The sequence below is a fragment of the Streptomyces sp. 549 genome, from assembly GCF_030124175.1.
Taxonomy (GTDB): Bacteria; Actinomycetota; Actinomycetes; order Streptomycetales; family Streptomycetaceae; genus Streptomyces.
This window is the reverse complement of record NZ_JASKMT010000008.1, coordinates 171,366-219,479: the sequence shown is the minus strand read 5'-3', so window position 1 is coordinate 219,479 and position 48,114 is coordinate 171,366. Positions and strand designations below refer to the sequence as shown.

Annotated in this window: 53 protein-coding genes and 1 riboswitch (1 of these 54 cut by a window edge); of the genes, 21 read left to right on the top strand and 32 right to left on the bottom strand. The window is 72.8% G+C overall.

The genetic code is table 11. From position 1 onward, the window contains the following. Positions 1 to 241 precede the first annotated feature (241 nt). Positions 242 to 913, bottom strand: coding sequence for a DNA-3-methyladenine glycosylase (locus tag QNO07_RS12825; protein ID WP_283991970.1), 672 nt, complete (start codon positions 911 to 913; stop codon positions 242 to 244). Positions 914 to 950: 37 nt separating this feature from the next. Between QNO07_RS12825 and QNO07_RS12820 the strand changes: the two genes are divergently transcribed. Continuing rightward, complete coding sequence (locus tag QNO07_RS12820) at positions 951 to 1,733, top strand: sporulation protein (protein WP_283991987.1); 783 nt, start codon at positions 951 to 953, stop codon at positions 1,731 to 1,733. A gap of 16 nt (positions 1,734 to 1,749) precedes the next feature. Here QNO07_RS12820 and QNO07_RS12815 read toward each other — a convergent pair whose 3' ends face one another. Continuing rightward, positions 1,750 to 2,199, bottom strand: coding sequence for a barstar family protein (locus QNO07_RS12815; protein WP_283991968.1), 450 nt, complete (start codon positions 2,197 to 2,199; stop codon positions 1,750 to 1,752). Continuing rightward, entirely contained in the window at positions 2,196 to 2,624 is a 429-nt protein-coding gene (locus tag QNO07_RS12810; protein WP_283991966.1) for a guanyl-specific ribonuclease, read from the bottom strand. Before QNO07_RS12810 ends, QNO07_RS12815 begins: the two co-directional genes overlap by 4 nt. Before the next feature lie 79 nt (positions 2,625 to 2,703). Between QNO07_RS12810 and QNO07_RS12805 the strand changes: the two genes are divergently transcribed. After that, a complete protein-coding gene (locus QNO07_RS12805) occupies positions 2,704 to 3,243 on the top strand; it encodes a YbhB/YbcL family Raf kinase inhibitor-like protein (RefSeq protein ID WP_283991964.1) in 540 nt (179 codons plus the stop codon). 213 nt (positions 3,244 to 3,456) lie between these two features. Next, positions 3,457 to 3,966 carry an HNH endonuclease gene (locus QNO07_RS12800; protein WP_283991963.1) on the top strand — a complete coding sequence of 170 codons (510 nt, stop codon included), beginning with the start codon at positions 3,457 to 3,459 and terminating at the stop codon, positions 3,964 to 3,966. Between the two features lie 71 nt (positions 3,967 to 4,037). Here the strand turns inward: QNO07_RS12800 and QNO07_RS12795 are convergent, their stop codons facing one another. The 3 genes from QNO07_RS12795 to QNO07_RS12785 all read right to left on the bottom strand — a co-directional run bounded on the left by QNO07_RS12795 (position 4,038) and on the right by QNO07_RS12785 (position 6,305). After that, positions 4,038 to 4,976 carry an SPFH domain-containing protein gene (locus QNO07_RS12795; protein WP_283991961.1) on the bottom strand — a complete coding sequence of 313 codons (939 nt, stop codon included), beginning with the start codon at positions 4,974 to 4,976 and terminating at the stop codon, positions 4,038 to 4,040. A 61-nt stretch (positions 4,977 to 5,037) separates the two neighbouring features. After that, positions 5,038 to 5,403, bottom strand: a complete 366-nt coding sequence (locus QNO07_RS12790) for an NfeD family protein (protein ID WP_502961828.1) — start codon at positions 5,401 to 5,403, stop codon at positions 5,038 to 5,040. Between the two features lie 110 nt (positions 5,404 to 5,513). Next, positions 5,514 to 6,305 carry an ABC transporter ATP-binding protein gene (locus QNO07_RS12785; protein ID WP_283991959.1) on the bottom strand — a complete coding sequence of 264 codons (792 nt, stop codon included), beginning with the start codon at positions 6,303 to 6,305 and terminating at the stop codon, positions 5,514 to 5,516. 117 nt (positions 6,306 to 6,422) lie between these two features. On the opposite strand from QNO07_RS12785, the gene QNO07_RS12780 reads away from it, so the two are divergent. Then, the gene (locus tag QNO07_RS12780) at positions 6,423 to 7,211 is read left to right on the top strand and encodes an Rv1486c family protein (RefSeq protein WP_283991956.1); all 789 of its coding nucleotides are present in this window, start codon (positions 6,423 to 6,425) and stop codon (positions 7,209 to 7,211) included. Positions 7,212 to 7,330: 119 nt separating this feature from the next. On the opposite strand, the gene QNO07_RS12775 is transcribed toward QNO07_RS12780, so the two are convergent. From QNO07_RS12775 to QNO07_RS12755, 5 genes are all read right to left on the bottom strand, one after another. Then, positions 7,331 to 8,548 carry an IS110 family RNA-guided transposase gene (locus tag QNO07_RS12775; RefSeq protein WP_283991955.1) on the bottom strand — a complete coding sequence of 406 codons (1,218 nt, stop codon included), beginning with the start codon at positions 8,546 to 8,548 and terminating at the stop codon, positions 7,331 to 7,333. A 310-nt stretch (positions 8,549 to 8,858) separates the two neighbouring features. Further along, positions 8,859 to 9,098 (bottom strand): chaplin, encoded by a 240-nt coding sequence (locus tag QNO07_RS12770; RefSeq protein WP_283991954.1) that lies wholly within the window; start codon positions 9,096 to 9,098, stop codon positions 8,859 to 8,861. A gap of 228 nt (positions 9,099 to 9,326) precedes the next feature. Then, positions 9,327 to 9,572 (bottom strand): chaplin, encoded by a 246-nt coding sequence (locus QNO07_RS12765; RefSeq protein ID WP_283991985.1) that lies wholly within the window; start codon positions 9,570 to 9,572, stop codon positions 9,327 to 9,329. A 171-nt stretch (positions 9,573 to 9,743) separates the two neighbouring features. Next, positions 9,744 to 10,388, bottom strand: coding sequence for a response regulator (locus tag QNO07_RS12760; protein WP_283991953.1), 645 nt, complete (start codon positions 10,386 to 10,388; stop codon positions 9,744 to 9,746). Then, a complete protein-coding gene (locus tag QNO07_RS12755; protein ID WP_283991952.1) occupies positions 10,381 to 11,553 on the bottom strand; it encodes a GAF domain-containing sensor histidine kinase in 1,173 nt (390 codons plus the stop codon). The genes QNO07_RS12760 and QNO07_RS12755 overlap by 8 nt, the downstream gene beginning before the upstream one ends. Before the next feature lie 346 nt (positions 11,554 to 11,899). On the opposite strand from QNO07_RS12755, the gene QNO07_RS12750 reads away from it, so the two are divergent. Beyond that, positions 11,900 to 12,475, top strand: a complete 576-nt coding sequence (locus QNO07_RS12750; protein ID WP_283991951.1) for an aggregation-promoting factor C-terminal-like domain-containing protein — start codon at positions 11,900 to 11,902, stop codon at positions 12,473 to 12,475. A 137-nt stretch (positions 12,476 to 12,612) separates the two neighbouring features. Here the strand turns inward: QNO07_RS12750 and QNO07_RS12745 are convergent, their stop codons facing one another. Continuing rightward, entirely contained in the window at positions 12,613 to 15,243 is a 2,631-nt protein-coding gene (locus QNO07_RS12745; protein ID WP_283991950.1) for an FHA domain-containing protein, read from the bottom strand. Positions 15,244 to 15,517: 274 nt separating this feature from the next. Between QNO07_RS12745 and serB the strand changes: the two genes are divergently transcribed. Continuing rightward, the gene (gene serB / locus QNO07_RS12740) at positions 15,518 to 16,759 is read left to right on the top strand and encodes a phosphoserine phosphatase SerB (protein WP_283991949.1); all 1,242 of its coding nucleotides are present in this window, start codon (positions 15,518 to 15,520) and stop codon (positions 16,757 to 16,759) included. 83 nt (positions 16,760 to 16,842) lie between these two features. Here serB and QNO07_RS12735 read toward each other — a convergent pair whose 3' ends face one another. The 4 genes from QNO07_RS12735 to QNO07_RS12720 form a co-directional block, all read right to left on the bottom strand. Next, positions 16,843 to 17,361: a SixA phosphatase family protein gene (locus QNO07_RS12735; protein ID WP_283991948.1), complete on the bottom strand. Its 519-nt coding sequence runs from the start codon at positions 17,359 to 17,361 to the stop codon at positions 16,843 to 16,845. A gap of 103 nt (positions 17,362 to 17,464) precedes the next feature. Next, complete coding sequence (locus tag QNO07_RS12730) at positions 17,465 to 17,677, bottom strand: hypothetical protein (protein WP_283991947.1); 213 nt, start codon at positions 17,675 to 17,677, stop codon at positions 17,465 to 17,467. A gap of 169 nt (positions 17,678 to 17,846) precedes the next feature. Beyond that, the gene (locus QNO07_RS12725; protein WP_283991946.1) at positions 17,847 to 17,963 is read right to left on the bottom strand and encodes an SGM_5486 family transporter-associated protein; all 117 of its coding nucleotides are present in this window, start codon (positions 17,961 to 17,963) and stop codon (positions 17,847 to 17,849) included. A gap of 16 nt (positions 17,964 to 17,979) precedes the next feature. Continuing rightward, positions 17,980 to 19,293 (bottom strand): CynX/NimT family MFS transporter, encoded by a 1,314-nt coding sequence (locus QNO07_RS12720; protein WP_283991945.1) that lies wholly within the window; start codon positions 19,291 to 19,293, stop codon positions 17,980 to 17,982. Between the two features lie 112 nt (positions 19,294 to 19,405). Between QNO07_RS12720 and QNO07_RS12715 the strand changes: the two genes are divergently transcribed. Further along, entirely contained in the window at positions 19,406 to 20,101 is a 696-nt protein-coding gene (locus tag QNO07_RS12715; RefSeq protein WP_283991943.1) for a FadR/GntR family transcriptional regulator, read from the top strand. Between the two features lie 129 nt (positions 20,102 to 20,230). Here QNO07_RS12715 and fabI read toward each other — a convergent pair whose 3' ends face one another. Together fabI and fabG are read right to left on the bottom strand one after the other, a co-directional pair. After that, entirely contained in the window at positions 20,231 to 21,010 is a 780-nt protein-coding gene (gene fabI / locus QNO07_RS12710) for an enoyl-ACP reductase FabI (protein ID WP_283991942.1), read from the bottom strand. 5 nt (positions 21,011 to 21,015) lie between these two features. Continuing rightward, complete coding sequence (fabG, locus tag QNO07_RS12705) at positions 21,016 to 21,720, bottom strand: 3-oxoacyl-[acyl-carrier-protein] reductase (protein ID WP_283991941.1); 705 nt, start codon at positions 21,718 to 21,720, stop codon at positions 21,016 to 21,018. A 254-nt stretch (positions 21,721 to 21,974) separates the two neighbouring features. On the opposite strand from fabG, the gene QNO07_RS12700 reads away from it, so the two are divergent. Genes QNO07_RS12700 through tyrS form a run of 3 tightly spaced genes read left to right on the top strand, consistent with a single transcriptional unit; the run spans position 21,975 to position 26,356 of the window. Then, the gene (locus tag QNO07_RS12700) at positions 21,975 to 23,495 is read left to right on the top strand and encodes a TldD/PmbA family protein (RefSeq protein ID WP_283991940.1); all 1,521 of its coding nucleotides are present in this window, start codon (positions 21,975 to 21,977) and stop codon (positions 23,493 to 23,495) included. Further along, positions 23,492 to 24,892 (top strand): metallopeptidase TldD-related protein, encoded by a 1,401-nt coding sequence (locus tag QNO07_RS12695; RefSeq protein ID WP_283991939.1) that lies wholly within the window; start codon positions 23,492 to 23,494, stop codon positions 24,890 to 24,892. The genes QNO07_RS12700 and QNO07_RS12695 overlap by 4 nt, the downstream gene beginning before the upstream one ends. Before the next feature lie 48 nt (positions 24,893 to 24,940). Continuing rightward, positions 24,941 to 26,356, top strand: a complete 1,416-nt coding sequence (gene tyrS, locus QNO07_RS12690) for a tyrosine--tRNA ligase (RefSeq protein ID WP_283991938.1) — start codon at positions 24,941 to 24,943, stop codon at positions 26,354 to 26,356. Positions 26,357 to 26,480: 124 nt separating this feature from the next. On the opposite strand, the gene QNO07_RS12685 is transcribed toward tyrS, so the two are convergent. After that, entirely contained in the window at positions 26,481 to 26,762 is a 282-nt protein-coding gene (locus QNO07_RS12685) for a GlsB/YeaQ/YmgE family stress response membrane protein (RefSeq protein WP_283991937.1), read from the bottom strand. Between the two features lie 225 nt (positions 26,763 to 26,987). Between QNO07_RS12685 and QNO07_RS12680 the strand changes: the two genes are divergently transcribed. Then, positions 26,988 to 27,347, top strand: a complete 360-nt coding sequence (locus tag QNO07_RS12680) for a DUF3099 domain-containing protein (protein WP_283991935.1) — start codon at positions 26,988 to 26,990, stop codon at positions 27,345 to 27,347. A 210-nt stretch (positions 27,348 to 27,557) separates the two neighbouring features. Further along, on the top strand, positions 27,558 to 27,779 hold the full coding sequence (locus QNO07_RS12675; RefSeq protein WP_502961825.1) for a hypothetical protein: 222 nt from the start codon (positions 27,558 to 27,560) through the stop codon (positions 27,777 to 27,779). Here QNO07_RS12675 and moaA read toward each other — a convergent pair. After that, positions 27,762 to 28,751, bottom strand: coding sequence for a GTP 3',8-cyclase MoaA (gene moaA / locus QNO07_RS12670; RefSeq protein WP_283991933.1), 990 nt, complete (start codon positions 28,749 to 28,751; stop codon positions 27,762 to 27,764). The two genes, QNO07_RS12675 and moaA, sit on opposite strands and share 18 nt — an antisense overlap. 243 nt (positions 28,752 to 28,994) lie before the next feature. Here moaA and QNO07_RS12665 point away from each other — a divergent pair, with 243 nt between their 5' ends. Beyond that, positions 28,995 to 30,527: a S8 family serine peptidase gene (locus QNO07_RS12665; protein ID WP_283991931.1), complete on the top strand. Its 1,533-nt coding sequence runs from the start codon at positions 28,995 to 28,997 to the stop codon at positions 30,525 to 30,527. A gap of 76 nt (positions 30,528 to 30,603) precedes the next feature. Here the strand turns inward: QNO07_RS12665 and QNO07_RS12660 are convergent, their stop codons facing one another. Beyond that, complete coding sequence (locus QNO07_RS12660) at positions 30,604 to 31,587, bottom strand: sterol desaturase family protein (RefSeq protein ID WP_283991930.1); 984 nt, start codon at positions 31,585 to 31,587, stop codon at positions 30,604 to 30,606. Positions 31,588 to 31,982: 395 nt separating this feature from the next. Here QNO07_RS12660 and QNO07_RS12655 point away from each other — a divergent pair, with 395 nt between their 5' ends. The 3 genes from QNO07_RS12655 to QNO07_RS12645 all read left to right on the top strand — a co-directional run bounded on the left by QNO07_RS12655 (position 31,983) and on the right by QNO07_RS12645 (position 34,639). Next, positions 31,983 to 32,987 carry a DEDDh family exonuclease gene (locus QNO07_RS12655; protein WP_283991929.1) on the top strand — a complete coding sequence of 335 codons (1,005 nt, stop codon included), beginning with the start codon at positions 31,983 to 31,985 and terminating at the stop codon, positions 32,985 to 32,987. A 76-nt stretch (positions 32,988 to 33,063) separates the two neighbouring features. Further along, positions 33,064 to 33,879 (top strand): SURF1 family cytochrome oxidase biogenesis protein, encoded by an 816-nt coding sequence (locus tag QNO07_RS12650; RefSeq protein WP_283991928.1) that lies wholly within the window; start codon positions 33,064 to 33,066, stop codon positions 33,877 to 33,879. A gap of 4 nt (positions 33,880 to 33,883) precedes the next feature. Beyond that, complete coding sequence (locus QNO07_RS12645) at positions 33,884 to 34,639, top strand: SDR family oxidoreductase (protein WP_283991927.1); 756 nt, start codon at positions 33,884 to 33,886, stop codon at positions 34,637 to 34,639. A gap of 60 nt (positions 34,640 to 34,699) precedes the next feature. Here QNO07_RS12645 and amaP read toward each other — a convergent pair whose 3' ends face one another. The 8 genes from amaP to QNO07_RS12605 all read right to left on the bottom strand — a co-directional run bounded on the left by amaP (position 34,700) and on the right by QNO07_RS12605 (position 40,432). Beyond that, on the bottom strand, positions 34,700 to 35,293 hold the full coding sequence (amaP, locus tag QNO07_RS12640; protein ID WP_283991926.1) for an alkaline shock response membrane anchor protein AmaP: 594 nt from the start codon (positions 35,291 to 35,293) through the stop codon (positions 34,700 to 34,702). A 10-nt stretch (positions 35,294 to 35,303) separates the two neighbouring features. Then, positions 35,304 to 35,927 (bottom strand): DUF6286 domain-containing protein, encoded by a 624-nt coding sequence (locus QNO07_RS12635; RefSeq protein WP_283991925.1) that lies wholly within the window; start codon positions 35,925 to 35,927, stop codon positions 35,304 to 35,306. Continuing rightward, positions 35,924 to 36,304 (bottom strand): Asp23/Gls24 family envelope stress response protein, encoded by a 381-nt coding sequence (locus QNO07_RS12630; protein WP_283991924.1) that lies wholly within the window; start codon positions 36,302 to 36,304, stop codon positions 35,924 to 35,926. Before QNO07_RS12630 ends, QNO07_RS12635 begins: the two co-directional genes overlap by 4 nt. 3 nt (positions 36,305 to 36,307) lie before the next feature. Then, the gene (locus tag QNO07_RS12625; RefSeq protein ID WP_283991923.1) at positions 36,308 to 36,499 is read right to left on the bottom strand and encodes a hypothetical protein; all 192 of its coding nucleotides are present in this window, start codon (positions 36,497 to 36,499) and stop codon (positions 36,308 to 36,310) included. 40 nt (positions 36,500 to 36,539) lie between these two features. Then, complete coding sequence (locus QNO07_RS12620; protein ID WP_283991922.1) at positions 36,540 to 37,031, bottom strand: Asp23/Gls24 family envelope stress response protein; 492 nt, start codon at positions 37,029 to 37,031, stop codon at positions 36,540 to 36,542. Positions 37,032 to 37,311: 280 nt separating this feature from the next. Next, on the bottom strand, positions 37,312 to 38,091 hold the full coding sequence (locus QNO07_RS12615; protein ID WP_283991921.1) for an enoyl-CoA hydratase/isomerase family protein: 780 nt from the start codon (positions 38,089 to 38,091) through the stop codon (positions 37,312 to 37,314). Positions 38,092 to 38,195: 104 nt separating this feature from the next. Continuing rightward, entirely contained in the window at positions 38,196 to 38,417 is a 222-nt protein-coding gene (locus QNO07_RS12610) for a helix-turn-helix domain-containing protein (protein WP_283991920.1), read from the bottom strand. Between the two features lie 416 nt (positions 38,418 to 38,833). Continuing rightward, positions 38,834 to 40,432: an ABC-F family ATP-binding cassette domain-containing protein gene (locus QNO07_RS12605; protein WP_283991919.1), complete on the bottom strand. Its 1,599-nt coding sequence runs from the start codon at positions 40,430 to 40,432 to the stop codon at positions 38,834 to 38,836. 378 nt (positions 40,433 to 40,810) lie between these two features. Here QNO07_RS12605 and QNO07_RS12600 point away from each other — a divergent pair, with 378 nt between their 5' ends. Beyond that, entirely contained in the window at positions 40,811 to 41,248 is a 438-nt protein-coding gene (locus QNO07_RS12600) for a VOC family protein (protein WP_283991918.1), read from the top strand. Between the two features lie 95 nt (positions 41,249 to 41,343). On the opposite strand, the gene QNO07_RS12595 is transcribed toward QNO07_RS12600, so the two are convergent. The 3 genes from QNO07_RS12595 to QNO07_RS12585 form a co-directional block, all read right to left on the bottom strand. After that, positions 41,344 to 42,714 (bottom strand): hypothetical protein, encoded by a 1,371-nt coding sequence (locus QNO07_RS12595; protein ID WP_283991917.1) that lies wholly within the window; start codon positions 42,712 to 42,714, stop codon positions 41,344 to 41,346. Between the two features lie 111 nt (positions 42,715 to 42,825). Then, positions 42,826 to 43,956 carry an alpha/beta hydrolase family protein gene (locus QNO07_RS12590; protein WP_283991916.1) on the bottom strand — a complete coding sequence of 377 codons (1,131 nt, stop codon included), beginning with the start codon at positions 43,954 to 43,956 and terminating at the stop codon, positions 42,826 to 42,828. Between the two features lie 71 nt (positions 43,957 to 44,027). Continuing rightward, the gene (locus tag QNO07_RS12585; RefSeq protein ID WP_283991915.1) at positions 44,028 to 44,693 is read right to left on the bottom strand and encodes a class II aldolase/adducin family protein; all 666 of its coding nucleotides are present in this window, start codon (positions 44,691 to 44,693) and stop codon (positions 44,028 to 44,030) included. Between the two features lie 227 nt (positions 44,694 to 44,920). Here QNO07_RS12585 and QNO07_RS12580 point away from each other — a divergent pair, with 227 nt between their 5' ends. The 4 genes from QNO07_RS12580 to QNO07_RS12565 form a co-directional block, all read left to right on the top strand. Further along, positions 44,921 to 46,240 carry an inorganic phosphate transporter gene (locus QNO07_RS12580; protein ID WP_283991914.1) on the top strand — a complete coding sequence of 440 codons (1,320 nt, stop codon included), beginning with the start codon at positions 44,921 to 44,923 and terminating at the stop codon, positions 46,238 to 46,240. An 18-nt stretch (positions 46,241 to 46,258) separates the two neighbouring features. After that, entirely contained in the window at positions 46,259 to 46,471 is a 213-nt protein-coding gene (locus tag QNO07_RS12575) for a hypothetical protein (protein ID WP_283991913.1), read from the top strand. 142 nt (positions 46,472 to 46,613) lie between these two features. Further along, positions 46,614 to 46,738, top strand: a riboswitch (cobalamin riboswitch). Positions 46,739 to 46,959: 221 nt separating this feature from the next. Continuing rightward, the gene (locus QNO07_RS12570; protein WP_283991912.1) at positions 46,960 to 47,910 is read left to right on the top strand and encodes a cobalamin biosynthesis protein; all 951 of its coding nucleotides are present in this window, start codon (positions 46,960 to 46,962) and stop codon (positions 47,908 to 47,910) included. Then, a protein-coding gene (locus tag QNO07_RS12565) for a cobyric acid synthase (protein ID WP_283991911.1) crosses the window boundary here: on the top strand, positions 47,897 to 48,114 show its start. 1,357 nt of this gene lie beyond the right edge of the window; the window shows 218 of its 1,575 coding nt (coding positions 1–218); it begins with the start codon at positions 47,897 to 47,899; its stop codon lies beyond the right edge, outside the window. The genes QNO07_RS12570 and QNO07_RS12565 overlap by 14 nt, the downstream gene beginning before the upstream one ends.

The following is a 48,114-nucleotide window of genomic DNA, read 5'->3' as shown; positions in this document are numbered from 1 at the left end:
AAGGAACGGACGCTTCCTTCGGATTCCCTTCCGGGCCTCCTCCGGGCGCTTCCCTTCGGTGTTCACCACTTTAGAGGATTTCCCGCCGGACTCCTAATCGAGTCCTTCCGTTCATTTTCGGCGAACCAAAAACAAACCCTCATCGGGTCACTCTGCGTAGTGTGTGCCGCCTCAGGTCCACGTCTGCTCGGTCCGATGGACCGAGGCCTTCGTGCTTCCTGCTTCAGCGGCTCGGACTACGTTAGGCGTCCCGCCTGTCCGAGTCAAGTCGCTTCTCCCGCCGACGGGGTTGGTGGGCCCGGTAGGGGCTGACGGTGGGGTCGCTGTCGATCCAGAACCTCCACGGGTGAGTCGCTCCGGCGCCGCCCACGCCGGTGCGCGGGCCGCTGCGCACCCGCTCCCGCGGGACCGCCTCCCCCGCGAGCACCTGGAGCGGCGAGTCGTCCGCGCCCGAGCAGACGTCGGTTCCGTTCAGTTCCCGGTCGACGCCCAGAGCGGTGGCCAACCGGGCCGGGCCTCGTGCCAGTTCCGCGTCCCTGCGGGCCGTGGCGCGCCGGGCTCGGGCCCATTCGTGGGACGACAGCACCTCGCCGGCCCGCAGGAGAACCCCGGCGGCCGTTCCCTGCGTCTCACAGACGAGGTTGAGGCAGTGCCACATTCCGTAGGTGAAGTACACGTAGGCGTGACCGGGAGGGCCGAACATGACGGCGTTGCGCGCGGTACGGCCGCGGAAGGCGTGCGAGCCGGGGTCGCGCTCACCGGCGTACGCCTCGACCTCGGTCAGTCGGAGGGCGAGGGGCCCTTCGTCGGTGGACCGCACCAGGACGTGGCCGAGCAGATCGGGTGCCACCTCCAGTACGGGCCGGTCGAAGAAGGTGCGTGGCAGGGCAGTACGGTCACGGCCAACGATCATGTCGCTCGAGCGTAGTCGAGTGTCGGGGAAGGACGAGATGGCCATCAAGAAGCTGTTCGCGAGTGTGGGGATCGGCGGGGCCTCGGTGGAGACGGTGCTCACCGAGCCCAACGTGCTGCCGGGCGGTGTGGTGCACGGCGAGGTCCGGATCGAGGGCGGCAAGGTGCCGCAGAACGTCCAGGGGCTGTCCGTCGGTCTGCAGGCGAAGGTGGAGGTGCAGACCCAGGACGGCGAGGCGCTGCGGAACATGGAGTTCCACCGGGAGCAGCTCGGCGGCGCGTTCGAACTGCAGCCGGGGGCCGTGCACGTGGTGCCGTTCGGGTTGAGCGTGCCGTGGGAGACGCCGGTGACGATGTTCCTGGGCCAGCCGCTCAGGGGCACGCAGATCGGGGTCACCACGCAGCTGGACATCGCCCGTGCGGTGGACTCCACGGACCTGGACCCCGTCAACGTGCACCCGCTCCCCGCACAGCACGCGCTGCTGGAGGCGTTCGGCTCTCTCGGGTTCCGCTTCAAGAGCGCCGACATGGAGAAGGGCAGGGTGCACGGCACCCGTCAGCAGCTGCCCTTCTACCAGGAGATCGAGTTCCACGCCCCGTCGCAGTACCGGGGGCTGAAAGAGGTGGAGCTGACCTTCGTGGCGGACGGGCGTGCCATGGACGTCGTGCTGGAGATGGACAAGAAGCCCGGCCTGTTCAGCAGCGGCAGCGACTCCTACCGCTGCTTCCAGATGGACCTGGAGGGCTTCGAGCAGACCGACTGGGTGGCGTACCTCAACCACTGGCTGGCGGAGGTCGGCGGCAAACGCAACTGGTTCTGATCCACCGTGATCCCGGTCAGGCCAGCAGCACCGTCATCGGGGTGTCGCGGGCGGACCAGTAGGCGACGGCCGCGGACAGCACGTCCGCGGCCGTCGCCGCGTCCGCGGGCGCGGCGCGCTGGAAGTCGCCCCACGAGCGCAGGACCAGCAGGTATCCGTCCGCCTCGCCCCACCAGGAGAGGTCGGTCAGGCAGTCGGCGAACGCGTCCCAGTTGCGGCCGAACCAGTCGGGCAGGTCCAGTGCGCGGGAGCAGCGGTCGAAGAAGGCGTCCCGGTCGCGGGTGCCGGCCAGCTCGGCCTGCGCGACGCGGCGGCCGGGGGACGCGGCGGTGACTGCCGGGTCCGTGAGGTCCGGCAGGCCCGCGGCGGACTGGGACAGGTGCCAGCGGTAGAGACCGGGCGGCAGCGAGCCGTCGAGCAGCCCCTCCAGGTCCGCGTCCGGCAGAGGGAGTGGGGGCTCGGTCATGGTTGCACCACCGCCTTGAAGCTCTCGTAGTGGTCACTGGTCCAGTAGCGCTCGCCGTCCCGGCCGGCGACGATGCGGCGGGCGCCGCGGTCGCGGGCACCCGGGGTGCGGACGGTGTACTCGCGGTAGTGGCCGCGCTGCTTCGCAGGCAGCCGGCGTTCGAAGTTGCCGAAGACGGAGTCGTCCTTGCCGTACGGATAGGGGCCGCCCTCGTCGATGAGCCGCAACGTCTCCCTGGCCTCCGGCGGCAGCCGGTCCGGGGTGACGGTTTCCATGCCCTCGGCCCAGGCGGGCGTGGCGGCGGCGCCCGGGGACGTGGGCGCGGAGGCCGCCGGGGCCCGGTCACCGGGGTCCGCACCCGGGGCGCAGCCGGTGAGCAGCAGGACGGACGCCGTGAGGCAGGCGAGCAGCAGCTTTCTCAGCACCCCGCCATGCTGCCAGGAGCATTGCCGGCGGCTGGTTAGGCTGGCCGGGTCAGCGATTCGCGATCAGGAGGGTTCACCCGTGACCGGTCAGCAGCGCGCACCGCTCCCCCACGACTTCCATCCGCCGGTGTCGTCGTTCACCGTGGTGAGCGACGACCTTGTGGAAGGCGGCACGTTGGGTGAGGCGCAGGCGCAGTCGGGCGGCGACTCCTCACCCCACCTGCGGTGGGAGGGTTTCCCCGCCGGCACGAAGAGCTTCGCCGTGACCTGCTTCGACCCGGACGCTCCGACCGGCAGCGGCTTCTGGCACTGGTCGGTCTTCAACATCCCGTGGACGGTCACCGAGTTGCCCGCCGGTGCCGGCGACGCCCAGGGCAAGGGCCTGCCCGAGAGCGCCGTGCAGGTGCGGAACGACTACGGCAGCCGGGAGTTCGGGGGTGCCGCACCGCCGCCCGGTGACGGTCCGCACCGCTACGTCTTCACCGTCTACGCGGTGGGCGAGGAGGAGTTGGGGCCGGACGCGGACGCGTCCCCCGCGGTGGTCGGCTTCAACCTGCGGTTCAAGGCGATCGGCCGTGCCCAGTTGGTCGGGGAGTACGAGGTCCCGGCCGGGTCCTGACCGGTCCGACTCCTTGCGACCGCTTCCGCCGAATCGGGGCGGCCCCCTTCGGGCGGGCCGCCCCGGTTCGCGTTCCCTGGCCGGTCGGAGCCGCGTTCCCACCGGCCTGTCATCTGCCGTACACCCGGGGGAAATTGCGTTGTCCACCACGGAGGGCACCGGCACAGTGGTGCTCACCCGCCGCGGGGGCGGGCGAACGGGGAGGTGGACGGGATGCGCGAGACGCTGGTTCTCAACGCGAGCTTCGAACCGCTGTCGACGGTGTCGCTGCGGCGGGCCGTGGTGCTGGTGCTGCACGACAAGGCCGTGGTCGAGCAGGCGCATCCCGGGCTGCGGGTGCGGGCGGCGGGACTGGAACTTCCGGTGCCGCAGGTGGTCCGGCTGCGGCGCTATGTGCGGGTGCCGTTCCGACAACGGGCCTCCTGGTCGCGGCGCGGTGTCCTGGTACGCGACCGGCACCGGTGCGCGTACTGCGGGCGGCGGGGCACCACCGTCGACCACGTGGTGCCGAGGTCGCACGGCGGCCAGGACACCTGGCTGAACACGGTGGCGGCCTGTGCGGAGGACAACCACCGCAAGGCGGACCGGACTCCCGCCCAGGCCGGGATGCGACTGCTGACCCAGCCGTTCGAGCCGACCCCGGCGGACGCGCTGCTGCTGGCGCTGAACCTGCGGCACGGGGACGCGCTGCCGGAGTGGCTGGCGCTGCCCGCGACCGCGTAGGCGTCCGGCATCACATGGCTCTGCCCCGGCGCTTCGGGCACCGGGGCAGAGCCATGTGTGCGGGGTCGCGGTCAGTCGATGGACGGTCGCTCGGTGGGCGGCTTCACGCTTTTGGAACCGCCGCCCCCGCCTCCGCCGCCACGGAAGCCGTCCAGCGCGCCGCCGAGTCCCTTGAGCGCGTCGCCGATCTCGCTGGGCACGATCCACAGCTTGTTGGCGTCGCCCTCGGCGATCTTCGGCAGCATCTGGAGGTACTGGTACGACAGCAGCTTCTGGTCCGGGTCGCCCGCGTGGATCGACTCGAAGACGGTGCGGATGGCCTGGGCCTCACCCTCGGCGCGCAGCGCTGCGGCCTTGGCGTCACCTTCGGCGCGGAGGATCTCCGACTGCTTGTGGCCCTCGGCCTGGAGGATCTCCGACTGGCGCACACCTTCGGCCTGGAGGATCGCGGCGCGCTTGTCGCGGTCGGCGCGCATCTGCTTCTCCATCGAGTCCTGGATGGAGGTCGGCGGCTCGATGGCCTTCAGCTCGACGCGGTTGACGCGGATGCCCCACTTGCCGGTGGCCTCGTCGAGCACGCCTCGCAGCGCCGCGTTGATCTCCTCGCGGGAGGTCAGGGTCCGCTCCAGGTCCATGCCTCCGATGATGTTGCGGAGCGTGGTGACGGTGAGCTGCTCGATCGCCTGGATGTAGCTGGCGACCTCGTAGGTGGCGGCGCGGGCGTCGGTCACCTGGTAGTAGATGACGGTGTCGATGTTCACGACCAGGTTGTCCTGGGTGATCACCGGCTGCGGGGGGAACGGGACGACCTGCTCGCGGAGGTCGATCCGGTTGCGGATCGTGTCGATGAACGGCACGACGATGTTGAGGCCCGCGTTCAGCGTGCGGGTGTACCGGCCGAACCGCTCGACGATGGCGGCGCTGGCCTGCGGAATGACCTGAATCGTCTTGATGAGTGCGATGAAGACCAGCACCACCAGGATGATCAGCACGATGATGACGGCGTCCATCGCGTCCCCCTGGGTTCTCGTTTGGCTGTACTGAGTGTGACTGTTCCGTTGGAGACCGCCATCACATCACGACGGCGGTCGCTCCGTCGATCTCCACCACGTCGACCCGGCTGCCCGGTTCGAAGGAGCCGGACGTGTCCAGGGCCCGCGCGGACCACACCTCACCGCCGATCTTGACCCGGCCCCCGTGCAGGTCGACCCGCTCCAGGACCACGGCGTGCCGGCCCTTCAGCGCGTCGACGCCGCTGGCCAGTTCGGGCCGCTCGGCCCGCATCCGCTTGGCCACCGGGCGCACCACGACGATCAGCGCGGTCGAGACGAGGGCGAACACCACCACCTGGGCGACGGCCCCGCCGCCCAGGGCGGCGGTGATCGCGCCCGCCACGGCTCCGACCGCCAGCATGCCGAACTCCGGCATCGCGGTCATCACCAGCGGGATGCCCAGCCCTACTGCTGCTACCAGCCACCACACCCATACGTCCACAAGGTCAATGGTAGAGGCGGTGACGCCGCGGCGACAGAGCGCACGCTCCGGTGTCAGCCGAGCGGAAGGCCCTGGGCGGCCCAGCGCGATCCGCGGCGCTCCACCACGAGCGGAAGGCCGAAGCAGCGTGACAGGTTCTGCGAGGTCATCTCGGTCTCCAGCGGCCCGGCGGTGAGCACCTGGCCCTGCCGGATCATCAGCACGTGGGTGAAGCCCGGCGGGATCTCCTCGACGTGGTGGGTGACCATCACCATGGAGGGGGCGTACGGGTCCTGGGCCAGCCGGCCCAGGCGCCGCACCAGGTCCTCGCGCCCGCCCAGGTCGAGCCCGGCGGCGGGCTCGTCGAGCAGCAGCAGCTCGGGGTCGGTCATCATCGCGCGGGCGATCTGGGTGCGCTTGCGCTCGCCCTCGGAGAGCGTGCCGTACTCGCGGTCGAGGAAGTCGCTCATGCCGAGCCGGTCCAGGAACGCGCGGGCGCGGTCCTCGTCGACGGCCTCGTACGTCTCCTGCCAGCCGGCGGTCATGCCGTAGGCGGCGGTCAGCACGGTCTGGAGCACGGTCTGACTGCGCGGCAGCTTCTCGGCGAGCGCGCTGCCGGCCATGCCGATGCGCGGACGCAGGTCGAAGACGTCGACCCCGCCGAGCCGCTCCCCGAGGATGGTCGCGCTGCCGGTGGTGGGGAAGAGGTAGCTCGAGGCCAGGTTGAGCAGCGTGGTCTTGCCTGCGCCGTTGGGCCCGAGGATGACCCAGCGTTCCCCCTCCTTGACCGCCCAGGAGACGTCGTCCACCAGAGCCCGGCCCTCGCGGACCACGGATACGTCCACCAGCTCCAGTACATCGCTCATGAGCGCGTTGTCTCCCATGCAGTCGCGTTTGTCCGTACCGGTGGGCACGGTCCCCAGGGAAAACCTACGCCACCCGTCCGGCTGCTCCGCCGCCAGGCTTGTACCTAAGGTGGGGGGATGCTCGAGGAACCACGTTCGGGGCGGTTGGCCGCCTGGGGTAACGCACTGCTCGCCGGGGAGGTGTCGCCGGACGAGGCGGCTGCCCGGATCGCCGGCGAGGACGCCGCGCACCGCGTCGCGGGACTGCCCGCGGAGGACGCGTCGGTGGGGTGGACGCTGGCGCTGGGCCGGCTGCGCGCCCTGGGCGCACAGGGGCTGCGGGTGGCGCTGCCCGCGCCGGGGCATCCGCTGGGGCTGAGCGGGCCACCGGAGTTCAACGCACGGGCGCTGGACGCCGGCGAGGCGGTCGTGGTGGCCGGGACGGCGCTGGGCCTGGTGCCGGAGGTGCGCACGGCCGGTCCGGCCGGTGACGAGCACGTGGAGGTGGTCTGGGCCTGCCTGCCCGTGCGGGAGGCGCCGCCGGCCGACGTGCCGTCGCTCGGCGAGGCGGAACGCGAGCTGACCGAGGCGCTGCAGGAGGCCACACAGGCGCTGGCGCGGTTGGAGGTCGGTGGTTCCGGCGCGGTGGCGCGCGCGGCGCTGGAGGCGTACCAGGCGCGGGCGGCGGCGGACCGGCAGTTGCTCGCGCCGGGGTATCCGCCGCGGGCGGTGCGGGTGCTGGAGCTCGCCCAGCGGGTGTCGGCCCTGATGGCGATCGCCCGCGGACCGGAGCACGGGGCTGCGGTGAGCGCGTCCGAGATGGCGGCCCGCTCGCAGGCGCTGCGGCCGGTCGAGCGGTCGGCCCGGCGGGCGCAGGTCGCCGCGTACAACGCCTTTGCGGAGGACGCGCAGCGGCGGCGCGGCTGACGCCGGTCGGCACACGGGCGGATGCGGCGGACACGGGGGCCCCGCGGACCGTGGGGGGTGCCTCTATGTCTTTCGTCAAGGCACCCTTGCCGGGTTTTGGGTGGTTCGGGTTGCTGGGGTTATGCGGCGAGCTCGACGGCTCTGGGTGTGCGGGATTCGTAGAAGGTGCCGTCGCGGAGCATGGCGAACAGGACGCTGATGCGTTGGCGGGCGAGGCGGAGGAGGGCTTGAGTGTGGGTCTTGCCGCGGGCTCGTTGGCGGTCGTAGTAGGTGCGGGAGGCGGGATCGGCGTTCATGCAGGCGAAGGCGGAGAGGAACATGGCGCGTTTGAGCTGCCGGTTTCCACCTCGGGGTGCGTGTTCGCCGTGGATGGAGGTCCCGGACGACTTGGTGGTGGGGGCGAGGCCGGCGTAGGAGGCGAGGTGGGCGGCGGTGGGGAAGCTGGTGCCGTCGCCCACGGTGACCAGCAGGACGGCAGCGGTCCTGACGCCGACGCCGGGCATCGAGGTCAGGACCGGGGAAAGAGGGTGGGCCTCCAGCAGGGTGCTGATCTGCGCCTCCAGGGCCCGGCGCTGGTCGTGGACGGCTCCCAGCGAGCGGGCCAGCGAGGGGATGACGGTGTCCAGGGTGCCGGTCCCGGGGACGATGACGCTCTGCTCGTCCAGGGCGTCGAAGACGTCGTCGATCAGCCGGGCGGCCATGCGCGGGGCCTTGGGCCGGATCACTTCGACGAGCCGGCGGCGGCCGGCTTTGCGCAGGGCGGCCGGGGACCCGTAGCGCTCCAGCAGCCAGGTGACGGCCTGGTGATCGAGGCGGGGGCCCAGGACTCGTTCCAGGCTGGGGTGGAACTGGGTGAGTAGGCCGCGTATCCGGTTGGAGGTGCGGGTGGCCTCGGCGGCGAGGTCCTGGTCGAAGCCGACCAGGACGGTCAGCTCGGCAGTGATCTCGTCGGTCAGCTCCAGGGACCGCAGGGTGTGGGGCATGGTGCGGGCGGCGTCCGCGATCACGGCCGCGTCCTTGGCGTCGGTCTTCGCCTCGCCCGGGTAGACGTCGGCGATCCGCCGCATGGCCAGTCCGGGCAGGTAGGCGACCTGGCAACCCGCGTCCCGAGCGACGGTCAGCGGCAGAGCGCCGATCGAGGCGGGCTGGTCCACGATGACGAGGACGGTGCCGAACTTCGCGGTCAGCTTGTCGAAGACGGCCCGCAGCTTCGGTTCACTGTTGGGCAGCGGCTTGTCGAAGACCTTCTTCCCAGCAGGGGTCAGCCCGTGGCCGTGATGTGTGCTCTTGCCGACGTCCAGGCCCAGGAACACGCCCACGTCTTCGGTGTCGAACATCGCACCCTTCCAGCGCAGTCGAACGTGCCGGCCTCGGCGGTGGTGTCGTACGCGCGCATCCACGTTATGCAGACCTACTCGCCCGCGAACCGTCCGGCATCGCGCCGGACCGGGCGGTGGCCGGACCTCTCATCAGCGTCTCCGACGGCACCTCCCGGGCCCGGTGACACCACCCCCCAGGTCATCTGATCGACAGGGGGCAACAGTCATGCCGGGCCCGGAGGCCAGCGGCCCCATTGCAGGACCGCGAAAAACATAACGGGGCGGGTTCTAACGGTCTGCGGGGCCCTCGCGCTGCGGCGGGTGGCGGTCAGTCGTTGAACGCCTGGTTGCCGAAGGTCGGGTTGAGGCCGCCGATGGCGGTGACGGAGTTGCCGACCACGTTCACCGGGATGTGCACGGGCACCTGGACCAGGTTGCCGGAGCCGACGCCCGGCGAGTGGGCGGCCTGACCGGCGGCGGACGCGTCGGCGAGTGCGGCACCGGCGGAGGCGCCGACGGCGACACCGGCAGCGGCGACGGCGAAGGCGGCCTTCTTGGCAGCGTTCATGGGAAGTGATCCTCCTGGTTGCGGTTCACGACTCCCCGGGGGAGTCACACGGGGAGAAACGCCGCCGGACCGTGCACGACACGGCCGAGGGGCGCGAAGCGCCCGTTTGGAGCATCGTTCGGCACTCCGGCGCACGCCCGCGAGCGCACTCCGGTCCCCTGCCTGCGCGGGGCCGGCCCCCGGGCTGTGCCCGGGGGCCGGGGGCGCGGACGGGCCGCGCCCGTGCGCTCACTTGTTGACGCAGAAGTTGCCGAAGGCGGGGTTCAGCAGGCCGATCACCGAGACGGTGTTGCCGCAGGCGTTCACGGGGACGTGCACCGGAACCTGGACCAGGTTGCCGGAGCCGACGCCGGGCGAGTGGGTGGCGCTGCCACCGGCGTGCGCCCCACTGGTCGCCGCGGCCGCACCGGCGGCAGCGGCGACGAGACCGCCGGCAGCCATCGTGACGGCCGTGACCCTCTTCAGGTTCTTCACTATCTTGACCCTCCTTGCCATCGCCGCGGCCAGTCGCCGCAGCACGCCCTGAAGAACGGGACGGGCCCCCGGAAGGATGCGCAGATAGGACGACAACCACACGACGGTATGAATTTCAGGCCGCAGCCTGACAGCGCATCCAGCGGGTGTTGGGTCTCCAGCTGTTGAAAGTCAGCTGGTCAGACCGTGCCGAACGGCCCACAGCGCCGCCTGGGTGCGGTCGGACAGGTCGAGTTTCATCAGGATGTTCGACACGTGTGTCTTGACGGTCTTCTCCGACAGCACCAGGGCCCGCGCGATCTCCCGGTTGGAGCGGCCGTCGGAGATCAGACACAGCACCTCCCGCTCCCGGTCGGTCAGCGCTCCGACCCGGCCGGGGCCGCCGGGCGGGTTCTGGTCGGTGAGCAGCGCGCGGGCCACCTCGGGCTGCAGCAGCACGTGCCCGGCGTGCACGGAGCGGATCGCGGCGGCCAGCGCGTCCGGGTCGACGTCCTTGTAGACGTAGCCCGCCGCCCCGGCGCGCAGGGCCGGCACCGCGGTGCGCTGCTCGGTGAAGCTGGTGACGACGAGCACCCGCGCCGCGCTGCCCAGCTCCCGCAGCCCGCGCAGCGCGTCCAGGCCGTCCGAACCGGGCATCTTCAGGTCCATCAGCACCACGTCCGGGTGCAGCTCCCCGGCGCGGGCCACGCCCTCGTCGCCGTCGGCTGCCTCGCCCACGACCTCGATGTCGTCCTGGACCTCCAGGAACGTGCGCAGCCCTCGCCTGACCACCTGGTGGTCGTCGACGAGCAGCACGCGGATCTTCCGGTCAGCCACCGGGCACCTCCATCTCGATCAGGGTGCCCTTGCCGGGGGCGGAGCGCACCGCGAGTGTGCCGCCGACGCCCGCGGCGCGGTCCCGCATGGACACCAGCCCGAGGTGGCGGCCGGCCCGGCGCACCGCGGAGGGGTCGAACCCCGTCCCGTCGTCGCTGACCCGCAGCACCGCTCCTGCCCCGTGCCGGTGCAGGGTGACGGCGACGCGGTGCGCGTCGGCGTGCCGCAGGGCGTTGTGCAGGGCTTCCTGGGCGACGCGGAGCAGCGCCTCCTCCTGGCCGGCGGGCAGTGCCCGCACGCCCTGGCTGTCGAAGGTGACGGCGGCGGTGTGCGCGCGGTCGAGCACCTGGACCTGGGTGCGCAGGGTGGCCACCAGTCCGTCGTCGTCGAGGGCGGCCGGCCGCAGCTCCACCACCGCGGCACGCAGTTCGTCGGCCGCCTCGGCGGCGAGCCGGGTGACCTCGTGCAGCTCGGCCCTGGCCCGGCCGGGGTCGCGGTCGACGTAGGCGGCCGCGGCCTGCACGGTGAGCCGCAGCGAAAAGAGCTTCTGCGCCACCGCGTCGTGCAGTTCGTGAGCGATCCTGGCCCGCTCACCGGCGATGGTGAGTTCCCGGCCCCGCTCGTAGAGGCGGGCGTTGGTCAGGGCGATCGCGGCGTGCTCGGCGAGCAGGCGCAGCAGTTCCTCGTCCTCGGCGGTGAAGGCGCACCCGGTGCCCGCCGCGCGGTCGGCGGGGGGCGGGTGGGGCGGGGACGGGTCGCAGCGCTTGTTGGCAAGGAAGAGAGCGCCGAGCACCTCGTCGCCGTCGGCGATCGGCATGCCGAGGAAGTCGGTGAGTTCGGGGTGCGCCTCCGGCCAGCCCTCGAAGCGCGGGTCGTCGCGCACGTCGGCGAGTCGCTGGGGGGCTGCCTCCTTGAGCATGGCGGCCAGGACGCCGTGCTGGCGCGGCAGCGGGCCGATCGCCTTCCACTGCGCGTCGGTGACGCCGTCCACGACGAACTGCGCGAAGCCGCCGCGGTCGTCCGGCACGCCGAGCGCGGCGTACTCGGCGTCCAGCAGGTCCCGGGCCGAGCGGACGATCGTCTGCAGCACGTCCCTCACCTCCAGGTGCCGGTTCATGGCCAGGAGGGCTGAGCTGACGGCGGACAGCCCGGTTCGGAGCACCATGCGCTCACCGTACTCGCGGCGGTGTGCGAGTGGATCAGCCGCTCGCCCCGGGCCGCTGGTCCTAGGCCGCCCGGCGCCGGTCACCCCGGGTGATTCTTCGGTGGTGGTGAGTGAGCGGAGGGCGGCGCTGCTGTGAGGCCGCGCACAGGACGCAGATCACTTACGAAGCGGCTTAGTGGGGTGCGGGTGCCTGGTGATCGCGGGGTAGCGCCTGCGGCGACCCCCAGAACGCGAGGTGATTCCACTAGTTGACTTAGTAAATGTCGGCTTTGCCCCGCATGTGGCGCGATGCCCACACTGGCCGACGGCGCAGGGAAGCTGCGTCGACCCGAACCGGAAGGCACCCATGCCCGTCGCCACCCCCTCCCCCGTCCGCCGCACCCGTTCCCGGCGCGCCGCGGCCGGCCTCGTCATGGCGGGAACCGTGACCGCCTCGCTGTCCGCGCTGGTCGTCCCGGCACAGGCCGCCCAGCCGGTGCAGCTGCTGCCGACGAGGGCCGAGACGATGCCGGTCACCGCGGACGCGCTCCGCAAGGGAGTCGGGGCGCTGCCCGCGCAGGAGCGGGCCGCCGCCTCGCAGCCCGCCGACGGTCAGCGCGCGAGCCGCGCCGCCGGCCGCGCGGAGCTGCCCGCAGGCACGCCGCAGCAGCTGGCCAGGCAGGTGGCCGGTGGGGACGCCGAGTTCCGTTGCTTCGCCAACATCGTGGAGCGGGAGAGCGGCTGGGACCACACCGCGCAGAACCCGAGCAGCGGAGCCTACGGCCTGGTGCAGGCGCTGCCGGGCGACAAGATGGCCTCGGCCGGATCGGACTGGCGCACCAACCCCGCCACCCAGATCGAGTGGGGCATGGAGTACATGAAGGACCGCTACGGCAGCGCCTGCGGCGCCTGGTCCTTCTGGCAGCAGAACCACTGGTACTGAGCCGGACGCGGCACCGACCGGCGACCGGCGGCGGCTCGGCGGGCCCCGGACCCCGGGTCGTCGCGCCGCACCGCTCGCACAGGACGGCGGCGGCACCCCTTCGCGGGTGCCACCGCCGTCCTGTGCGCGGTCGCGGGTTACTTGCGCATGACCTCGGGCTCGTGCCGCCGCAGGAAGCGGGCCACGACGATGCCGCACAGCACGGTCATCGCCAGCAGCACGCCCATGTTGAGGAACCACTGGCTCAGCTCGTGGTCCCACAGCGGGTCGGGGTTCTCCCGGTCCCACGGCAGCAGCACGTTGAGCTGCACGGTGTTGCCCATGCCGGCGACCGCCCACCGCGAGGGCATCAGCCAGGAGAGCTGCTCGACGCCGAAGGTGTCGTGGATCTGGAACAGCACGCCGGTGAAGACCACCTGGACGATGGCGAACATGACCAGCAGCGGCATGGTCTTCTCCGCGGTCCGCACCAGCGAGGAGATGATCAGGCCGACCATCATCGAGGCGAGGCCCAGCGCGATGACGACCAGCGTCATCTCGATCGCCGGGGTGTTCTCGAAGAGCAGGCCCTCGGCCGGCATGTCGCGCGGCAGGAAGCCGATGGCGCAGAGAATGACGCCCTGGAACGCGGTGATCAGGCCGAGGATGATGACCTTCGACATCAGGTACGCCGAGCGGGACAGGCCCGTGGCGCGTTCCCGTTCGTAGATCACCCGTTCCTTGATCAGCTCGCGCACGGAGTTCGCCGCGGCGGAGAAGCACATGCCGACCGAGAGGATCAGCAGGATGGTGCTGGCGTCGCGGTTGGTGAAGGTCGGCGGCTTGCCGAAGCCCAGCCCGTTGTCGGACGGGATCACCACGCTGACGACGCCGAGGACCGCGGGCAGGATGACCATCAGCGCCAGGAAGCCGCGGTCGGAGGCGATGACGGAGGCGTAGCGCCGCATGAGCGTCCACAGCTGCGAGCCCCAGCTCTGGGGTTTCTGCAGCCGGCCCTGGCGCTGCTGCTGCGGGTCGACGGGCTGGGCGGCGACCGCGTCGATGTCCGCGGCGTAGAGGCGGTAGTGCTCGGAGCCGCGCCAGCGGCCCATCCAGTCGTAGTCGCGGTAGTTCTCGAAGGCGGAGAAGACGTCCGCCCAGGTGTCGTAGCCGAAGAAGTTGAGTGCCTCCTCCGGCGGGCCGAAGTAGGCGACCCCGCCGCCCGGCGCCATGACCAGCAGCTTGTCGCACAACGCCAGCTCGGCGACGGAGTGCGTCACCACCAGCACGGTCCGGCCGTCGTCCGCCAGGCCGCGGAGCAGCTGCATGACGTCGCGGTCCATGCCCGGGTCGAGGCCGGAGGTGGGCTCGTCCAGGAAGATCAGCGAAGGCTTGGTGAGCAGCTCCAGGGCGACCGAGACCCGCTTGCGCTGCCCGCCGGAGAGCGAGGTGATGCGCTTGTCGGCGTGGATGTCGAGCTTCAGCTCGGCGAGCACCTCCTCCACGCGGGCGTTGCGCTCGGCCTCGGCGACGTCACCGGGGAAGCGGAGCTTGGCCGCGTACCGCAGGGCGGTGCGGACCTTCAGCGCGGTGTGCAGGATGTCGTCCTGCGGGACCAGGCCGATGCGGTGCCGCAGCTCGGCGAACTGCTGGTACAGGTTCCGGTTGTCGTACAGCACCTCGCCGTGGTTGGCCGGGCGGTAGCCGGTAAGCGCCTTCAGAAGGGTGGACTTGCCCGACCCGGAGGGGCCGATGACCGCCACCACGGACTTCTCCGGCACGCCGAAGGAGACGTCGTCGAGGATCGTCTTGCCGCCGTCGACCTGCACGGTGAGGTGGCGGGCCGCGAAGGACACCTCACCGGTGTCGACGAACTCCTCGAGCCGGTCGCCGACCAGGCGGAAGGTCGAGTGGCCGACGCCGACGATGTCCTGCGGGCCGATCTGCTGGCGCCCGTTCTTGGGCAGCTGCCGGCCGTTGAGGTAGGTGCCGTTGTGGCTGCCGAGGTCGTGGATCTCGAACCGGCCGTCGGGCCCGGCGAGGAACTCCGCGTGGTGCCGGGAGACCTGCAGGTCGGAGACGACCAGCTCGTTCTCCAGGGCGCGGCCGATGCGCATCACCCGGCCGAGCGCCAGCTGGTGGAACGTCGTCGGGCTGCGGTCGCCGCCCATCGCCGGTACGGGAGCGGCCGGACCGCCCTGCGGTGGCACCGCGGCCTGGCCGTCCGCGGGCCCCTGGGGCCAGCCCGCCTGCTGCGGCGCCTGGTACTGCGGGGCCGCGTGCTGGGGGTGCTGGGCCCGGGGGGCCTGCTGGGCCTGCTGGTAGGAGGGCGCCGCGGCGTGCTGCTGGGGCGGCTGCTGGTAGTGCTGCTGATACTGCTGCGGCGGCGCCTGGTAGTGCTGCTCAGGGGCCTGCGGCGGCCAGTCGGCAGCCGGGGCGGCCTGCTGGGCGGCGCCCTGCGGCCCGGCCGAGGGCGCCTGCGCGCCGCCGCCGGTAAGGGTCAGCTGCGGGCCGTCGTTTGCGTTGCCCAGGTGCACCACAGCCCCCGGGACCAGGTCCACCTGCTGGACGCGCCGGCCCTGCGCGTACGTGCCGTTGGTGCTGCCGTGGTCCTCCAGGAGCCAGTTCTGCCCACCCCAGCGCACGGTGGCATGCCGCCACGAGACCCTCGCGTCCTCCAGTACCAGGTCACCCTGCGGATCACGGCCCAGGGTGTAGGACCGGGACGGGTCGAGCTCCCAGGTCCGTCCGTTCAATTCCAGTGCGTGTTCCGACACTCCATGCCCCACAAAGTTGTCCCCCGAGCTGCCCCCGATGGAGGGGTCTAGGGATGGTGAACATCGTGGGGGAACTATTCCAGGCCCGCGCCCCCGACAGGAAGTCGGCCCGGGTATCGGAACGCACCGATTCCGGCCAATCACCCGATAACCGCCCCCCGCAGAGCGACGGAGCGGGTGCGCGGGGGCCGGCCCGGCAGGCCGGTCGGCTGAGGGATCGCACCGACGTCCGGGGAGCGGACACGCTTAGGCCCCGCGGCCCGGCGCCCGATACCGTGTAAGGACCATGAGCGCATCGCTGACTTCCCCGCCTCCGACCGGCGCGACCGGCCCGGACACGCCCACCCTCCTGGTCAAGATCTTCGGCAAGGACCGCCCCGGCATCACCGCCGGGCTCTTCGACACCCTCGCCGCCTACGCGCTCGACGTCATCGACATCGAGCAGGTCGTGACGCGGGGACGCATCACCCTGTGCGCGCTCGTCACCGCCCCGGACGGCAGTGGGGAGGGAAGCACCGAGGGCGCGCTGCGCGCCACCGTGCACAGCTGGGCCGACTCGATGAAGCTCCAGACGGAGATCATCTCCGGCCGCGGCGACAACCGCCCGCGCGGCACCGGCCGTTCGCACGTCACCGTGCTCGGCCACCCGCTCACCGCGGAGACCACCGCGGCCATCGCGGCCCGCATCACCGGCACCGGCGGCAATATCGACCGCATCTTCCGACTCGCCAAGTACCCCGTCACCGCAGTGGAGTTCGAGGTGTCCGGCGCCCAGACCGGCCCGCTGCGTACGGCGCTGGCCACCGAGTCGGCCGCTCTGGGCGTGGACGTGGCCGTCGTCGCCTCCGGCCTGCAGCGGCGCGCGCAGCGCCTGGTGGTGATGGACGTCGACTCCACCCTCATCCAGGACGAGGTCATCGAGCTGTTCGCCGCGCACGCCGGATGCGAGGAGAAGGTCGCCGAGGTGACGGCCGCCGCCATGCGCGGCGAGCTGGACTTCGAGCAGTCGCTGCACGCCCGGGTGGCGCTGCTCGCCGGGCTGGACGCCTCGGTCGTCGACAAGGTGCGGGCGGAGGTCCGGCTCACGCCGGGGGCCCGCACGCTGGTGCGCACGCTGAAGCGCCTCGGCTACCAGGTCGGTGTGGTCTCCGGCGGCTTCACCCAGGTCACCGACCACCTGCAGGAGCAGCTCGGGCTGGACTTCGCGTCCGCCAACACGCTGGAGGTGGCCGACGGCCGGTTCACCGGCCGGGTCACCGGTGAGGTCGTCGACCGGGCCGGCAAGGCGCGGCTGCTGCGGCGCTTCGCGGAGCAGGCCGGGGTGCCGCTGTCGCAGACGGTCGCCATCGGCGACGGCGCCAACGACCTGGACATGCTCAACGCGGCCGGGCTCGGTGTGGCCTTCAACGCGAAGCCGCTGGTGCGCGAGGCCGCCCACACGGCCGTGAACGTGCCCTTCCTGGACACCGTGCTGTACCTGCTTGGCATCACGCGCGAAGAGGTCGAGGCTGCCGACACCCATGAGTGAGGCGGAACCCCGCGCACGTGGGGCCGCCCGGCGCGACGGGCCCGGCGGGCGGTCGGACACCGCCCGCCGGGCCGGCGCCCTCGTCAGCCGTTGGGCGCCCAGAAGTCGGTCAGGCGGGCCGTGCCGGGCTCCAGCGACTTCCACGGGCCCGAGTAGCTGAGCACGGCCACGGCCGACGTGGGGAAGCCGCGCTTCTCCAGGTGGGCGGCGGCCTCCTCCTCGGACTCGCCGGCCAGCACCTGGGCGAGGCCCTGGATACCGGGGTTGTGTCCGACGAGGAGCACCTCGCGGACATCGTCGGGCAGTTCGTTGAGCACCGCGATCAGGTCGCCCGGGGAGGCGTCGTAGAGGCGTTCCTCGTAGACCGTGCGCGGTCGGCGTTCCAGCTGCGGTACGGCCAGCTTCCAGGTCTCGCGGGTGCGGGCCGCGGTCGAGCAGAGGGTGAGATCGGGGTTCACGCCCTGGGAGGCGAGCCAGTCGCCGGCCACCGGGGCGTCCCTGCGCCCTCGCTCCGCCAGGGGCCGCTCGTGGTCGGCGACCTGCGGCCAGTCGGCCTTGGCGTGTCGGAGGAGGACCATCTTGCGAGGCACATCGACGCTCATGCCCCCAGCTTCCCACGAAACGCGCCGTGGGGCCCCTGCTGTTGACAGCCCCGGGCTGCTCCGGGCTCACCGCGCGCCCCGCCCGCGACGGACGGTCGGCGGCTCAGGCGGACAGTGCCTGCCGGAGCCGGCTGAGCAGCTCCTCCACCGGCACGACGGGGGTCGGCGAGGACGCCTGGGCCTCACCGCCGACGATCAGGAGGGCCAGCAGTGCCAGGAAGGTCAGCACGGGCAGAGCCAGCGCCCACCAGCGCAACCGGATGCCCGGCCCGGACGGAGCCGCGGGGGTGGGGCGGGTGTGCGCACGGGCCGTCATGGGGCTCGCCTCCGTCGGCTGTCGTCACCTTCGTGCTGGTGATTCGACGGTACGGAGCGGCGGGCGGCGTGCCCATCCGGTGATCCACCCACTCGTCCCTGAGCCTTACCCCCTAGGGGACCGGGGGCCAGCCCCACCATCCCTCACGGGAGCGGGTGAGCCCGCGGGCTCAGGGGGCGAGCAGGGAGGCGACCACGCCGATGAGGACGGACAGGCCGAGCATGGTTCCCAGCACGAGCAGCAGCTTCTTCTGACCGTTGCCGGGGTTCGGTTCGAGCACAGGCATGCCACCAGTGTCGCACTCAGTCGCCGTCCTCGATGCAGCGGTCCCGGCCCGCGACGACACCCACCAGGATCTGCACGGTCATGAGGGAGGCCATCAGCAGCAACGGGGCCTGCCAGCCGCCGGTGCTGTCGTGGAGCGCGCCGACGAGCAGCGGTCCGGGAATCGAGATGAGGTAGCCGGTGCTCTGCACGAACGCGGAGAGGCCCGCCACCCCGGCGCTGGTCCTGGCCCGCATGCCGATCATGGTGAGGACGAGCGGGAAGGCGCAGTTGGAGACGCCCAGCAGCAGGACCCAGGCCCACGCCCCGGCTGCGGGGGCGAGCCACAGTCCGGCGTAGCCGCCGAGGCCGCACAGGCCGAGCACCACGACCAGCGGTCCCTGGTGGGACAGCCGGGCGGCGACCCGCGGTAGCACGAAGGACAGCGGTATGCCCAGCCCCATGGTGACGGCGAGCAGCAGCCCGGCGGTGCCGGCGGGCAGCCCCGCGTCCCGGAAGATCTGCGGAAGCCAGCCGAGGGTGACGTAGGCGGCGGTGGCTTGGAAGCCGAAGAAGGCCCCGAGCGCCCAAGCCGTCGCGGACCGCGTGATGCGCGGCGGCGGGCCCGCCGGCGTGTCCTGGGGCGTGGCGCCCTCGGAGGCACCGGCGGGCGGCACCACCGCCGGACCGGGCGCCGGACGGCGGGATCGGAGGAGGACGGCGGTCCAGGGCAGCAGCGCGAGGGCGCCCAGCACGGCCCACAGGCCGAGGCCGGCGCGCCAACTGCCGCCGAGGGCGGAGGCGGCGGGCACGGTCAGCGCGGCGGCGGCCGAGGTCCCCAGTGCCAGGGACATCGAGTACAGCCCCGTCATGCTGCCGACACGGTCCGGGAACCAGCGCTTGACGATGACGGGCATGAGCACGTTGCTGACGGCGATGCCCGCCAGGGCGAGCGCGCTGGTCAGCAGGAAGACGCCGGTGCCGCCGGCCAGGGGGCGCAGCGCGAGGCCCGCGGTGACGGCCGCCATGCCGGCGAGCACCACGGCGGTCGGGCCGTAGCGGCGGGCGAGGCGCGGCGCGACACCGCCGAAGACGGCGAAGCACAGGGCGGGCATCGAGGTGAGCAGCCCGGCGACGGTCCCGGACATGCCCAGGCCGTCGCGGACCTCGGCGAGCATCGGTCCCAGTCCTGACACGGCCGGGCGCAGGTTGAGCGCGATGAGCACCAGTCCGGCGACGACTAGCCGCAGCGTCCAGGGCGAGGCGAGGGCACCGGCGGCAGCGCTCCGCGGACGCTCGCGGTCGCCCTCCTGCGCGGAGGTGCGGTGGGTCAGCCGGTTCTCGTGGGACATGCCCACCATCATAGAATCATGGGATGAATCACCTCCCCCGCCCCCGGCGGTGGGGAGCGTCCCGGCCCGCCCCGGGCTCGTCCCGGCCCCTTGACCTCCGCAGGAGTTGCCCATGCCGCTGTCGTCGCCCCGCCGCTCCGCGCTCGCCACGCAGGTGATCGACACGCTGCGGGGGCAGATCACCTCCGGCGAGTGGCCGGTGGGCAGCCGCATCCCCACCGAACCGGAGCTGGTGGCCCGGCTCGGCGTGGCCCGCAACACCGTTCGGGAGGCGGTGCGGGCGCTGGCGCACAACGGGCTGCTGGACATCCGCCAGGGGTCGGGAACCTACGTGGTGGCCACCAGCGAGCTGGCCGGCGTGATGCACCGGCGGTTCGCCGGCGCCGACCCCCGGCACGTCGCAGAGCTGCGCGGCACCCTGGAGGCGGAGGGCGCCCGGCTCGCGGCGCTGCGACGTACCGAGTCCGACGTGCGGCGTCTGGAGTCCCTGCTGGAGCGGCGGGAGGCCGCCTGGGAGTCGGGCGACGTGGAACGCTTCGTGCAGGCCGACGCGACGCTGCACCTGGCCGTCGTCCAGGCCTCGCACAACGAGGTGCTGACGGCCGTGCACGCGGACCTGGGCGCGGTGCTGCGCGACCATCTGCGACACGACGTGGGCGGGCGGCTGCGCCCGGCCGACCGGCTGGACCACTCCCGCATGGTGGCCGCGATCCGGGCGGGCGACGCGGAGACGGCGGCAGCCGAGGCCGGCTCGTACGCCAGGCACTGCCGCGGCGCGTCACCGGCGATTGGTCCGGAAGCGGGTTGATCCTGGAGCGGGTTGATCCTGGAGCGGGTCGCCCCCGGGGGGAAGCACGGCAGGCCCGCACCCGTGAGACTCCGGGCGCAGGCCTGCTGTGGTGCTGTGCTGTGCTGTGCTGCGACGAGGACGTACGGGTCAGGCGCCCATCATGTGCACGCCGCCGTCGACGTGGACGATCTCACCGGTGGTCTTGGGGAACCAGTCGGAGAGCAGCGCGACCACACCGCGGGCCGCGGGCTCGGGGTCGGTGAGGTCCCAGCCGATGGGGGCGCGGGTCTTCCACACGTCCGCCAGGTCCTCGAAGCCCGGGATCGAGCGGGCGGCCATCGACTTGATCGGTCCGGCCGAGATGAGGTTGCAGCGGATGTCCTTCTCGCCCAGGTCGCGGGCGAGGTAGCGCGAGGTCGACTCCAGGGCGGCCTTGGCGACGCCCATCCAGTCGTACTTGGGCCAGGCCACCTGCGCGTCGAAGTCCATGCCGACGACCGAGCCGCCGCGCTGCTCCAGCAGCGGGAGCAGGGCCATGGTGAGCGACTTCAGCGAGAAGGCGGAGACCTCGACGGCGGTGGCCACCGACTCCCACTCGGTGTTGAGGAAGTTGCCGCCCAGGGCGTCCTGCGGGGCGAACCCGATGGAGTGCACCACGCCGTCCAGCCCGACGCCCTCACCGAGGTGCGCGGTGACAGCGGCGGCCAGCCCGTCGAGGTGCTCCTTGTTCTGCACGTCCAGCTCGATCACGGGGGCTTCCTTGGGGAGCCGCTTCGCGATGCGCTGCACCAGGCTGAGCCGGCCGAAGCCGGTGAGGACGACCTCGGCGCCCTCCTCCTGGGCGAGCCTGGCGACGTGGAAGGCGATCGAGGCGTCCGTGAGGACACCCGTCACGAGGATGCGCTTGCCGGCGAGAAGTCCACTCATGTTCTTCAGTGACCCATGCCCAATCCGCCGTCAACGGGGATGACGGCTCCAGTGATGTACGCGGCCTGCTCGGAGGCCAGGAAGCGCACCGCGGCGGCGATCTCGTCGGGCTGCGCGTAGCGGCCCAGCGGTACCTGGCCCACGATGGCCTTGCGCTGCTCGTCGGTGAGCACGCGCGTCATGTCGGTGTCGACGAAGCCGGGGGCTACGACGTTGCAGGTGATGTTGCGCGAGCCCAGTTCGCGGGCGAGGGAGCGGGCGAAGCCGACCAGTCCGGCCTTGGAGGCCGCGTAGTTGGCCTGCCCGGCGGAGCCGAGGAGGCCGACCACCGAGGAGATCAGCACGATCCGGCCCTTGCGGGCCCGCAGCATGCCGCGGCTGGCGCGCTTGACGACCCGGAACGTCCCGGTGAGGTTGGTGTCCACGACCGAGGTGAAGTCCTCCTCGGACATGCGCAGCAGCAGCTGGTCGCGGGTGACGCCGGCGTTGGCCACGAGTACCTCGACCGGGCCCTGCTTCTCCTCGACCTCCTTGTACGCCTGCTCCACCTGCTCGGCGTCGGTGATGTCGCAGCGGACGGCGAGGAAGCCCTCCGGCGGCTCACCCGAGCGGTAGGTGACGGCGACCTTGTCGCCCGCCTCGGCGAGTGCGCGCGCGATGGCGAGGCCGATGCCGCGGCTTCCTCCGGTGACGAGAACCGAGCGGCTCAAGGGACCACCTTCTCCTGTGTCGTGCGTCGGTCTGCTGTGCGTTACGAAACTATCGGTCCGCGGACGGGCGGGGGCACTCGGCCACCGACAGGGCGTCACCCGGCGCCCTGTCGGGTCCCTACAGAAGCACCGGGGCCGCGGCTAGCGGGGGCCTACGCGGCTGCCCGCCGCCCGGCCGCCGGAATAATTCGCTGGGCTCCGCGACTGTCGGAAGGGCATGATTCACTGCGCGTGACGTCTACGGAGGAGGCCGGGTGCCCCACCCCATCGATGAGACCTTCACCGCGCTGCCGCTGCGCGCACTCGCCGATGCGGCGCTGGCGCGCGCCAGGGCGCTCGGTGCCGAGCACGCCGACTTCCGGTTCGAGCGGGTGCGCACCGCCTCCTGGCGGCTGCGCGACGCACGGCCGTCCGGCTCGTCGGACGACACCGACGCCGGGTACGCGGTGCGGGTGGTGCACGGCGGCGCCTGGGGGTTCGCCGCCGGCGTGGACCGCACGATGGACGCCGCGGCGAAGGTGGCCTCGCAGGCGGTGGCGATGGCGAAGCTGTCGGCCCGGGTGATCCGCTCGGCCGGGTCCGACGAGCGGGTGGAGCTGGCCGACGAGCCCTCGCACGGCGAGCGCACCTGGGTGTCCGCCTACGAGGTGAACCCGTTCGAGGTCGCGGACGAGGAGAAGACGGCGCTGCTCACCGAGTGGAGCGCGGGGCTGCTCGGGGCGGACGGCGTGGCGCACACCGACGCGTCGCTGACCACCGTCCAGGAGAACAAGTTCTACGCCGACACCGCGGGCACGGTCACCACCCAGCAGCGGGTGCGCGTCCACCCGCAGGTGACCGCGGTCGCGGTGAGCGACTCCGGGGACTTCGACTCGATGCGGACGCTGGCCCCGCCGGTGGGCCGGGGCTGGGAGTACGCCCGCGGCACCGGCTGGGACTGGGACGCGGAGCTGGCGGAACTGCCGGTGCTGCTCGCGGAGAAGCTGGCCGCGCCAGCGGTCGAGGCGGGCGCCTACGACCTCGTGGTGGATCCGTCCAACCTGTGGCTGACCATTCACGAGTCGATCGGCCACGCCACCGAGCTGGACCGCGCGCTGGGCTACGAGGCGGCCTACGCGGGGACCTCGTTCGCCACTCCGGACGGCCTGGGCACGCTGCGCTACGGCTCGGAGCTGATGAACGTGACGGGCGACCGCACGGCCGAGCACGGCCTGGCCACGGTCGGCTACGACGACGAGGGCGTGTCGGCCCAGTCCTGGGACCTGGTCCGTGACGGTGTGCTGGTGGGGTACCAGCTGGACCGCCGCATCGCGAAGCTGACGGGCATGGGCCGCTCCAACGGCTGCGCCTACGCCGACTCCCCCGCCCACGTGCCGGTGCAGCGCATGGCGAACGTGTCGCTGCGACCGGCCGAGCACGGCCCGTCCACCGAGGAGCTCATCTCCGGTGTGGCGGACGGCATCTACGTGGTCGGCGACCGCTCGTGGTCGATCGACATGCAGCGCTACAACTTCCAGTTCACCGGGCAGCGCTTCCACCGCATCAGGAACGGACGGCTGGCGGGCCAGCTCCGGGACGTCGCCTACCAGGCGACCACCACCGACTTCTGGGGCTCGATGGAGGCCGTCGGCGGACCGGCGACCTACGTGCTGGGCGGCGCGTTCAACTGCGGCAAGGCCCAGCCCGGCCAGGTGGCCGCCGTCTCGCACGGCTGCCCCAGCGCCCTGTTCCGCGACGTCAGCATCCTCAACACGAGCCAGGAGGCCGGCCGATGAGCCCGGTGCACAAGCCGCACGAGGTGGTGGAGCGGGCCCTGGAGCTGTCCCGGGCGGACGGCTGCACGGTCATCGCGGACGAGCGGTCGACCGCGAACCTGCGGTGGGCGGGCAACGCGCTCACCACAAACGGCGTGACGCGCGGGCGGGCCCTCACGGTGGTCTCGTTCGTGGACGGCGCCGAGGGCGCGGCCGTCGGCGTGGTCTCCCGCTCGGGTGTCACGGGCGACGAGCTGGAGTCCCTGGTCCGGGCCTCCGAGCACGCCGCCCGGCAGGCCGGGCCGGCCGAGGACGCCCAGCCTCCGGTGACGGGCGTGCCCGCGTCCGCAGACTTCACCGAGGCGCCCGCAGAGACGTCCTCGCAGGTCTTCGACGGCTTCGCCCCGGCGCTCGGCGAGGCGTTCGCCCGCGCCCGCGGCGGCGGCCGGGAGCTCTACGGGTTCGCCAGCCACGAGCTGGTCTCCAGCTACCTGGGCACGTCGGCCGGTCTGCGGCTGCGGCACGACCAGCCGACGGGCACGCTGGAGGTCAACGCCAAGTCCCCCGACCGCACCTTGTCCGCCTGGGCCGGGCGGGCGACGCGGGACTTCACCGACGTGGACCCCCTCGCCCTGGACGACGAGCTGGCCCAGCGCCTCGTGTGGTCGCGCCGCCAGGTGGAGCTGCCCGCCGGCCGGTACGAGACGCTTCTGCCCCCGACGGCGGTGGCGGACCTGATGGTCTACCAGCTGTGGTCGTCGGCGGCCCGGGACGCGGCGGAGGGCCGCACGGTGTTCAGCACGCCCGGCGGCGGGACCCGCGTCGGCGAGCGCCTGGCCCGGCTGCCGCTGAACCTGCGCAGCGACCCGCACGCCCCCGGCCTGGAGTCGGCCCCGTTCGTCCTGGCCCGGTCCTCCGGCGACGACGCCTCGGTCTTCGACAACGGCCTCCCCCTCGCCGCCACCGACTGGATGCGCGACGGTGAGCTGACCTCCCTGGTCACCACCCGGCACTCGGCCGCGCTGACCGGGCTGCCCACCGCCCCGGCGGTGGACAACCTCATCCTGGACGGCGGCGGAGACGCCTCACTGGCCGAGATGACGGCGCGAGCCGGCCACGACGGACCGGCGCTGCTGCTGACCTGCCTGTGGTACATCCGCGAGGTGGACCCGGCGACGCTGCTGCTCACCGGCCTGACCCGGGACGGCGTCTACCTGGTGGAGAACGGCGAGGTCACGGGGTCGGTGAACAACTTCCGCTTCAACGAGTCGCCCGTCGACCTGCTCTCCCGGGCGACCGAGGCGGGCCGCACCGAACGCACCTTGCCGCGTGAGTGGTCGGACTGGTTCACCCGCGCCGCGGCGCCCCCGCTGCGGGTCCCCGACTTCCGGATGAGCTCCGTCAGCCGCGGTGTGTGACCGGCATAGACTCTTCCCCACCCATCCGCACCGACCCCAGGACAGAACGTGACACGCCTCGGCGAATCCGTGCAGCGCGCGAGCGACCTGCTGGCCCAGGACCTCTCCTCCGACGAGACCGTCGAGCGGCTGCTCGACGAGACGGGGTCCCGGCGCTCCCTCGACCTGAGCGACCTGTCCGCCCAGGAGCAGGCCGCGCTGCTCGCGGCGCGCGCGGTGGAGGTGCTGCCCGGCGCGGACCGGCTGGCCGAGCGTATCGAGAAGCGCCGCAGCGAGGGGCGCGGCCTGAGCATCAAGCTGGGCATCGACCCGACGGCGGCCGACGTCCACCTGGGGCATGCCGTTCCGGTGCTCGTGCTGAGCCGCTTCCAGCGCATGGGTCACGACGTGACGCTGCTCATCGGCGACTTCACCGCCAAGATCGGTGACCCGTCGGGCCGGACCGCGGAGCGTCCGCCGCTGACCGATGAGGACATCGCGGCCAACCTGTCGGGTTACCGGGACCAGGTGCGCCCGTTCTTCGACTTCGACAGGGTCGACTTCCGGCAGAACAGCGAGTGGCTGGCGCCCTACACCCTGCCGGAGCTGCTGGGCCTGCTCGCGCAGGTGCCGGTGTCGCAGCTGCTCCAGCGGGAGGACTTCCGCAGCCGCCTGGCGGCAGGTTCCGGGCTGACCATGTCCGAGCTGCTGTACCCGATCGCGCAGGCGCTGGACTCGGTGGCGCTGGAGTGCGACGTCGAGCTGGGCGGCGCGGACCAGTTGCTGAACCTCCAGATGGGCCGCAGGCTGATGGAGCTGCGCGGGCAGGCGCCGCAACTGGTGCTGACCATGCCGCTGATCGAGGGCACCGACGGCACGGGCGCGAAGATGTCGAAGTCCAAGGGCAACTACGTGGGGCTGAACGCCTCCGCCGACGAGATCTTCGGCAAGATCATGTCGGTGCCGGACCGCCTGATGGAGCCCTACCTCAAGGCCTGGACGGAGTGGACCGACCCCGAGATCGCACTGGTCCTGGCGCGCATCGAGGAGCGCTCGCTGCACCCGATGGACCTGAAGAAGATCCTCGCCGGCGAGGTGGTCGCGGCGATCCACGGCGCCGAGGCCGCGGCGAAGGCCCGTGCGGGGTTCGTCGCCCAGTTCTCCCGGAAGTCCTTCGCGGACGTGGGCAGCCTGCCGTCGGTGGACGCCGGGGAGCACGGCACGCAGGGCGTGGCCGCGGTGCTGACCACCGTCCTGGGGTTCACGCCCAGCGCGTCGGCCGCCCGGCGGCTCGCCAAGCAGAACGGGCTGCGGCTCGTGGTGGAGCCGGCCTCGGGGGGCGAGCAGGTGTCCGTCGTGCTCGGCGAGCAGGACGCACTGCGTCCGCTGGGCGAGGTGGTGCCGGAGAAGCTCGCCGAAGCGGGGGCGTCGGGCACGGTCTACCTCAAGGCGGGACGCAAGATCGCCCAGGTCACCGGGGTGTGACGTTCCCGCCGCTCCGGACCGCCGCCCTGGCCCGCGGTCCGGAGCGGCGGGAGCCCGCGTGGCTCTCGGCCCGGTGACGGCCGTGGCCGTTCGGGAGGTGTTCCTCCCGAACGGCCACGCCGCGTCATCTGGCCCGAGTGCCGCTGCCGCCTCGGAGCCGGGCGTACAGCGGGGTGCCGACCGCTACGACTAGCACCGCGCCGGCCAACTGCAGGAGATGCCTGATCCAGTCGATCCCCTTGGTGTCCTCGACACCGATCCCGGCCGCCACGGCGTTACCGAGAAGGGCACCGAGGACGCCGAAGATGATCGTCAGCCAGATGGGGATGTCCTGCTTCCCCGGAAGGATCGCCCGGGCAAGGGCACCCAGGATCAGCCCCAAGATGATTGCCCACAACCAGCTCATACCGCCTCCTCGTTCGGCGCAGAAATGCGCAGTCCGCTTCAGGATCGCCCGGCATCCCGAGGGCCGCACCGCCGCTTACGCCGAACGGGCGACAGCTCAGGCCATTCCGGCTGGAGAACCGGGATCCCCGCTAGGGGGTACCCGGATCCCGGGCTTCACTCGCGGAGGCGTACCGTTGACTCGTCCGGGATGTCCGGTTCCCGGAGCGGGAGCAGGTGGTGGATCATGAGACGCAGGCAGCAGGGCCCCGAGGTCTTCCGGATCACCGGCGCCCGCCGCGGACTGGCCGAGGACGTTCAGGGCCGGGAGCGGCGCTATGTGATCTCCATGCTGGTACGCACGGTGTCGGTGATCCTGACCGTGCTGCTGTGGGACGTGCAGCGCCCCCTGGCCGTGGCGACACTCGTACTCGGCATCACACTGCCGTACATCGCCGTCGTGATCGCCAACGCGGGCCGGGAGCGGTCGCCCGCCATCCCGTCCTCCTTCGCCGCGGTGCCTGCCAGGCCGATGCTGGACGCGGCGGACGACCGCGTCGAACCGGCGCCGCCGGGGCCGAACGAGACGCCCCGCAACGACGGTTGATGTTCACGGAAGCGCAAAGCTCAGAGAAACCTCAAGGCAATCACGCGGATCTGGTGCTCGCCCCGAAGGCGCTCGTGCCATACTGCGTACGCGCTCCGCATCCCCCGTCGGAGCGACGGACCGACGCCGGGCAGCTCCCCCCGTGGCTGCCCGGCGTCGCCTTTTGTCCTCCCGGCGGGCCGGTCGAGGCGGCGTGTTTTGATGGTCCGCGTGACAACTGAGGAAAGCCCGATCTGCTCGGCCAAGGGCTGCCGTGCGCCGGCCGTGTGGGTGCTGGCCTGGAACAACCCGAAACTGCACACGCCCGAGCGGCGCAAGACCTGGCTCGCCTGCGAGGAGCACCGCGAGCACCTCTCGCAGTTCCTGGGGATGCGCGGCTTCCTGAAGACGGTGGTACCGCTCGCGGAGTGGGAGTCAGCCGCCGATGGCTGACATCGGGCGGTCCGGCTGCACGAAGGCCGGGTCGTCGATGCCGGCCCCTGCCTTCTTGCCCCACATCGCGGCCTTCCACAGCCGGGCGATCTCGGCGTCCTCGGCTCCGGAGCGCAGGGCTCCGCGCAGGTCGGACTCCTCCCGGGCGAACAGGCAGGTGCGCACCTGGCCGTCGGCGGTCAGGCGGGTGCGGTCGCAGGCCCGGCAGAAGGGCCGCGTCACGGAGGCGATGACCCCCACGCGGTGCGGGCCGCCGTCGACCAGCCAGCGCTCCGCCGGCGCCGCGCCCCGCTGCTGCTCGCCCTCGGGAGTGAGGGTGAAGCGGGTGCGCAGCGACTCCAGGATGTCGCCTGCGGTGATCATGGTGTCGCGCTGCCAGCCGTGCTGGGCGTCCAGCGGCATCTGCTCGATGAAGCGCAGCTCGTAGCCGTTCTCGACCGCCCAGGCCAGCAGGTCGGGCGCCTCGGTGTCGTTCAGGCCCGGCATCAGCACGGTGTTGACCTTGACCGGGGCCAGCCCGGCGGCCCGGGCGGCGACCAGGCCGCGCAGCACGTCCTCGTGCCGCTTGCGGCGGGTGAGCCGCTGGAAGACCTCGGGGTCGAGGGTGTCCAGGGAGACGTTGACGCGGTCCAGGCCTGCGTCGCGCAGGGCCGCCGCGGTGCGCTCCAGGCCGATGCCGTTGGTGGTGAGGGACATGCGCGGACGCTTGTCCAGCGCCGCGCAGCGTTCCACGAGCGAGACCAGGCCGGGGCGCAGCAGGGGCTCCCCGCCGGTGAAGCGGACCTGGGTGACACCGAGCTCGGTGACCGCGATCCGGATCAGGCGGACGATCTCGTCGTCCGTGAGCAGGTCCGGCTTGGCGAGCCACTGCAGGCCCTCTTCGGGCATGCAGTAGGTGCAGCGCAGGTTGCACCGGTCGGTCAGCGAGACGCGCAGGTCGGTGGCGACCCTGCCGTAGGTGTCGAGCAGCATGCGCGGCAACCCTCCCGCGATCGGAAGCCTCTGCTGTGCAGCGTACGCGACACGTCGGACATTCAACAGATCGTTGAAGTCAGTTGTTGAGCACTCTCCGTATTGTTCTGATCCCGATCTTACGGAATCCGTTGCCCCCCGGCGTTCGACGGCGATAGTTTCCTCGGGCACCCGAACGAACAAGTCCGTTGAACGGACGGGTGCTTGATGACCAGTTGCGCGTCCACGAGACATGGAGACCCCATGGCATTGAGAGCCCTGACCAGGCGGCGGCTTGTGGCAGTTCCCGCCGGTCTGGCGATGACCCTGTCGCTCGGGCTGCTGCCCGGCGCGAGCACGGCCCTCGCCACCGAGACAGCCGCCACCGCGGCGAAGGCCGCGAAGAACGAGGGGCCGCAGCTGTCCTACGTGGTGAACACCAAGGCCGACAAGGGCGCGGTGAACAAGGCGAAGCAGGCGGTGAAGAAGGCCGGCGGCTCGGTCGTCACCGCCCACCCCGAGATCGGCGTGGTCGTCGCCCACTCGGGCAACCCGGCCTTCGGCGACCTCATGCGGGCCACCAAGGGCGTCGACTCCGCCGGTGCCACCCGCACCGCACCGCTGCAGACCGCGGCGACGACGGACATCGGCGAACCCGAGTACGTCAGCCCCAACCGCCTCATGCGCACCGCCGGCCTCGGCGAGGAGCCGCTGGAGTCCCTCCAGTGGGGCCTGCCGCAGATCAAGGCGGACGAGGCGCACAAGATCAGCGAGGGCAGCCGCGACGTCACTGTCGCCGTCATCGACACCGGCGTGGACGACACCCACCCGGACCTGGCCCCCAACTTCTCCAAGAAGCAGTCCGCCAACTGCGTGGGCGGCGTGCCGGACACCTCGCCCGGCGCCTGGCGGCCCTACCCCGACGGCAGCTACCACGGCACGCACGTGGCCGGCATCATCGCCGCCCCGCGCAACGGCATCGGCATCGCCGGCGCCGCGCCCGGCGTCCAGGTCTCCTCGATCAAGGTGAGCGAGCCCGGTGAGGGCTTCTTCTACACCGAGGCCGTGGTCTGCGCGTTCATGTTCGCCGCCAAGACGGGCGTCGAGATCACGAACAATAGCTACTACATCGACCCGTGGCTGTACGCCTGCCGCGACGACGCCGACCAGGGCGCGCTCGTGGAGTCCGTCACCCGGGCGCTGAAGTACACCCAGGGCAAGGGCACCGCCCACATCACCTCCTCGGGCAACTCCAACCACAACCTGGCCGCGACGGAGATCACCGACCGCTCCAGCCCGAACGACTCGACCCCCGTCGAGCGCAAGATCAACCCGAGGGTCTGCCCCGACCTGCCCACCCAACTGCCCGGCGTGACCTCGGTCTCCGCCACCGGCTCGCACAAGCAGAAGTCCTTCTACTCCAACTACGGCCTCAACGAGATCGACGTGGCCGCCCCCGGTGGTGACACCCGCTACCAGATCCCGGACGCGCCCGCCAAGAGCGGCGGCGTGCTGTCCACCATGCCCGACGGCGAGTACGCCTTCCTGCAGGGCACCTCGATGGCCGGCCCGTACGTCGCCGGTGTCGCCGCGCTCATCAAGAGCAAGCACCCCAAGGTGACGCCGCAGGAGCTGGCATGGCGGCTCAAGGCCCAGGCCATGAGCACGCCCTGCCCCACCGGTCCGTTCGACCCCAGCGGTGACGGCGCCTACCTGGCGACCTGCACCGGCACCAAGCACATCAACAGCTTCTACGGCTACGGCATCGTGGACGCGCTGGCCGCCGTGCAGAAGTGACGCACCGCGTGTGACGGCCGGGGGCTCGCGCCCGGCCGCAGAAGGGCCGGCCCGCACGGGCCGGCCCTTCCCGCTGTCAGCGCCCGGCGCTTCCGGTCACGACCGCCGGGCCGCCGCCCGCCTCGGACTCCCCCTGCCCGGCGGCAGTCCCGCGGGTGCCGGGGGCGGCGTCCGGAGAACCGTCCGCGGCCTGGGCCGCCGGCGTCAGAGACGTGGGGGCCGGGCCGTCGGCCGGCTGCCAGCCGGGGCCGCGCAACAGACGGCCGGCGCGTTCGGACCAACTGCGCGCGGCTCTGAGGTCGCGGCCGATCGCCGCGTACTCGTGGGTGGCCACCCGCAGCGGATTGTGGGTGTCGATGTTCTTCGTCAACCCGTAGACGCACGGCTCGGTCTCGGGGGTGAACGAACCGAACAGGCGGTCCCAGACGATGAGGATTCCGCCGAAGTTGCGGTCCAGGTAGCCGCCCTGCGAGGCGTGGTGCACCCGGTGGTGGGACGGCGTGTTGAGGACGAACTCCAGCGGCGCGGGCAGCTTGCCGACCCGCTCGGTGTGGATCCAGAACTGGTAGACCAGGTTGACCGACTGGCAGAACGCCAGCATCGCCGGGTGCACACCGAGGGCCACCATCGGCAGGTAGAACGGCCAGACCGTGAGCGAGGTCCACGGCTGGCGCAGCGCGGTGGTGAGGTTGAACTTCCGGCTGGAGTGGTGGACCACGTGGCAGGCCCAGAGCAGCCGGATGACGTGGTGGCCGCGGTGCGACCAGTAGTAGAAGAAGTCCTGGGCGAGCAGGACGAGCGGCAGCGTCCACCACAGCAGCGGTACGTCAAGCGGCGTCAGTTCGTAGACGGCGACGTAGACGGCGAGGATCGGGATCTTCCACAGGGCGTCGAACAGCAGGCTGCCAAGGCCCATGGTGATGCTGGTGGCGGCGTCCTTGGTCTCGTAGCCGGCGGAGTCCTTGTCCGGGTGGAAGCGGTAGCTGACCATCTCCACGACGGTCAGCAGCAGGAAGGCCGGTATGGACCAGATCACGACATCGGGAAGCGCAGGCGACATACGGGCACGGTAGAGCCGTCCGCGGACCCGGGCTAGATGCTGTTACCGACAAGTATGCGAGACGGGTCGTCAGCAAGCCTCCGCAGTCCGTTCCATGGGTATTCGCCCGAATCACGGGCCTGGCCACCCGCCCACGATCCACCCCGGGCCCGCGTCGCCCCCGCGCGCCGGCGCACGTGCCGGGCGCATCGCACCGGTCCGGTGAACGGGAGGACGGAAGGATCGGCGGACGGGCGACTGAAAGCGGGAGCATAGCGGGCAAAGACCCCCGGGAGACGTCAATCTCCCGGCGTCCGGCGGCGGCTGACGGCCCGCCGGGAACGGGCGCCCGGAACCGCCCGGGTTTCGCACCGCGCCGCGGAGGCTGTCAGTGACGGCCCGTATCCTCTGGGACCATGCTTGAAGACCAGACGGCAGCCGCCTTGCACATCCCCGCGCAGCAGGCCGCCCGCCGCGCATGGCCGACCGGCTACCCGGACGGCTACGCGGTGGTGGACGTGGAGACCACCGGCCTCGCCAGGGACGACCGGATCGTCTCAGCGGCCGTCTACCGTCTCGACGCCTACGGCGACGTGGAGGACCACTGGTACACGGCCGTCAACCCGCAGCGCGACCCGGGTCCGACCTGGATCCACGGCCTGACCGCGGAGATGCTCGCCGACGCCCCCCTGTTCGCGGACGTCGCCGAGGAGTTCGCCGCACGGCTGGCCGGACGGGTCCTGGTCGCGCACAACGCCGTCTTCGACTGGACGATGATCGCCCGCGAGTACGCCCGCGCCACCCGCACCGCGCCGGTCAGCCAGCGGCTGTGCACCATAGCGCTGGCCAAGGAACTCGGCCTGCCCCTGCCCAACCACAAGCTGGAGTCGCTCGCCGCGCACTACGGCGTCGTGCAGCAGCGGGCGCACCACGCGCTGGACGACGCCCGGGTGCTGGCGGAGGCGTTCCGGCCGAGCCTGCACCTCGCGGCCGGCAGCGAGGTCCGGCTGCCGCTGCTGGCCTGCCAGCCGCTCACCGAGTGGAAGGACAGCCCGCGCCCGGCCCGCCCGTCGGGAGCCGGCGGGTACGCCGCCCGCAGCTGGCGCCCGGCTCGCCGCCGGACCGCCTGCCCCTACCCCAACCCAGGCCGCTACGAGCCGGGCGGCCCGCTGGTGCAGGGCATGCGGGTGGCGTTCTCCGGCGACACCTCCACCGACCGCGAGCTGTTGGAGGACCGCGCGGTGGAGGCCGGCCTGCACGTCGCGACCAGCGTGTCGCGCCTCACCAGCCTGCTGGTCACCAACGACCCGGACGCGGCCACCAGCAAGGTGACGCGGGCCGAGCAGTACGGCACACCCGTGCTGGACGAGGCGGCCTTCACCCACCTGCTGCGGGACGTGGCCCCGGCGCCGGGCCTCTGACCTCCGGCCCGCGCCACCTCGGCCCGCGCCACCCCGGCCACGCCACCCGGGCCGCAGCCGGGTACCGTCGTCACTCGTGTACCGCTTTCTGTTGACCCGGCAGTGGGTGATCCTCACACTGCTCGCGCTGGTGCTGATGCCCACGATGGTCCAGCTCGGCTTCTGGCAGCTCCACCGCCACGAGGCCCGGGTGGCGCACAACAACATCGTCGCCGCGAGCCTGGCCGCGGACCCCGTCCCGGTCCAGGAGCTGACCGAGCCCGGCCGGGAGGTGTCCGAGGACGACAAGTACCGGTCGGTCACCGCCACCGGCAGCTACGACACCGACCACGAGGTGGTGGTGCGGCGCCGGACCGCCGCCGACGGCCGGCAGATCGGTTTCTTCGTACTGACCCCGCTGGTCCGCGGCGACGGCTCGGTGCTGCTGGTGAACCGGGGGTGGGTGCCCGCCGGCGCCGACCAGCTCTCCTTCCCCGACGTGCCCGAGGCCCCCGGCGGGCAGGTCACCGTCACCGGCCGGCTGCTGCCGGACGAGACCACCGAGCGCAGCGGCATCAAGGTCCGCGAGGGCATGCCGGACCGGCAGGTCATGCTGATCAACAGCGCACAGCAGGAGAAGCTGCTGGACCGCCCGGTGCTGGGCGGCTTCGTCGAGCTGACCGCGACCAGCCCGGAGCCCGCCGAGTCGCAGCTGGCCGAGCAGGTCCCGGCTCCGGACCACAGCGGCATCGGCGCCCACATGGCCTACGCGGTGCAGTGGTGGCTGTTCGTGGCGGCGGTACCGGTCGGCTGGGTCATCCTCGTCCGGCGCGAGCTGCGCGACCGGGCCGCGGCAGGTGACGACGGGCCGCGGGAGGCCCTCGCGGGAGCGGCGTCCGGCACGGCAGACTGATCCCATGGATCTTGGGCTCAAGGACAGGACGTACATCGTCACCGGCGGTACCCGCGGACTCGGGTTCGCCACCGCACAGCAGCTGGTCGCCGACGGCGCCAGGGTTGTCGTCACCGGCCGGTCGGAGGAGACGGCACAGGCCGCCGCGGAGCGGCTGGGGGACGGAGCGGTCGGCGTGGCCGCGGACAACGCGGACCCCTCGGCGGCGGGCCGGCTCGTCGACGCCGCCCTCACGCACTTCGGCCGCTTCGACGGCGTCCTGATCAGTGTGGGAGGACCGCCCGCCGGCAGTGCGGAGTCGCTCAGCGACGACCAGTGGCAGACCGCGTTCGAGTCGGTGTTCCTGGGGGCTGTCCGGCTGGCCCGCACCGCGGCCGAGCGGCTGGGCGAGGGGGGCGTGATCGGCTTTGTGCTCTCCGCCTCGGTCACCGAGCCGATCCCGGGGCTGACCCTCTCCAACGGACTTCGCCCCGGTCTGGCCGGCTTCGCGAAGTCCCTGGCCAACGAGCTGGGACCGCGCGGCGTCCGGGTCGTGGGGCTGCTCCCGTCCCGGATCGACACCGACCGGCTGCGGGAGCTGGACGCGCTGTCGGGTGACGCGGACGCCTCCCGGGCCCGGAACTCCGCACTGATCCCGCTGCGGCGCTACGGCACCCCGGAGGAGTTCGGCAGGGCTGCGGCGTTCCTGCTCTCGCCCGCCGCCTCCTACCTGACCGGCACCATGCTGCCGGTGGACGGCGGTGCCCAGCACCGAATCTGAGGACGCGGCGGCGCGCCACCCGGCCTCGGAAGGGGGCCGGGTGGCGCGCCGCCCGCAACCTCAGGTCACGCGCTCGGCACGGTGGCGTACGCTGCGCAGCCGCACCTCGGCGGGCAGTTCCGCCAGCCCCGCGGAGACGCGGGCGTTCTCCAGCACCTCCTGGTGCACCCGGCGCACGGTCTCGTCGGGTTCGGCATCCGGCTCCAGCGTCAGGCGCATCCGGGCCCGCGGAGCGGAGCGGCGGCCGGCGAGTACCGTGTGCGCCCCGGCGACGCCGGGCAGTGCCGCCGCCTCCGCCGCGGTCACCTCCTCCAGGGCGCTCGCCCGCAGCAGTGCCACGCCCGCGCCGCCGTTGACCGGCAGCTGGCTGATGCGGCGCCGACGGGCCTGGGCGAGCAGCCACCACAGCGCGGCGCCCAGCAGCAGGCCGAGCACCGCGAACAGCACGGGCCACCACCAGTCCTCGAACCGCCACTGGGTGCGGTCGGCGTCACTCAGCAGCACCGAGCCGGGGCCCTGCCAGGCCCAGCGCGAGGGCAGGGTCACGCCCCAGCGCCGCGGCAGGTCGGCCGCGGCGGCCAGGGCCGCCAGGCCCGTGCCGAGCAGCGTCAGCCCCACAAGGCCGAGCAGCAGCCGGTTCATCACTCTGAGCACCGCGGCCCCCTCACCGTTTCGCCGGGCGCCGCACGCGCAGGGTCAGGGCGGGTTCGGCGGCCAGGCCCAGCACCCCCACGGCGTCGTCCAGTACGGTCCGCAGTTCCCCGCGGACCACGTCCAGTTCTCTGAAGTGCGACACCGCGTCGACCCGGACGCGCCGCCGCCGCACGACGACGTGCGCCGCCTGCACCCCGGAGACGTCCATCGCCCGGTCCCGCAGGATCTGCGCCGCCGCCACCCGGTCCAGCGCGGCCCGGGTCCCGGGCGCTCCCCGCATGGGCAGCAGCCGGCGCAGGCCGGGGGTCAGTGCCAGGGTGAGCAGCCAGACGCCCAGCAGGACGGCGACGGCCGCGCCCGCCAGCACCCACGGGTCGTCGAGTCGGCGGACGGACAGCTCCTCCGCGAGGGACCGGCGCCACGCCATCGCCGGGCGTCCGGTGCGGACGGCGACGATGTCGTACAGCAGCAGGCCGGTCGCGGCCGCCAGTAGGGCGGCGACCACGGTGGCAGGGATGCGGCGCACCGACCAGAAGCGTCCGGTGCGGGCGGCCGGTGCCGTCGGCGCGGGGCTGTCGCCGTCCGGCCGGGGCGTGTCGAGGGTGGGCGCGCGGGCGCCGGTGTCGTGGCTCACCGCACCCTCCCCGGACGGGCGCCGAGCAGGTGCGGGGAGTGGAGGTGCTCGACCTCCACGACCACTTCCGGCACGAGCATGTCCGCCAGGTACTCCACCCGGTCGACGACCCGGTCCCGAACGGCGTCGCAGCGGGCGGTGATGTCACAGGGGTAGTCCAGCTCCACGCCCACCCGGAGCCGGGCGCGCGGCTGCGCGCCCGGGTCGGAGGGTGACGGCCGCCGCACGTCGGCGGTGGCGTGCGGGGAGTGTGCCGCGGAGTCGCCGGCGCGGCCGGACCGCAGAGCCTCGTGGGCCGCCTGGGCGGCGATCTTCGCCACCACCCGGTCGGCGATCCGCGTGGCCCCGCGGTACCCGGCGGGGATCTGCGAGGCCACCGGTCACCGCCGCCGTTCGTCGCCGCGGCCGGGCCGGAAGAACGAGGACGGCTCCAGGTCGCCGTCGGCGAACCGGCCCGCCACGAATCCCACCGCGCCCAGCGCGGCCACCAGGAGGAAGGCACCGAAGCCGCCGAAGTACCCGGCGAAGCCCAGCGCCATCCCGGTGATCAAGCCGATGACAGCCATACTCATCGTGCGCTCCTCAGTTTCCGCCCTCGCCGGGCCTCACCGCTCATTTCAGTTGCGGCTTGTCCGAGCCCTCGGCGTCGTCGTCCTCCTCGTCGTCGGGCAGTTTCACGTCCCCGACGGCGATGTTGACCTCGACGACCTCAAGTCCGGTCATGCGCTCGACCGAGTTGATCACGTTCTCGCGGACCGCGTGCGCGACGTCGGCGATGGGGACGCCGTACTCGACGACGATCTCCAGGTCGAGCGCGGTCTGCACCTCGCCGACCTCCGCCTTGACGCCCCGCGTGACGGACTTCGTGCCACCCGGAACGCGGTCGGCCACCGCGCCGAAGGTACGGGACAGGCCGCTGCCCATCGCGTGTACACCCAGCACGTCGCGGGCGGCCATGCCGGCGATCTTCACGACGACCCCGTCGGCGATGGTGGTGCGGCCGCGTGAGCCCGGATCACCTCCACCGCGGCGCAGGGGTCCTGACGACTGCTCGGACCGTTCGGTTCGGGCCTGCTCCTCGGTGCCGGCGGACGCCTCGGACATCGCCATCACTCCTTTCCCATTCAGCAACAGATTCCACGTGACGGGTTCCACACGACCCGTGTTTCAGTCGGCAACGGTGGAGAAATCTCGTGGATCGGGGCAAATGCAACCGTGCTCACGTTAGGGGTGTGGCGGGCGGCCCGCACTCCCCCCAGCGCGGTCGGGTGACGTGGTGCCGACGCCCGGGCCCGCCGCCGACCCCCGCACGTCCGGAGTTGCACGGACCTGCGGGGGTCGGCGGGTGCGCCGCCCGGCCGGTTCGCCGGCCGGACGGCGGCGCTCACTCGGCGACGCCTGCGAGGTCACGAAGTCGGCGTGCCTGTGCGGCCCGTTCGGCGACGCGCTGCTCCTCGTAGTCGCGGTACCGGCCGCCGCGCAGCAGCGCCTTCGTCTCGATGACGGCGTCGCGCGGGGCGGCGAGCAGGGCGGCGGCGAGGTCGGTGGCGGCGGCGTACAGCTGGTCCGCCGGCACCACGAGGTTGGCGAGGCCGATGCGCTCGGCCTCCTCGGCGCGCACGAAGCGGCCGGTCGCGCAGATCTCCAGCGCGCGGGCGTATCCGACCAGGTCCAGCAGCGGACGGGTGCCGGTGAGGTCGGGCACCAGGCCGAGGCTGGTCTCGCGCATGGCGAACTGCACGTCGTCGGCGCACACCCGCAGGTCGCAGGCGAGGGCCAGCTGGAAGCCGGCGCCGATGGCGTGCCCCTGGACGGCCGCGATGGTGACGAGGTCGTTGCGCCGCCACCAGGTGAACGCCTCCTGGTAGCCGGCGATCGTGGCGTCCAGGTCCGCGTCCGAGCCGCGTGCGAGGTCGACGAACGACGGCTCGCCGTCGAAGCCCTCGGGAGTGAAGGCCTGACGGTCGAGTCCGGCGGAGAACGAGACTCCCTCGCCGCGCAGCACGACCACCCGCACGTCGCCCGGCAGTATGCGACCGGCCTCGGTCAACGCCCGCCACATGGCGGGCGACTGGGCGTTGCGCCTGGCGGGTTCGGTGAGCGTGACCGTGGCCACGGCGCCGTCGACGGCGAGTTGCACACCGTCCTTGTCGAGCAGGGTCACTGGGACCTCCGGTGGGTGTACCGCGGTTGGTTTACCGCAGAGTAACCACCCGGCCGGTCCGGGGATCGACCGGGTGGACACCGCACCGGGAGCCGGTGGCCGCGTCAGGACGAGGCGGCCTTGCGGCCCCGCGTCGCACCGCCGCGACCGCGCAGGGTCACGCCGGCTTCGCTGAGCATCCGGTGCACGAATCCGTAGGAGCGGCCGGTTTCCTCGGCCAGCGCCCGGATGCTCGCACCGGAGTCGTACTTCTTCTTGAGGTCAGCCGCGAGCTTGTCGCGCGCAGCGCCGGTTACCCGGCTGCCCTTCTTCAGAGTTTCGGCCACCCGTGCCTCCTCGTGGGAAGTGCGCTCTGGACTCTCATGATCACCCCTTCCCCCGCATCTGGCCACCCATTCGGCAAGGTCTCATCGACAACCTTGGCCGTCAGCGGGTCCCCAGAAGTGGGCGGCGAGGCCGGCCCAGGCGGTGCAGCGGCGGGTTCCGGCCGCGGGCGACGGGAAGAAATCCGAGGTCAGATCGGGTGTGCGGCAGGTCACACCGCACGCCGGCGCGGGCGGGCGCCCGCGCCCGCTCCCCCGCGTGCGGCGACAACCGGGTACGAGCCGCCCTCACTCAGATGAAGGATCACCCGTCGAGCGAATGCTTCAGCGGAAGATCGTCCCGGCCGGGCCCGACCGCGGGCGGGCAGGGCCCGGGCCGCGCGCCGGACCGGAGCCGCCGCCGCGCCGGTGCGGGGGCGTCAGGCCAGGGCGACCAGGTCGGCGTAGTCGCGACCCCACAGGTCCTCGACGCCGTCGGGCAGCAGGATGATGCGCTCCGGCTGCAGCGCGTCCGCGGCACCCTCGTCGTGGGTGACGAGCACGACGGCCCCGGAGAAGGTCCGCAGCGCACCGAGGATCTCCTCGCGGCTTGCCGGGTCGAGGTTGTTCGTCGGCTCGTCCAGCAGCAGCACGTTCGCGGACGAGACCACCAGCGTGGCCAGGGCCAGCCGGGTCTTCTCCCCCCCGGAGAGCACCCCGGCGGGCTTGTCGACGTCGTCACCGGAGAACAGGAACGAGCCGAGCACCTTGCGGACCTCGACCAGGTCCATGTCCGGCGCGGAGGACCGCATGTTCTCCAGCACCGTCCGGTCCGGGTCGAGCGTCTCGTGCTCCTGCGCGTAGTAGCCCAGCTTGAGGCCGTGGCCGTGCCGGACCTCACCGGTGTCGGGCTGCTCCACTCCGGCGAGCAGGCGCAGCAGCGTCGTCTTGCCGGCGCCGTTGAGGCCGAGGATGACCACGCGCGAGCCGCGGTCGATCGCCAGGTCCACGTCGGTGAAGATCTCCAGCGAGCCGTAGGACTTGGACAGGCCCTCCGCGGTCAGCGGGGTCCGCCCGCACGGCGACGGGTCCGGGAAGCGGAGCTTGGCGACCTTGTCGCCGCGGCGCTGCTCGTCCAGTCCGGCGAGCAGCTTCTCGGCCCGGCGGGCCATGTTCTGCGCGGCCACCGCCTTCGTCGCCTTCGCCCGCATCTTGTCGGCCTGCGCGTTGAGCGTCGCGGCCTTCTTCTCCGCGTTCGCCCGCTCCCGCTTGCGCCGCTTCTCGTCGGCCTCGCGCTGGGTCAGGTACTGCTTCCAGCCCATGTTGTACTGGTCGATCTGCGACCGGTTGGCGTCCAGGTAGAAGACCTTGTTGACGACCGTCTCGACCAGGTTGATGTCGTGCGAGATCACCACGAGCCCGCCGCGGTAGGTCTTCAGGAAGTCGCGCAGCCACACGACGGAGTCCGCATCGAGGTGGTTCGTCGGCTCGTCCAGCAGCAGCGTGTCGGCGTCGGAGAAGAGGATGCGGGCCAGCTCCACGCGGCGCCGCTGGCCGCCGGAGAGGGTGTGCAGCGGCTGGGCGAGCACCCGGTCGGGTAGTCCGAGGCTGGCGGCGATGGTCGCGGCCTCCGCCTCGGCGGCGTACCCGCCCTTGGTGAGGAACTCCGTCTCCAGGCGCTCGTACTTGCGCATCGCGCGTTCGCGGGTGGCGCCCTGCCCGTTGGACATCCGCTGCTCGTTCTCCCGCATCTTGCGGATCACGGTGTCCAGGCCGCGGGCGGAGAGGATGCGGTCGCTGGCCAGCACGTCCAGGTCGCCGGTGCGCGGGTCCTGCGGCAGGTAGCCGACCTCGCCACTGCGGGTGATCGTGCCGGCCGCCGGCACGCCCTCACCGGCGAGGCACTTGGTGAGGGTGGTCTTGCCGGCGCCGTTGCGGCCGACCAGGCCGATGCGGTCGCCGCGGGCGATACGGAAACTGGCGGCCTCGATGAGGACCCGGGCGCCGGCGCGCAGCTCCAGTCCGGAGACGGTGATCACGGAGAACTCCTGGCAGGACGAACGTACGGGACAGGGGGCGGGCACGCCGCTGGGCCGGACTCGCGGGGCCGCGGCCGGTGGACGTTCGTCGTCAGCTAATGAGTGAGAGGAGTTGCCATACCTCTCAGTCTAACGGCGTATCGCGCCCGGTATTCCGGGCCGGCGGGACGGCGGACCCGGAGGCGGCCCGGCCGCGCGGGCCCGACGGCGAGCGGTTGTCAGACCCCGCTGCCAGACTCGGAAGGGCCAGCTTGCAGCGGGCGTGCCGACCCTCCGGTCCGTGCTTCCCGTGTGTGCGGGTGTTTCCGCGCGTTTCGGCGTGTTTCCGTGTGTTTCCGTGTGTTTTCCGCGTGTTCCAAGAGATGCCAGGAGAGTGCCATGACCACCAACGCTCCGTCCGCCGCTGGAACCCCGGGGCCGCCCGCGATCTGTCCCACGCTGCTGTACGAGGACGCCGACGCGGCCCTGAAGCAGCTCACCGAGGCCTTCGGCTTCTCGACCGACGCCGTCTACCGCGAGGACGACGGCAGCATCATGCACGCGGAGTTGTCCCAGGGCGGCGGGGTGGTCATGCTCGGCTCCGCCGGTGGCACCGGGGCGTTCGCCGAGGCGATGCGGGGCAGCGGGCCGAGTTCGGTGTACGTGGGCGGTGTACCGGACGTGGACGCCCACCACCGCAGGGCCGCCGAGCAGGGTGCGGAGATCCTGGAGCCGCCCACCGACCGGGACTACGGCTCCCGGGACTACCTCGCCCGGGACGTCGGGGGCAACGTCTGGTCCTTCGGCACGTACCTGCCCGCCGCCGGTTCCGCCTGAGCGGCGGGCGGGGGGGCGGGAGCGGCGGGGGGCGGGAGCGGCGGGCGGCCGTCACGGGGCGGGCGGTCCCGCCTCGCGACGACCCCGCCGCGGGCTCAGCCGTCCCCGGTGTGCACCTGGAACGCCGCCCGCCGGACGGCCTTGGCCAGCGCGGGGTCCGGGTGGGCTGCTGCCAGCGCCACGAGCACCTGCACGGTCCTCGGATGACCGGTGGCGCGCACCTCCTCCAGCAGCCTGGGCACCGAGTTCTGCGCCGCCGACTCCAGGTGGTCGACAAGCAGCTGCGACTCGCCGTGGTCGGCGACCGCGGCTGCGGTGTCGATCCACAGCCAGGTGGCCTCCTCGCGGGTGAGCACCCCGCCCGCTCCCCCGGCGAGCTCCTCCGGGTCGGCGCCCTCGTGCTCGGCCAGCCACAGCAGTGCGTAGGGGCGCAGTGCCGACTCCTGGCACGCGGCGCGCACAGCGCTCTCCGCCGGCGCGCCGACCAGCCGCAGCGCCTCGAAGGCGAGCGCGCGAATGAGCGCGTCCTCCCCGCGGGCGGCCTCCAGCAGTTCGGTGACGGCCGGGCCGGTGGGGCGGGCGGCGAGCCAGGCCCGGTACTCGTCGCGGGCCGGGCCCGGCGAGAGCCGGACACAGCCGCGCAGCATGTCCGCCGCGGGCTGCTCGATGTTTCCGGCCGGGCTGAGCGCGGCCACGCAGATCTGCTCCAGCCGGACCCACACCGCCCAGTTGCCCAGCGGGGTGAGCACGGCCTGGCCGCCGCCGTCGGATTCCTGGCAGCGGGTGAGCGCGCCCACCGCGGCCAGTCCGTCCAGCGCCCAGTCGAGGAGTTCGGCCAGCTCCGGGGTGGAGGGCAGGTCGCCGGTGGTGGGCTGGGCACGGGAGGAGCGTTCGGTGCGCAGCTCGACGATGCGCTGGGCGAGCAGTTCCAGCAGGGCCGGCTCGGTGACCGGCCCGGAGGAGAGATGCATCACCGACAGCAGTTGCGGTGCCGCCACGACCACTTCACCGACAAGCGCCGGATCGTTGGCGTCCGGGCCGGGGTTGGCCAACGACCAGCCGTCGAACAGCGCCACCCAGCCGCGCAGCACGGCGGAGTCGTCGCGGTCCCAGGCCCGCAGGCGCCAGCCCGGCCGGGCGACCCCCTGGTGCAGTTCCACCAGGCCCGCAAGCAGGGCCCGGTCCCAGTGCACTCGGATCTGGTCGGCGGGGAGGCGCAGCTCTGCGGCTGCGCGCTCGGGGTCGGCGGTGGGCGGGGTCGCGGACTCGCCGACCCGGCGGGCGAGCCGGACGGCGTCGCCGAGTGCGGCCCGCGCCTGGTCGGCGAGCTGCTCCCGGGGGGCGAGGGAGGCCGGGGGCCGGGGCGCGGGCCGGTTTCGCCGGGCCGTCGCCGAGCGTCGCACGCTCGCCACCGCCTGGCGGGGGACGACGCTGAGTCGGGTGTCTCGCGGGGTACGGGACGTCACCCCCGCAGTCTTCCTGGTAAGTCCCCCAAACCTCAAACGGCCGCTGTTCCCGGCCATCTGACGGTGTGCTGCCCCAGGGGGCAGGCAGGTACGTGGGCGGCGGGCAAAAGCTCACAAGTGGGGCGTGAGGAAGCGCTGCAGAATCGCCTCGCACCGGGCCGGATCGGCGTTCCACGCGGCGGCGTGCCGGGCTTCCCTGAAGGAGTGCAACTGCATCAGGTCAGGTCGCGCCTCGACGAAGGCCCGCGAGGCGGCGTGGGACGCGACGGGGTCCTCGGTACCGTGCAGGAGCAACGCTGGCACGGTCGGCCGGTGGGGGTCGGCCAACTCGTCGAGCCGGTCGGCGTCCAGCTCGGCCCGGCCCAGGGCGGCGCGCAGCGCCAGCGCCGCCGGGACGCGCGGCGCCCGCCGGGCGGCGAGCGCCCGCACGGTGCCGCGCCAGTCCAGGACGGGCGAGTCGAGCACCAGCGCGCCCACCCGGTCGCGCAACACGGAGCGGGCGGCGGTGAACAGGGCCGCCGAGGCGCCGGTGGACCAGCCGGCCAGGACGATTCGGGCGGCACCTTCACGCACGGCGTAGTGCAGGGCGGCGTCCACATCCAGCCACTCGGTGAGGCCGAGGTGCGCGACTCCGCCGGGTGCGGCAGGGGCGTCCGGGTCGCCGCGCAGGCCGAGTCCGAGCACTGGCAGGCCCAGCCCGGAGAGCAAGGGCAGCAGGTTGAGCGCGAGGTCCCGGTCGGTGCCGGGCCCGTGCACGGCGATCACCCAGGTGGTGCGGGCTCCGGGCACCCACCAGGCGGGCAGCGCCCCGGCCGGTGCCGGTACGCGTACGTCCGCGGCGGCCAGCCCGAGCGCGTCGCGGGGCCCGCCCCGGTGGAGCTGCGACGTCAGGTGCACCCGGGTGCCGGGCCGCAGGTCGCCCCCGCTCACGGAGAGCAGTGCGCGCACCACCGTGTCCGGGGACGCGTCCGGCACGTCCAGGAGGGGCCCGATCGCGGCGTGGCAGCCGGAGCCGGTGAGCCCGTACACCCCGGGCGTCCCCGAGTCGAGGGTGCGGGTGAGGCTGACGCGGTCCGGGCCGCGGGTGTGCACGGTCAGCGCCTCGGCGGGGAAGCCGGGCGGCGCGGGGCGGCGGCGCGGCCGCAGGGCGCCGCCGGCGGCGTACCGGCCGACCGCGACGGCGGCCGCTCCGGTACCCAGGACGGTGGAGGCGGCCACGGCAGCCGCGGTACGGGGGCGCATCGCGTCCAGTGTCCTGGCCGCGGCGGCAACCGGCCAGTGGGCGACCGCCCGCCGGGCGGCTTCCGCGCCGGTCAGCCGTCGGGCGGCTGGCCGTAGTGGCGCATCCGGACGGCGGTGCGCTCCACCTCGCCGGGCGGCAGCAGCGCTGGCGTGCGGCCGGGCACCGAGGACGCGGCCAGCCACACCCGGCACAGCCACTCCAGTTGGGCGGTCCTGTCCAGGGCCTGGGCGAGGTCGGCGCCATGGGTGAGGGTGCCGTGGTTGCGCAGCAGGCAGCCGCTGCGGTCGCGCAGCGCGGCGAGCGCGTGCGCGGCGAGTTCGTGACTGCCGTAGGGGGCGTAGGGAGCGACGCGGACCGGGCCGCCGAGCGCACCGGCGATGTAGTGCACGGCCGGGACCTCGTCGACGAGGGTGGAGACGGCGGTGGCGTGCACGGCGTGCGTGTGCACGACGGCCGCCGCGTCGGTGTGCCGGTACACCGCCAGGTGCAGGGGCAGTTCACTCGTGGGGGTGAGGTCGCCGGCGATCTGGCGGCCGTCGAGTGTGACCGCGCACAGGTCGTCACCACCCAGCTCCGCGTAGGGGACTCCCGTGGGGGTGACGAGCACGGTGTCCTGGCCGACGCGCAGGGACACGTTGCCCGAGGTGCCCACGACGAGCCCGTCGGCGACTGTTCGCCGGGCCGTCCGCACTACGCTCGACCAGGCGTCCTGCCAGTCCTGACCGTGTGGCCGCACCCGCCCCACCTCCTGGGCGGGAACTCTAGCGGCGCAGCGTGACGCACATCTCCCCGGCCCGTCCCGGGCCTTGGGGCGCGGCAGTGACCGGCCTGGGCGGCGCCGGGTCACCGGCCGTCACGGGCCCCCGGGAGAGACACCGCGACGCCCTCCCCAGTTCACTTTCCGTTCACTCACCGTCCCTACGTTCGCCGGGCCTCTAGCCGCCGAATCTGATTGCCGGGTGAATGGAACACATCTCGCTTCTCATCGGGATCGTGATCGTCACGGCCTTGGTGTTCGACTTCACCAACGGGTTCCACGACACGGCCAACGCCATGGCCACCACCATCTCCACCGGGGCCATGAAGCCCAAGGCGGCGGTGGCGATGTCCGCCGTGCTGAACCTCGTCGGCGCGTTCCTCTCGGTGGAGGTGGCCTCCACCATCTCCAAGGGGATCATCGACGAGACCGCCGGCATCCGGCCCGAAGTGATCTTCGCGGGTCTGGTCGGCGCGATCCTGTGGAACCTCCTCACCTGGCTGGCGGGCCTGCCGTCCAGCTCGTCGATGGCCCTCTTCGGCGGCCTGATGGGCGCCACCATCGCCTCCGTCGGCGTCGGCGCGGTCCACCTGGACGCGGTGTTCACCAAGGTCCTCATCCCGGCGTTCATCGCCCCGGTCGTGGCCGGCCTCGCCGCGATGCTCGCCACCCGGCTCACCTACCGCGCGGCGCGCAGGGCGGACCACGAGCGCAGCGCCAAGGGCTACCGGGCGGGTCAGATCACCTCGGCCGCGCTGGTCTCCCTCGCACACGGCACCAACGACGCGCAGAAGACCATGGGTGTGATGACCCTCGCCCTGATCTCCGGTGGTGTGCTCGGCGCGGACGCCGACCCGCCGATGTGGGTGATCGCCTCCGCCGGCATCGCCATCGCGCTGGGCACCTACCTCGGCGGCTGGCGCATCATCCGCACCATGGGCCGCGGCCTCACCGACATCCAGCCGCCGCAGGGCTTCGCCGCGCAGACCAGCTCGGCCGTGACCATCCTTGCCTCGTCGCACCTGGGCTTCGCGCTGTCCACCACACAGGTCTGCTCGGGTTCGGTGATGGGCTCCGGCCTCGGCCGCAAGGGCGGCGTGGTGCGCTGGAGCACGGCGAACCGGATGTTCGCCGCCTGGGGCCTGACGCTGCCGGCAGCCGGTGTCGTCGCGGCGCTCGCCGCGCTCCTGGCCGAGCAGGGCGACTGGGGCGTCACCGCGGTCGGTGTGCTGGCGGTCGTCGCGTGCGCGGCGATCTGGATCGCCTCCCGCCGCGAGGTCGTCGACCACACCAACGTCAACGAGACGGAGCCGGTCGGCGACGCGCAGCCCGGCCCGGTCACCGACGCCGTGCAGGCCGTCGCACCGCCGCCGGTCGTGGTGCCGGCCGTGCCCACCCAGGCCGACGCGCAGCAGGCCGACGCGCAGCAGACCGGAACGCCCGACGGTGACGCCGCGCACGCCCCCGGTGGTGCGGACGCCCCGCCGGAGCAGACCGCCCGGCCCGCCGCCACGACCGCCCCGTAACCGGAAGGAACAGGCACGATGAACATCGACTGGGCCGCACTCGGCCAGGTCTTCGGCGTGAGCCTGGTGGCCACCCTGGCGCTCGTCGGGGTCTTCACCCTCGGCATCGTCGGCTCCTCGGCGCGCGGCGCGGACGGCAACCCGACCGTGCTGGGCAGGGTCGGCGCCTTCGTCAGCTACGGCATCTGCGCGCTGGCGGTCGCCTACGGCATCTGGATCATCGCGGCCTGACCGGGCCGCCGCGAGGGGGCACGGAGCGCGTTCTCCGTGCCCCCTCGGTGTGCCCGCTCACACTCCAGCCCCGCAGGTCAAGCGGGAGTTGACGGCTTCTGCCGGGCGTGGTGGACTGCCGGTTGCCATACGGCGGCAGGAGAGGAAGCCGGTGCGAATCCGGCGCGGTCCCGCCACTGTCACCGGGGAGCGCTCCCCCACCGTGCGTCACGGCCCGTCAGCGGGCTGGAAGGCCGGGGGACGTGCGGATCCGGGAGCCAGGAGACTCTCACCGCCGGTCACGTCGAGCCAGGGCGCGGACCCTGAGTGAGGACACACCGCCATGCCCGGCACCGCCCTGCCGTCCCCGCATCCGACCGCCGGGGCGTTCCCCCATCCGCCCGTCGCGTCGTTCCCGCATCCACGCGCCCGGCGGCCCGCCGGCCCGGGGGTGGCCGGAGCACCACGGCCGCCCGCCTTCCGGAGCGTGGCGGCGGGCTGACGACGCCATGGGCTTCTCCCCCGCCGGGGCCTTCCTCGGCTACCTCTTCGACCTGATCGCCGGTGACCCCCGCCGCGGCCACCCCGTCGCCGCCTTCGGCCGGGCCGCCGCCGCCGCGGAACGTGTGCTGTGGCGCGACGACCGGGCAGCCGGAGCCGTGCACACCGCGGTGTGCGCCGGCGGCGCCGCGCTGGGCGCCGCCGCGCTGAGCCGTACCGCGGCCCGGCGGCGGCCGGGCGGCGCTGACGTGGCCCTCACCGCCGCCACCACCTGGACCGTGCTGGGCGGCACGTCCCTGGCCCGCGAGGCCCGCCTGATCGGTGCCGCGCTGGAGGCGGGCGACGTCGAGGCGGCCCGCCGCCGCCTGCCGCACCTGTGCGGCCGTGACCCGCAGTCCCTGGACGCCGACGGCATCGCCCGGGCCGTGGTGGAGTCCGTCGCCGAGAACACCTCCGACGCGGTGGTCGGCGCCCTGGTCTGGGCGGCACTCGGCGGCGTGCCCGGCATGGCCGCGTTCCGCGCGGTGAACACGCTGGACGCGATGGTCGGTCACAAGTCGGCGCGGCACCGCCGGTTCGGCTGGTCCGCCGCGCGGCTGGACGACGTGCTGGGCTGGCCCGGGGCCCGGCTGACGGCGCTGCTCGCGGTGCTCGCCGGACCGGACCCGCGCACCGCCGCCCGAGTGTGGCAGCAGGACGCGCACCGCCATCCCAGCCCCAACGCCGGCCCGGTCGAGGCGGCGTTCGCCGGAGCGCTCGGCGTACGGCTGGGCGGCACGCTGTCCTACCGGGGCCGCGTCGAGCACCGTCCCGTGCTGCACGCCGACGGCCGGACGGCGACGCCGGCCGACATCGAGGCAGCGGTCCGACTGTCCCGCAAGGTGGGCGCGCTGGCGCTGACCGTCGCCCTGGCCGCCGGCGCGGCCCGCAGCGCCGGGAGGCGGCATGGCATCCGCTGAGCACATCGGCACGGGCACCCCTGACGGGACCGGCCCCGGCGGTGGGCGGCCGCTCGGCGGCGGACTGCTGGTCGCCGGAACCACCTCCGACGCGGGCAAGAGCGTCGTCACCGCGGGCATCTGCCGGTGGCTGGCCCGGCAGGGTGTGAAGGTGGCGCCCTTCAAGGCGCAGAACATGTCGCTCAACTCCTTCGTCACCCGGCA

Coding starts and splice junctions, on each gene's coding strand:
- QNO07_RS12720 (WP_283991945.1), bottom strand. CDS start 19,293: ATGTCCCACGAGAACCGGCTGACCCACCGCACCTCCGCGCAGGAGGGC.
- QNO07_RS12750 (WP_283991951.1), top strand. CDS start 11,900: ATGCCCGTCGCCACCCCCTCCCCCGTCCGCCGCACCCGTTCCCGGCGC.
- QNO07_RS12800 (WP_283991963.1), top strand. CDS start 3,457: ATGCGCGAGACGCTGGTTCTCAACGCGAGCTTCGAACCGCTGTCGACG.
- QNO07_RS12625 (WP_283991923.1), bottom strand. CDS start 36,499: ATGAGTATGGCTGTCATCGGCTTGATCACCGGGATGGCGCTGGGCTTC.
- QNO07_RS12660 (WP_283991930.1), bottom strand. CDS start 31,587: ATGTCGCCTGCGCTTCCCGATGTCGTGATCTGGTCCATACCGGCCTTC.
- fabI (WP_283991942.1), bottom strand. CDS start 21,010: ATGAGTGGACTTCTCGCCGGCAAGCGCATCCTCGTGACGGGTGTCCTC.
- QNO07_RS12770 (WP_283991954.1), bottom strand. CDS start 9,098: ATGAACGCTGCCAAGAAGGCCGCCTTCGCCGTCGCCGCTGCCGGTGTC.
- QNO07_RS12785 (WP_283991959.1), bottom strand. CDS start 6,305: ATGAGCGATGTACTGGAGCTGGTGGACGTATCCGTGGTCCGCGAGGGC.
- QNO07_RS12685 (WP_283991937.1), bottom strand. CDS start 26,762: ATGAGCTGGTTGTGGGCAATCATCTTGGGGCTGATCCTGGGTGCCCTT.
- QNO07_RS12665 (WP_283991931.1), top strand. CDS start 28,995: ATGGCATTGAGAGCCCTGACCAGGCGGCGGCTTGTGGCAGTTCCCGCC.
- QNO07_RS12825 (WP_283991970.1), bottom strand. CDS start 913: ATGATCGTTGGCCGTGACCGTACTGCCCTGCCACGCACCTTCTTCGAC.
- QNO07_RS12775 (WP_283991955.1), bottom strand. CDS start 8,548: ATGTTCGACACCGAAGACGTGGGCGTGTTCCTGGGCCTGGACGTCGGC.
- QNO07_RS12580 (WP_283991914.1), top strand. CDS start 44,921: ATGGAACACATCTCGCTTCTCATCGGGATCGTGATCGTCACGGCCTTG.
- QNO07_RS12590 (WP_283991916.1), bottom strand. CDS start 43,956: ATGCGCCCCCGTACCGCGGCTGCCGTGGCCGCCTCCACCGTCCTGGGT.
- QNO07_RS12600 (WP_283991918.1), top strand. CDS start 40,811: ATGACCACCAACGCTCCGTCCGCCGCTGGAACCCCGGGGCCGCCCGCG.
- QNO07_RS12575 (WP_283991913.1), top strand. CDS start 46,259: ATGAACATCGACTGGGCCGCACTCGGCCAGGTCTTCGGCGTGAGCCTG.
- QNO07_RS12655 (WP_283991929.1), top strand. CDS start 31,983: ATGCTTGAAGACCAGACGGCAGCCGCCTTGCACATCCCCGCGCAGCAG.
- QNO07_RS12730 (WP_283991947.1), bottom strand. CDS start 17,677: ATGACGGCCCGTGCGCACACCCGCCCCACCCCCGCGGCTCCGTCCGGG.
- QNO07_RS12795 (WP_283991961.1), bottom strand. CDS start 4,976: ATGGACGCCGTCATCATCGTGCTGATCATCCTGGTGGTGCTGGTCTTC.
- QNO07_RS12780 (WP_283991956.1), top strand. CDS start 6,423: ATGCTCGAGGAACCACGTTCGGGGCGGTTGGCCGCCTGGGGTAACGCA.
- QNO07_RS12820 (WP_283991987.1), top strand. CDS start 951: ATGGCCATCAAGAAGCTGTTCGCGAGTGTGGGGATCGGCGGGGCCTCG.
- QNO07_RS12695 (WP_283991939.1), top strand. CDS start 23,492: ATGAGCCCGGTGCACAAGCCGCACGAGGTGGTGGAGCGGGCCCTGGAG.
- QNO07_RS12620 (WP_283991922.1), bottom strand. CDS start 37,031: ATGTCCGAGGCGTCCGCCGGCACCGAGGAGCAGGCCCGAACCGAACGG.
- serB (WP_283991949.1), top strand. CDS start 15,518: ATGAGCGCATCGCTGACTTCCCCGCCTCCGACCGGCGCGACCGGCCCG.
- QNO07_RS12725 (WP_283991946.1), bottom strand. CDS start 17,963: ATGCCTGTGCTCGAACCGAACCCCGGCAACGGTCAGAAGAAGCTGCTG.
- QNO07_RS12790 (WP_502961828.1), bottom strand. CDS start 5,403: ATGACCGCGATGCCGGAGTTCGGCATGCTGGCGGTCGGAGCCGTGGCG.
- QNO07_RS12815 (WP_283991968.1), bottom strand. CDS start 2,199: ATGACCGAGCCCCCACTCCCTCTGCCGGACGCGGACCTGGAGGGGCTG.
- QNO07_RS12680 (WP_283991935.1), top strand. CDS start 26,988: ATGAGACGCAGGCAGCAGGGCCCCGAGGTCTTCCGGATCACCGGCGCC.
- moaA (WP_283991933.1), bottom strand. CDS start 28,751: ATGCTGCTCGACACCTACGGCAGGGTCGCCACCGACCTGCGCGTCTCG.
- QNO07_RS12645 (WP_283991927.1), top strand. CDS start 33,884: ATGGATCTTGGGCTCAAGGACAGGACGTACATCGTCACCGGCGGTACC.
- QNO07_RS12570 (WP_283991912.1), top strand. CDS start 46,960: ATGGGCTTCTCCCCCGCCGGGGCCTTCCTCGGCTACCTCTTCGACCTG.
- QNO07_RS12755 (WP_283991952.1), bottom strand. CDS start 11,553: ATGGTGCTCCGAACCGGGCTGTCCGCCGTCAGCTCAGCCCTCCTGGCC.
- QNO07_RS12715 (WP_283991943.1), top strand. CDS start 19,406: ATGCCGCTGTCGTCGCCCCGCCGCTCCGCGCTCGCCACGCAGGTGATC.
- QNO07_RS12735 (WP_283991948.1), bottom strand. CDS start 17,361: ATGAGCGTCGATGTGCCTCGCAAGATGGTCCTCCTCCGACACGCCAAG.